We start from the raw sequence: 57,671 nt of genomic DNA on the forward strand, positions 1-57,671 counted from the left end.
GCAGCGATCTCGTGCTCCAGTACAGTCATCGCCACCCCTGATTCCGTATTTCCACATGGCCGCAGCCGCGGGACTAATGCGGACTTTAAGAGGGCCGGGCGGCAGCGGAAACCCCTATCAAAAGGCGAGCCGGATCCGTTTTCACTTAGGGGTTGGCGGGTGGAAACCGACTTCATAACGTGAAAGCGGATTCCTGTTTGCCGTATACCTCACGACGCGCTCGGCAGCGCTCTGAGCTGGGCGGAAGCCGGGAACCACACCCTGGACAGCCCCGGATCGCCCAGGCCCGGCAGCGCAGAAGCACCCGCTTCCAGCGTCCATTCCGGTGTGCCAATTCCGCGACAGCCGGCACCGGCGACATCTGGTGAATGGCAGACGTCCGACGACAGCGCACCGTGGAATGTCTCGGGAGCAGCCCGGGAGGTCAAGCAGGGAGAGGACGCGACAACAGCCCGTCGGCACGATACGATACTGCAGGCAGCACGAAACCGATCCGTCCAATTTCAGGATACCGTGAGGTGACGCTCTTGTCAAGTCTTTCCTCCGAGGCATCCGCCAAGGCCACGGCCGACCCCCTCGATGAGGAGCGGCGCTACGTGGCGATGCTCTACCGCAAGATCGACGAGTTGCGCGACCTCGCCGCCCAGCGGATGGAGCGGGCGCTGCGCAACACCGGGCGCACCCCGGCGGCCCGGGCCGAACGCGACGCTTCCACCACGATGTACCGCGAGCGGATCCGCCAACTCGAAGGGGTCGACGAACGGCTCTGCTTCGGCCGGCTCGACATGGACGACGGCGAAACCCACTACGTCGGCCGGATGGGGCTACTCGACGAGGACGACCAGACCTCGCTGCTCGTGGACTGGCGGGCACCGGCCGCACGCCCGTTCTACCTCGCCAACGCGATCTCCCGGGAGGGCGTACGCCGGCGCCGGCAACTGCGGATGAAGGGGCGCACGGTCACCGGCCTGCACGACGAGATCCTCGACGTGGCCGCCGCGCCGGCGCACAGCATGAGTTCGCTGACCAACGAGGCGGCGCTGATGGCGGCGCTCACCGCCAGCCGCACCGGCCAGATGCAGGACATCGTCGCCACCATCCAGGCCGAGCAGGACGAGATCATCCGGGCCGACATCAACGGCGTGCTGGTCGTGCAGGGCGGGCCCGGCACCGGCAAGACCGCGGTCGCGCTGCACCGGGTGGCCTACCTGCTCTACGCCCACCGGGACCGGCTGGAAAAGCGCGGCGCGCTCGTTCTCGGGCCGAACGCGACGTTCCTGCGGTACATCAGCCAGGTGCTGCCGTCGCTGGGTGAGACCGGCGCGCTGCTGTGCACAGTGGGTGATCTCTTCCCCGGTGTCACCGCCACCGGCCACGAACCGGACGAGGTGGCCGAGATCAAGGGCCGGGCCGCGATGGTGCCGGTCATGGCGAACGCCGTGTACGACCGGCAGGAGACGCCGGTGGTCAAGGAGGTGTTGTTCGAGGGTGACCGGCTGCGGCTCACCCGCAAGGTCACCGCCGGCGCCAAGCGGCTGGCGCGCGACACCCTACGTCCGCACAACGAGGCCCGGCCGTTCTTCGTCCGGGAGATCCTCAAGGCGCTGACCGACCAGGTGGCCACGAACATCGGGCGGCATCTCCTCGAGGACGACGACATCGAGCAGATCCGGATCGACCTCTCCCGTTCCCCGGAGGTGCGCCAGGCCCTGCAGGAGCTCTGGCCGATCCTCACGCCGGAGCAGTTGCTGGCCGATCTCTACGCCAGCCCGGAGCGCATCGAGGCGGCCACCCCGGACTTCACCCCAGCGGAGCGGGAGCTGCTGCGGCGTGACCGGTCCGCGCCGTGGACCCCCAGCGACGTGCCTCTGCTGGACGAGGCCGCCGAGCTGCTCGGCTGGGACGACAGCGCCGACCGCGCCCGGCAGATCGCCCAGTGGCGCGCCGACACCGAGTACGCCGAGGGCGTCCTGCAGATCCTCAGGTACGAGGAGGACGAGATCGACGAGGAGGTGCTGCAGGCCACCGACGTGATCGACGCGTGGGAGCTGGCGGACCGGCACGACGACGACGGCTACCTGTCGGTGTCGGAACGGGCCGCCACCGACCGTACCTGGGCTTTCGGGCACATCGTGGTGGACGAGGCGCAGGAGTTGTCGCCCATGGTGTGGCGGCTGCTGATGCGCCGCAGCCCGAGCCGCTCGATGACGGTGGTGGGTGACGTGGCGCAGACCAGCGACCCCAGCGGCACCACCACGTGGGGCGACGTCTTCGCGCCGTACGTGGAGGACCGCTGGCGGCTGACCGAGCTCACCGTCAACTACCGGACGCCGGCGGAGGTCATGGCCGTCGCCGCGGACGTGCTCGCCGCGATCGGTCCGGGCCTAAAGCCGCCCCGTTCGGCGCGGTCGTCCGGCATCCAGCCCTGGGCCATGCGGGTGGACGACTACCTGAGCGACGCGCCGGCGGTGGCCGCCGCGGAGAGGGCGGCCATGGACGACGGCCAGCTGGCCGTCGTGGCGCCGACAGCACTGGTGCGCCCGCTCGGTGACGCCATCCGGGCCCGGGTGCAGTGCGACGTCGTAGTCGGTGACGACATCTCGCTGGGGGCCGGGATGGTGGTGCTCGACGTCCGGCAGGTGAAGGGACTCGAGTTCGACTCGGTCCTGGTCATCGACCCCGACGGCATCATCGGCGAGGCCCGCCGCGGCCTCAGCGACCTGTACGTGGCCCTGACCCGCACCACCAAGCAGCTGGGCGTCCTGCACCGCGGCGATCTGCCGGCCGCCCTGGGCCGGCTGACCGAACGCAACCAAGAGAGCAAACGAGCACACGAGGGGGTGCGATGAGTACCACATCAGACTCTCCGGTGGCCCCGCAGGCTCCGGCCGCCGCGACCAAGGGCGCCCTGATGGCCGTCTACGGAATGCTGCTGGCCATGTTCGTCGCGGTCCTGGCCCCCACGGTCGTCACGGTGGCGCTGCCCCGGATCGTCACCGAGCTCGGCGGCTCGCAGTCGTCGTACACCTGGATCGTGACCGCCGAACTGCTGGCGATGACCGCCACGGTCCCGCTGTGGGGCAAGCTCGCCGACCTGTACAGCAAGAAGCGGCTGCTGCAGATCTCGCTGGGGCTGTTCGTGCTCGGTTCGATCGTGGCCGGCCTGGCCGGCTCCGTCTGGGTGCTCATCGTCAGCCGGGTCGCGCAGGGCATCGGCGCCGGCGGTCTCACCGCGATGGTGCCGGTGGTGATGGCGGTGATCGTGCCGTTCCGCGAGCGGGGCAAGTACATGGGACTCTTCGGTGCCGTGTTCACGGTCGGCACCATCATCGGGCCGCCGCTCGGCGGCATCCTCGCCGAGACGCCGGGCCTCGGATGGCGGCTCTGCTTCTTCTTCGGCGTGCCGTTCGCACTGCTGTCCATGGTGGTGCTGCAACGCACGTTCCATCTGCCCACCACACGCCGGGCGGTACACGTCGACTACCTCGGCGCCGCGCTGATCGTCATCGGCGCATGTGCCCTGCTGGTGTGGTGCTCGCTGGCCGGCGACGTTTTCGCATGGGGTTCGGTGTGGACGCCGGTGCTGGTCGCCGGTGGTGTCATCGCCCTGGCGCTGGCCGTGTGGGTCGAGGCCCGCAGTCCGGAGCCGGTGATCCCGCTGGCGTTGTTCCGCAACCGCGCCGTCGCCCTCACCACGCTCGCGAGCCTGCTCGTCGGCATCGTCATGTTCGGTGGCACCGTGTTCGTCCCTCCGTACCTGCAGCTGTCCCAGGGCCGGTCACCGGCGCAGACCGGCCTGCTGAGCCTGCCGATGGCGCTGGGCATCGTCCTGGCGTCCACCGTCGCCGGGCGGCTCATCAGCAGGACCGGCCGTTGGAAGGCCATCCTGGCCGGCGGCGGCGTGCTGGCCGCTGCCGGCACGATCATGCTGGCCATGGTCGGCGAGGACACCGGCCTGTTGTGGTTCGAGATCGCCATCACCCTGCTCGGGCTCGGCGTCGGCTGCCTGCTGCAGAATCTGGTGCTGGTGGCGCAGAGCTCGGTGGACATGCGCCAACTCGGCGTGGCGACCTCCGCTCTGTCGTTCTTCCGGAGCCTGGGCGGCTCGATCGGGGTGACCGTGCTGGGTGCGGTCTTCGCCCACCGGGTCCAGTCGATCATCGGCGACCGGGCGCCCAGCGGGAACAGTGTCGGCTCCGGCGGTGACGCCCTGCCCGACCTGAGCACTCTTCCGGATGCGGCGCGGCAGGCGGTCGAGCAGGCGTATGCGATCGCCACCGGGGGCATCTTCCTGCTCACGGTTCCGTTCGCCGTGGCGATGCTGGTCGCGGTGGCGTTGCTCAAGCAGCGCCCGCTCGCCTCACCGTTCGGCGCGCCGCCCGGCCCGCCGAACAAGGGCGCCGGTCGCCCGGACGGACCGGAACCGACCCTGGCCCAGGGGCCGGACGTGCCGCAGGCGGGCTGATCCACGAAGCGCGACGGTCCGGCCCCCGCGGGGGCCGGACCGTCGCCGGGCGAGCGCCGTCACCAGTCGGCGTGCGGCGAGAGCTCGTCGTACTTCTGGGCGCGGGTCAGCTGGGCCAGGTCCGACTCGACCATCATCGTCATGAGCTCCTCGAACTTCAGGCGGGGCTGCCAGCCGAGCTCTCTGCGCGCCCGGCTCGGATCGGCGCAGAGCGTCTCGACTTCCGCGGGACGGACGAACTCCTTGTCGACGACCACGTAGTCATGCCAGTCGAGCCCGACGGCGTCGAAGGCGATCCGAACCGCGTCACGCACCGAGTGCATGATGCCGGTGCCGACCACGTAGTCGGTCGGCTCGTCCTGCTGGAGCATGAGGTGCATCGCGCCCACGTAGTCGCCGGCGAAGCCCCAGTCGCGCCGCGCGTCGAGGTTGCCGAGCTTCAGTTCGGTGGCCATGCCGAGCTTGATCTTCGCCACGGTGTGCGAGATCTTGCGCGTCACGAACTCCATGCCCCGGCGCGGCGACTCGTGGTTGAACAGGATGCCGGAGACGGCGTACATGCCGAAGGACTCGCGGTAGTTGCAGGTGATGTAGTGCCCGTACGCCTTGGCGACGCCGTACGGGCTGCGGGGGTGGAACGTCGTGGTCTCCGACTGCGGCGTCTCGACGACCTTGCCGAACATCTCCGACGACGACGCCTGATAGAAGCGGATGGTGCCGGACGACGCGGACCGCCCCTGCGAGCTGACGCCCGAGACGGTCCGGATGGCCTCCAGCATGCGCAGGACGCCGAGGCCGGTGACCTCGCCGGTCAGTTCCGCCTGCTGCCAGGACATCGGCACGTACGAGATCGCTCCGAGGTTGTAGACCTCGTCGGGCTGCGCCCGGTCGATGGCCCCGATCAGGCTGCTCTGGTCCAGCAGGTCGCCCTCGATGAAGCGCAGGTCGTGCACCAGCCGGCTGATCCGCGACTTGCGCGGATTGGCCTGGCCGCGGACCAGTCCCCAGACCTGGTAGCCCTGCTCGAGAAGATGCTCGGCCAGGTACGAGCCGTCCTGGCCGGTGATGCCGGTAATCAACGCTCGGCGCGCCATGGTGCCTCCTTGCTCAGCGGGACGTGGTCTGGTCGGCGGGTGCGGAGTCGGTCACCGGGCCGGGGCGGTCGAGGCTGTCGAGGATGACGTCGGCCGCGGCGGTGCTCCCACCGGCCGAGCGCAGCTCCCGCGCCCAGTGCTCGGCCGCGGTCCGGAAAGCCGGGTCGTTGAGAATCTTCGTGATCTTGAGGACGATCTCGTCGATGTCGGGGGTGTCGACGTTGGGTACCACCAGCCCGGCACCGCTGTCCGCGGCGCGGGCCGCGAAGTCGTTGCAGTCCATCCAGAACGGCATGACAAGCAGCGGCTTGCCGTGCACCAGCCCCTCGTGGAAGGCGTTGCCGCCGCCGTGGTTGAAGAACAGCCGTACGTGCGGATGCGCCAGAACGGCCAGCTGCGATGGAAGCCACGCCTCCACCCGCAGGTTTGCGGGCAGCTTGGCGGGCAGCAGCCGCTGCTGTGCCTCGGGCAGTTTCCACAGCACGTGGTGCCGCGGCCCGAGGCGGCGGGCGACCTCCACCAGCGCCTGCACCTGTCCCGCCGACGGGCGCATGAACGTACCAAAGCCGATGTAGACGATGGACTTGTGCGCATCGATCCAGGCGTCGAGATCCGGATCCGGGGTGACCGGCCCGGAGTCGGCGGGCAGTACCGCACCGACCATCCGCAGGTTCGGCGGAACGTCCGGGAACGGGTACTCCAGGCCGAACACCGAGCAACCGAGCACGGCGGCGGCTGCCCGCGCGTAGTGCGACGGGATTCCTGCGGCGTTCGGCAGACCCTCGGCCTTGCGGCGTTGCAGCGCCGCCAGAGCCGGCCGCAGCCGCCGGGGGCTGAGCATGACGGCGCGCGTACCGAGCCGGTACAGCACGTTGCCGATCCGTTGGCGCGGCGACATCCGCGCCGGCAGGCCCGACCCGGGCGTCGGGTAGCTCCACGGCAGGGTGTCCACGAAAAAGCTGCTGACCGGTACTGCGATCGTCAGCACGTACGGGATCCCGCGCTTCATCGCCGCGTCGATGGCCCATCCGGTGCAGGAGTCGGTGACGATCAGGTCGGGCCGGACCTCGTCGATGGTCGCCAGCATCCGTCGGTAGAGTTCGTCGGTGTACTCGTGATCGACGTTGGTGTCCATGAAGGCCGCGAAATCGCGGACCGGTCGGCCGGTCGTCATCGCCCGCAGCGTCCGCTGGCCCCAGTTGGCCGGCCACAGGTGCGGCCGGTACCGGCCGAGTGAGACGAACCGGACCGGCCCCTCGCCGTCGTCCGCGCCGATCCGCCGGATCTCGTCCGCCCGCTCGTCGGTGCAGGCGAACCACAGCTGCGCGTCCCGCCGCACCAGTTCCTGGGCGACGGCGAGCAGCGGGTTGATCAGGCCCGCGCTGGGCAGGCTGGCGAAGAGCAGCCTGCCGCGGGCCGAGCCGTCCGTCATCTCAGACCTCCACTGCCAGCTGCTCGTCGACGCCCGCCGGCTCGGCACGGGCGGCGAGCAGCAACTCGCCGATGTATTGCGCGATGGCGGTCACGGTGGGCTGCTGCCAGAGCAGCGTCGTCGGCAGGCTGTGGCCGAAGCGCTGTTGCAGCCGCCGCCGGACGACCACCGTCATGACCGAGTCCATGCCCTGCTCGACCAGCGGCCGCCGACGGTCGAGTTCGCCGGCTGACAGCCGCATCTCGCCCGCGATCAGCTGATCCACCTCGTCGATGACGATCCGGTGCACCTCGTCCGGGGCCAGGACGGCGAACCGTGCCGCTCCGGTGCCACCGGCCGCGGCGGTGTCGTCGCCCGCGGTGTCCTCCTCGGCGCTGAGATCGGCCAGCAGCGGTGGCCGCGGAGCCTCCTCGGCGGTGGGCTGGAGGACGGCGTATCCGCCGGGTCCGTGGCCGAGCGCCTGCCCGGCCGCCTCGAAGAGCAGTTCCGGGTCGACCGCCGCGGTCCCGGGCACGTCGCCCACCGGCCAGCTCAAGCTCCAGGTCGCTCGGCAGCCGCCGGCCCGCCGGTGCGCGGCGAGGGAATCGACGTACGAGGCGACAGCCGCCCGCGCGTCGCCGGGCTGCGGCAGGACACGCGGCTCCAGCGGCACCGCGAAGACCATCAGGTCCACGCTCGCCGGCGGACACACGGTGTGCACCGTGTCGATCAGCGTGAGCACCGAGCGAACGTCGTGGGTGGGGCCGGGCGGGGCCGCGTACACCACGCCGCGTACCGGGGGCAGGTTCCAGGCGTCCGGCACGAGACTGCCGGTACGCGCCGCCGCGGCGACGTCGATCGTGGCCGGGAAGACGGCGACGCCGCGCGCTTCCAGCGCCCGTATTGCGGCGACCTGGGGGCGTAGCTCCTCCGTGAAGTCCCATTCCGCGCGTGGCGGCAGCGCCGACTCGTCGAGCAGGACCAACCGGCGTGCGCCGAGCCCCGCGAGCCACTGCGCGGCGGCGACACCGACCGGCGTGAAGGCGCCGACGACGACATAGGTGCCGTCGGCGCGGACCGACGGTGGCGTGCCGGTGGCGTCGAGTTCGACCCGGGTCAGCCGGGGCACGGACGGACCGTCCGCGTCGAGGGCCACCACGTCCTCGGCGGCCGCCCGGTCGAGGGCGCCCAGAAGGGTCTCCGCCGCGGCGCCGTTCCACGCCGGTCCGAGGTCGATGATGCCCGCGCGCAGACCGGGGTACCGTGCCCGGACGGCGCGCAGCAGGCCCCACAGTGGTGCCTGCCGGGTGTGGGCGAGGTGGGTGCTGTCGCGTACCCCGGAGGTCAGGCACCAGAGCCGGGGCCGCTGCTCGTCGGTGAGCCGGGAGAGCACCTCGGCAACGGCGTCGAGCTGCTCCTGTGCGGCTGCGGCGGCCACGCCGACCGGCCGTACGTGATCGACCAGACTGATCAGGACCTCGGCCGGCCCGTCCAGCGACGCGCACAGCGCGCCGAGATCGGCGGCGCCGGACACCGTGTGGCACTGCACGCCCGCGGCGGAGAGGCCGGCTGCCAGCCCGGCCGGGGCTGGGCCGGCCAGGACCACCGTACGGTTGGCCGGGCTCTCCGCCCCGGCTGCCGGCGGCCGCCAGGTGATCGTGTGGAGCGCTCGGCGCGCGTCGGTGACGGGCGCCGTCTCGCCGATCTCGGTGTAGCGCAGGCCGTCCACCCGCGCGATACGCCGGCCGGTCAGGTCGTGCACCACCGCGTGGGTGATGCCGGTGCGCTCGCCGTCCAGGACGACGGTGACGACCACGGTCTCCGGCGCGTCCTCGGCCACGGCGATCAGTTCCGCGTCGACGGCCATCCGCAGCACCGGCGTACCGGGGAACACCGCCGGCGCGATGGACATCACCGCGTCGAAGGCCGCCGCCCAGCTGCCCGCGCCCGTGCTGTCGTGCGGGGCCTTGACCTCGGCGACGATCACGCCGTCGCCGCGCCGCAGCCGCTCGACCGTCCAGTCGAAGCCGGTGGTCGGCACCCCCACGGCCGCCAGCCGTTCGCGGATCAGGCCCGGCTCGGCGAAGTCGGCGTCGTCGCCCAGTCCCGACGGGATCGGCCCGCCGTGCACCTCCGCCGCCGTGTCGATCTCCGCCTGCACGTTGACCAGCCAGGTGTCGCCGGCCGGCGACCGCGAAGCCAACCGCAGCGCACCGCCGTCCCGGACCACCTGGATCTCGCGGTAGTCGTTGGTGATCAGCGGCTGGCGCATCGCCAGGCCGCGTAGGCTCGCGGGCCGGCCGTCGGTGTCCGCGCCGGCCGCCATGAACGTGCCCACCAGCACGGACGCCGGCACGATCTCCACGCCGTTGAGCGCGTGGCTGCCCGGGTACGGCCGGTTGCCGTCGTCGAGCCCGGTGCGCCACACCACCACCGGGCTGCCCGCGATGGTCTGCCGGGTGCCCAGCAGGGTGTAGCTGTCGACGTCGTGGCCCCGCTGGCGCGTCTGCGTGCCGTCGGTGGTCTCGCGCCACAGGGTCCGCCGCTGCCAGGCGGTGGTCGGCAGATCGACGAGCGAGCCGGCGGGGTGCAGCCGCGACCAGTCGACGGCGATGCCGGCGCAGTGCGCTGCCGCGAGCGACGTGAGCCAGGTCTGGCGTTCCGGGCGGTTGCGGCGCAGGGAGATGCCGACGAACGTGTCGTCGAGTCCCTGCTCCGCGAGGGTCTCCCCGACTGAGTGGGCAATCAGCGGATGCGCGGAGACCTCAAGGAATGCCTCGAAGCCGTCCTCGGCCGCGGCCGCGACGGCAGCCGCCAGGCGCACCGGCTGGCGCAGGTTGGTGGCCCAGTAGACACCGTCGCCGGACGGGACGCCGCGCGGGTCCGTCAGTGCCGTGCTGTACATCGGAATCGCCGGCTTGCCGGGCCGCAGTCCGGCGCACAGTTCGGTGAGCTCGTCCAGCAGCGGGTCCATGTGTGGGCTGTGGAAGGCGATGCCGGCGGTCACCCGGCGCGCTGCGATGCCCTCGGCCGGCCAGGAGTCCAGCACCTTCTGCACGGCGGCCGGGTCGCCGGCGAGCACGGTGGACACGGGCGAGGCCGCGATCGCCGGTGAGAGGTCGTCGCTGCCGGCGAGACGCTCCCGAGCCTGGTCGAACGGCAGGGAGACCATGACCATGTCGCCCTTGCCCTCCGCGCGGACGAGCAGCCGGGACCGCCAGCAGGACACCTGGGCGCCCTCCTCGAGGGTCAGCAGGCCACACGCCACGGCGGCGGCCACCTCGCCCATCGAGTGGCCGATCACGGCGTCGGGGGTGACCCCGTGGGCACGCCAGACGGCGGCCAGCCCGACCTGCAACGCGAAGATCATCGGTTGGATCCGGTCGACCGTCTCGAACGTGCCGCTGTCGATGAGCTCCCGCGCGGTGAACCCGCTCTCGGCCGCGAAGACCGGATCGATAGTGTCGATCACCCGGGCGAACTCGGGTTCGGTGGCCAGCAGTTCGCGGCCCATCCCGCTCCAGTGGGAGCCGTGGCCGGAGAACACCCAGACGAGTCCCGCGCCGTGTCCGGGCCGTACGGTGCCGGTGGCGACGCCGTCAGCGGGACGGTCGGCAGCGAGCAGGCGCAGCCGGGTCACGAGTTCCTCGCGCCCGGCGGCGACGATGCCCGCGCGGCGCGAGTGGTGGGTTCGGTGGTGTGCCAGGGTACGGCCGACCGACGCCAGCGGGAGATGCCCGGCCGTGCTGAGCCGGTCGGCCAGCTCGGCCGCCGACTGGCGCAGCGCCGTGGCCGAGTACCCCGACAGCGGATAGAGCCGGGCCTGCTCCTCGTCGGGCCGGTGCGGATCGGTGCCGGAGGTGTCCGGCGCCTGTTCCATGATGATGTGCGCGACGGTGCCGCCGTAGCCGAAGCCGGAGACTCCGGCCCGGCGCGGGTGCGGCCGCCGCGGCCAGTCGGTTGCCGTGTCCGCCAGGCGCAGTCCCGAATCGGCCCAGGTGATGTCCGGGGTGGGCTCGGTGTACAGCAGGGTGGCGGGGATGGTGGCGTGCTGCAGGGCCAGCACGGTCTTGATGACGCTGGCCACCCCTGCGGCACCCTCCAGGTGGCCGATGTTGGATTTGACCGAGCCGATCAGGCACGGCTCGTCGGCGGCGCGCCCGGAACCGTAGACGGCGCTGAGCGCCCTCGCCTCCATCGGGTCGCCCAGCCGGGTGCCGGTGCCGTGCGCCTCGACGTAGTCGACCGTGTCGGGGCTGACTCCGGCCTGCCGGCAGGCACGGACCATGACGTGTTCCTGTGCCGTGCCGCAGGGCGCCATGATGCCGTTGGTGTGACCGTCCTGGTTGACCGCGCTGCCCCGGATCACCGCGAGCACCCGGTCGCCGTCACGCTCGGCGTCGACGAGCAGCTTCAGGACCACGACGCCGCAGCCTTCGCCGCGGCCGTAGCCGTCGGCGGCGGCGTCGAACGGCTTGGATCGGCCGTCCGGCGAGAGCGCGCCGGCGGCGCCGAGGGTCAGCGACTGCCCCGGTGAGGCGATGAGGTTCACGCCCGCCGCGATCGCCACGGTGCTCTCCGCGAGGCGCAGGCTCTGGCAGGCGAGGTGCACCGCCACCAGCGACGCCGAGCAGGCCGTGTCGACGGCGATGCTGGGGCCGCGCAGGTCGAGCACGTGCGAGATCCGGTTGGCGGTGCCGCAGCTGGCCGCGCCGATCCCGGTCCACGCCTCCACGCCGGGCAGGTCCTCCAGCAGCCGGCTGCCGTAGTCGCCGCTGCACAGGCCGACGAAGACGCCGGCGTCGGTGCCCGCCAGGGTGCGCGGCACGATGCCCGCGTGCTCCAGCGCCTCCCAGGCGACCTCGAGCAGGATCCGCTGCTGGGGGTCCATCAGTTCGGCCTCACGCGGGGTGATGCCGAAGAAGTCGGTGTCGAAGTCGGCGATGCCGGTGATGAAGTTCCCGCGGGTGATCGCCCGGCGCATCGCGGAGGTGAATTCCGCGCCGTGGGCGGCGTACGGTTCCCACCGCTCCGCCGGCACGTCGCCGACGGTGTGCCGGCGGCCGCTCAACAGGTCCCAGAACTGCTCGGGTCCGTACACGTCGCCGGGTAGGCGGCAGCCGACGCCGACGACGGCGACCGGCTCGGTCGCGCGGACCGTGGGTCCGGCGGCGGCTCGGATGTCGTTCGGCACGGTCATCAGGCACGCTCCGGGGTACCGACGATCTTGATGAGGGCGCAGGCGAGGTTGATGCCGGGTCCGGTGCCGAGCATCAGCATGTGCTGACCCGGCCGTAGCTGACCGGTCTCCACCAGATGTTTCAGTGACAGGACGTGGTCGCTCGCCCCGCAGTGGCCGACGGTCCGGCCGTAGTCCCACGACGAGCGCGACATGGGCAGGCCGAGCGGCATCATGCAGCGCTGCTCGACGACCTCGCGGGAGTAGTTCATGAACGCGACCTTGTCGAGGTCGTCGAAGGTGAGGCCGCATTCGGCGACGGTGTCCGCCACCGTGGCGATCATGAGGTCCTGGGCCTTGGCGAGAGCGGCCATGCCGACGCTGCGCGCAACCACCTGCTGCTGGAACCGGCCGGCGAAGCTCAGCGACCGGCCGACGGTGGCGGTCGGCGGAAACAGCGGCTCGCCCCCGCGGTGCAGCTCCTCGGCCTCGGGTACGGTCACCGACGACACCGCGAGCAGCTCGGCGAAGCCGGGGTCCTTGGTCAGCACGACGGCCGTGCCGGCGTCGCCCGCGATGGTGCCCGGATTCATCCGCCAGCGGTCCATCATCGGGGTGCCGTAGTTGTCGGCGGCGACCAGCAGCGCGTGCCGGCGGTGCGGCTCGGCGCGCAGGTGGCTGACCGCGAGCATCATGGCGCTGAAGATGCCGTTGCAGCCCTGCCGGATCTCGACTGCGGGGACGGCGCCACCGACCAGATGACGTTGCAGGTACGAGTGCGGCAGCCACCCGTCGGGTCCCTGGTGCCAGGTGCTCGCGTAGATCATCAGGTCGAAGTCGGTCGCCGGCTGGCCGAACTGCTTGACCGCCTGCTGCGCGGCCCGCAGTGCCATCTCCGGTGCCGGCAGGTCACCAGCGACGGCGGCACCGCCGAGCTGATGCAACTCCACGTCCTCCGCGGGATAGAGCCCCTCGGCAACCGCGTCCTGCACGGTCACCGTCGGCGGCAGGAAAGCGCCTATCCCGCCGATATAGAAATCCGGTGTGCGCACGAATACGCCTCCTCGGTTCGAGACTGGAAAGCACTGCCGGGCAATGCGAATCGGCGGGGAATCACGCCACTGTACGGAACGTATGAGCCGGGCGAGTAACGCATCAACCCCTAAGCAGGCGGTCCTTCTAGGGGTTTTCAGGCTCGGGGGCAAGCCGCTAGAAATGGCACGGTAAGCCGAGAGTCAAACAGAAAGCGTGGTCGATGACCGAGGAAGAAAGCCTCTGGATCCGCTGCTTCCATCAGTGCCCGCAGGCCGATGTACGGCTTGTCTGTCTCCCGCACGCCGGCGGGTCGGCGAGCTATTTCTTCCCGATGTCGCATGCGTTGACGCCGGCGGTCGAGGTGCTGTCGGTGCAGTACCCCGGCCGGCAGGACCGCCGGTTCGAGCCGTGCATCGAGGACCTGGGCGAGCTGGCCGACCGCGTCTTCGAGGCGGTACGGGGCCTGGCCGACCGTCCCCTGGCGCTGTTCGGACACAGCATGGGAGCCGCGCTGGCGTTCGAGGTCGCGGTGCGGCTGGAGACCAAGCTGGGCGTCAGCCCGCAGCACGTCATCGTCTCCGGCCGCCGGGCGCCGTCGGTGTTCCGCACCGAGCAGGTGCACCTGCGCGACGACGCCGGCATCATCGCGGAGCTACGCGACCTCAGCGGCACCTCGAACGACATGCTCGACGACACCGACATCCTGCGGATGATCCTGCCGGCCATCCGGGCCGACTACCGGGCGATCGAGACGTACCGGGGACGGCCGGGTGCCACCGTTTCCGCCCCGATCACGGTGCTGACCGGCGACACCGACCCGCGGGTCACGCTCGCGGACGCGCACGAGTGGCGCTCGCACACCACCGGCGCCTCGGAGGTGCTGGTCTTCCCGGGCGGGCACTTCTATCTCAACGACTGCCGCAACGACGTGAACGGCGTCGTGGCCCGCATCCTCACCGGCGCCTGAGCAGCCCGGGGGCCGGTCGCCGCTCAAGTTTGAGTCGACGGTCACCGCCGGCCAGGTGCGGGACATCGTGGAGCGGCTGGTTGCGGCCGGGCGGTGGCACGCCGGTGGCCCGGACATCCTGGTCGTGGCCGACGCCGGGTACGACGCGCCCCGGCTGGCGTTCCTCGTGCGTGACCTGCCCGTGCAAGTCCCGGCACGGATGCGCTCGGGTTGAAGACCAGGTCAGTACCCGAGCGAGGCGTCGATGGCGTCCAGGATCCGGTCGGCGTCCGGCAGGTATGCCTCCTCCGCCCGCGACGGCGGGTACGGGATGTTGTAGCCGCCCACCCGCAGCACCGGCGCCTCCATCTCGAAGAAGCAGTGCTCGGTCAGCAGCGCCGCGATCTCCGCGCCCAGGCCGAGCGTTGTGGGCGCCTCGTGCACCACGACGGCGCGGTGGGTCCGGCGTACCGACGCCAGCACCGCCGGCAGATCGAGCGGTGCCAGCGAGCGCAGGTCGAGGACCTCCACCGAGCGCCCCTCCTGCCCGGCGATCTGCGCGGCGATCAGGGCGGGGTGCACCATCGAACCGTAGGTGACGATCGTGAGATCGGTACCCGCGCGGACCACCCGCGCCGCGTGCAGCGCGGATCCGGCGGACGGCGGCGGGCCCTCCTCGACCTCGCCCTTCTGCCAGTACCGGCACTTGGGCTCGTAGAAGATCACCGGGTCGTCGCTCGCCACCGCCTGCTGGATCATCGTGTAACCGTCGGACGGGGTGGCGCAGGTGACCACGCGCAGCCCGGCGGTGTGCACGAAATAGGTCTCGTTGGACTCGCTGTGATGTTCCACCGCGCCGATGCCGCCGCTGCCCGGGATACGGATCACCACGGGCAGGCTCAGCCGGCCGCCGGAGCGGGCCCGCATCTTGGCGAGCTGGCTGACGATCTGGTCGAACGCCGGGTAGACGAAGCCGTCGAACTGGATCTCGCAGACCGGCCGGTAGCCGCGTAACGCCAGGCCCACGGCCGTGCCCACGATGCCGGACTCGGCCAGCGGGGTGTCGATGACCCGGTCCCCGCCGAAGTCGTCGCGCAGGCCTGCGGTCACCCGGAAGACGCCGCCGAGCCGGCCCACGTCCTCACCCATCACCACGACCCGCGGATCGCGCGCCATCGCGGCCCGCAGGCCCCGGTTCAACGCCGCCGCCAGTGTGATCATCGAGGGGTCACCGCGGGCCCGTCGGCGAACGAGGCCCGGTACGCGCTCATCCGCTCGCGTTCCTCGCGCAGCAGAGGCGGCTCGTCGGCGAAGGTGTGCCGGAACGTGTCCTCCAGCATCGGATCGGGCAGCGACAGGCAGGCCGCCCTGGTCTCCTCCGCCAGCTTCCGGGCGTCGCTGTCCAGCTCGTCGAAGTACTGCTCGTCGGCCCAGCCACGGTCCTTGAGCAGGATCGCCAGGCGGCTGATCGGGTCGCGTCCGCGCCACCGCTCCACCTCGCTCTCGGGCCGGTAGATCCGGGGGTCGTCGGAGGTGCTGTGCCCGGCGATGCGGTACGTATGCGCCTCGATCAGCGCCGGCCGGCCGCCCTCGCGGACGGCCTCGGCAGCCTTGGCGGTCACGGCGTACACGGCAAGCGCGTCATTGCCGTCGACGTGGTAGGCGTCCAGGCCGAAGCCGGCGGCGCGGCTGTGCAGCGGGGCGCCCATCTGCTGCGACGTGGCGGTGGAGATGGCCCACTGGTTGTTCTGGCAGAAGAAGACGATCGGTGCGCTGGTCACCGCGGCCCAGTTCAGCGCCTCGTTCACGTCGCCCTGGCTGCTCGCACCGTCACCGAAGTAGGTCAGCACCACCTCCGGTGCCCCGTCCAGACGGACCCCGAGCGCGTAGCCGGTGGCGTGCAGGGTCTGCGCGCCGAGGACCAGGGTGTAGATGTGGAAGCGGTAGCGGGCCGGGTCCCACCCGCTGTGGGCCACCCCCCGCCACTGCGCCAGCAGCTCGGCCGGGCTGATCCCTCGGCAGAGCGCGGCGGCGTGCTCGCGGTAGCTGGGGAACACGTGGTCCACCGCGGTGAGCGCACGGATGGAGCCCACCTGTGCTGCCTCCTGCCCGAGCGCCATGAGCCAGAGACCGAGCTCGCCCTGCCGTTGCAGGACCAGCGCCTCCTCGTCGAACCGGCGGGCGAGCACCATGTCGCGGTAAAGGTCCCGGCACAGCCCGGGGGTGACGTGCAGGGGCGCCCGCGGATCCGCGCTCAGTGTCCCCCCAGGGCTCAGCAGCTGAATCATGTTCGCCTCACCTTCGTGGGCCCGGGCCGCCGGCACGGCGGGCGATGCGGTATGCCGACCGCCCGGGGGAAGGCGGCCGGCATACCCCAGCCGCGGAACGGGGAGATCGTGGTCCCGGTCCCGCGGTGATGGCGGGCCGCCGGCGGTGACCGGCGGACGCCACCGGCGGCGGCCCGGCGGTCGGCCGGCACCGGCCGGTTAGCCGGACAGGAAAGAACGGGAAATGCCACTGCACCGTTTCGCTGTTTCAGATACTAGGTGGCCGCCCCAGGGGCGATAACCCCTAAGAATTCACCCCAGTCTTTATCAGCGTCGGCACTGATTGGTTCGTGCGAATCGCGAACCGGTCGTCACGCACCGGCGTACCCGCCAATTCCAGTGCATCCGCGTACCGGACCAGGCAGGGCAGCACGATAGGCGCCTCCATTCCGGTGCCGAATGAGGTGGGATGGGTGTCGTGGCGCAGCACCTCCCCCACGTACGCCTCGGCGTGGCCGTCGTCGGCGCCCAGCCGGCTCGCCCTTCTCAAGGTGCTCGATCAACCGCACGGCTCCAGAGCGGGTACGCGGTCGAGTCGAGCGCCGCGACCAGCGGCATGACGAGCCTGAAGGCCGTGGCCGCCTGGCTGCGTCACTACAATCACCACCGGCCCCACACCACTACCGGCGGCAAGCCGCCCATCACCAGGGCGAGGATGAAGTGAATCGGAAAGTCGCACTCGTCACCGGCGCCGGCCGGACCAATGGTCTCGGCCTCGCCACCGCCCGCGCGCTCGCCCAGCAGGGCTTCCACGTCATCGTGACCGCGCGGACCGACGCCCAGGCGGAGGAGCAGGCGAGCGCGCTGCGCGCCGAGGGGCACAGAGCCGAGGGCTATCGGCTCGACCTTGCGGCGACCGACGAGTTCCCGGGCGTCGCCAAGCGCATTCAGGCAGACCACGGCCACCTCGACGTCCTCATCAACAACGCGAGCGTGTTCCCCGACATGAATACGAGCACTGCACTCGACGCGCCGACCAACGACATCCGGGCCGCGTTCGACGTCAACGTCGTCGGTCCGTGGGCGCTCACCGTGGCGCTGCGCCCCCTGCTTGAGGCGGCACCTGCGGCGCGCGTCGTCAACATCTCGAGCGGCGCCTATCAGCAGATCACCTTCCTCGGGGAGCAGCCCGGCGACGTCGGAGCGCCGGCGTACTCGTTCACCAAGCACACGCTCAACTACCTCACCCTGATGCTCGCGGCGGCATTCCGCGACACGAAGGTGCTCGTCAACTCGGTGGACCCCGGTCGCGCCGACACGCACCCCGAGCTCGGAACCGACGAGGAGGACATGCCTCCTTCGGTGGCCGCCGGCTGGATCGCGAAGGCCGCGACGCTCCCCGAGAACGGGCCGAGCGGCGCGATCTTCCTCAACGGCCACCGCGTCGGCTGACCCGTTGAGGCCGGCCTCGCGCGGACGGCCGGCTCAGTTCCTTCACGACGGCGTGGCCGGCTTGCGGTCCGGTGGTTGATCGAAACCGCATTGGGCCGGGAAGGTGGCGATGACGTTCCACCCACCGCCGCTGAGCGGACCGTGGCGGAGGATGCCTCCGTATTCCTCGACATCCTCGGCCAGGCTGCGCAGCCCGTAGCCGGACAGGTCACCTGTGCGGGCCTCCGGTGAGCTCCGTTGCGGCCGTGGCCGTCGGCTTCTGGCCTGCGGTTCACTCAGCGCGGAGACCGAAATTCGCTCGGCGTCGCGATCTATCACGATGTCGAGCCGGGTGCCAGGGCCACTGTGCCGCAGAGCGTTGGTGGCCGCCTCCCCGATCAACCGGTGCGCCACGGTCAGCAGCGGCTCGGGCAGGTCGACGAGACCGGCTGGGGGGCCCGCCGGTACGTCCAACCCGGCGGCCCTGAGCTGGTCCAGCCGTTCGGTGAGGTTGTTCGCGGAGGCGGACGAGGCATGAGTGTCCAACGCGGTGACGACCTTGCGGATCTCGGTCAGGCCTCCCCTGCCGGCCGTCAGCACCCGGTTGGCCCGGTCCCGCTGAGCGGGCGTCAGTCCGCCGGTGACCAGCAGTGCCTCGGTCTGAACGACCATCACCGTGATGGTGTGTGCGACGGTGTCGTGCAGCTGGCGCGCCAGCCGTTCCCGGGCCGCCGCCGCGGCCCGGTCCGCGGCGGCCGTTCGCCGCTCAAGACGCAGTCTGGTCCGCTCCTCGACCAGCGCGACCCGGTGCCGTAACAGGTTGCCGCGCTCGACGCCGGCAAGCCAGGCGACGGTGAACGCCACAACGGCGAGAAGCGCCCCTTCCACCGGGCCGCGGCGGGGCAGGCTGGCAACGGCCACCGCGGCCGTCGTCGTCCAGCACAAACCCCAACGGACCAGCGGCGAGGGGCGTTCGGCTGCGGTCGCGATCGCCAGCAACGCGGGCAGGTACCCGACGGTGCGTGACATGCCGACGAGTACGTGCGCCACGGTGCTCAGGCCGACGACCGCGAGTACCAGGCCAGGTGCCCGACGGCGTACCGCCAGGGGGAGGATCTGCAGGGCGGACAGCGACGCGGGGAGCAGGGCCGGTGCCGGCCCGTCGCCGGTGACCGCTGCTCCACTTGCCGAGGTCGCCACCCCGCTGAGCAGAAACAGCCCGGCGAGGAGCACCTGTAGCGTGAGGTCCACGACGACTTGCCAGCGGGCCCGTAGCCAGCCGAGCAGGCTGTGTCGTTGCAGTACCACGTCGCCTCGCCTCCCGATACCGCCGCGGCCACCGGTCCCGGCCCGTCAGTAGGATCACCCGGTGGTCCGGCTTGCCATCGTGGATGATCAGGCGCTGGTGCGGGAAGGGTTGTCTCTGATCCTTGACGCTCAGCCGGACATTGAGGTGGTCGCGGCGCTGGTCGACGGTCCGGCGCTGCTCGACTTTGTCGAGCGCCATCCGGCGAGCGTTGATGTCATCCTGCTGGATCTATACCTGCCGGGCGCCGACGGGGTACGCGTCCTGCGCTGGCTGCGCGAGCGGTTTCCAGACCTGGGCGCGCGAATACTGATGCTGACCACCATCGGTCGGGCCGAGGAGATCCGCCGCGCCCTCGTCGCCGGAGCGGACGGCTTCGTGCTGAAGGACGCGACCGGCGACGAGCTGGCCGCGGCCGTCCGGAGCGTCCGTAGTGGTGTGACAGCGCTCAGCTCATCCGCCGCCGACGCCCTCTGGCGGGAGCGCGATGAACAGGCGAGTACGGACGGTGCCGGCCCGGTCCCGGACCGGTACGACTCGGCAGCCAGCCGGGTCGCCACCCTGACGCCCCGCGAACGGGAGATCCTGGACCTGCTCGGTCGCGGCCTGGCCAACCAGGACATCGCCCGTGATCTGCGACTCGCGGAACGCACGGTGAAGACGCACGTCAGCAACGTGTTGGCGAAGCTACAGGTGACGAGCCGTACGCAGGCCGCACTGCTGATCCGCGACCTGTCGGACGGGCAGTGACTCACCGTAGTCGTTGACAGCGAATCGGCGGACTGGCCCGAAAGACACGGTCGGGCTACGTCCTTCGCCGGTTCCGCCATCGGGCCCGTGCCGCGACGCTGATGCCCGTGACTCTGCCTGACCAACTCCAGCGCGGCCCCGTCACCCGGCGGCGCCGTGTCCTGCGCGTCCTGCTCGCCTGCACGCTCGGCCTCGCCGCCTTCGTCTACGTGAACAACAGCTCGTGGCTGGCCGGTTCCGATGGCGGAGGTCCGCTGCTGCTCGCCCACCGCGGCCTGGCGCAGACCTTCGACCTCGCCGGGGTGGAGAACGACACCTGTACGGCGGAGCTGATTCACCAGCCGGAACATCCGTATCTCGAAAACACGATCGAGTCGATGCGAGCCGCCTTCGACGCTGGCGCCGACATCGTGGAGTTCGACATCCAGGTGACGATGGATGACCGGATCGTGGTCTTTCACGACCATCAGCTGGAGTGCCGCACCAACGGCACCGGCCGGGTACGTGAGCACACACTGGCGGACCTGCGCCGGCTCGACGTCGGCTACAACTACACCCCGGACAGGGGTGCCAGCTATCCGTTCCGGGGCACAGGAGTCGGCCTGATGCCGACCATCGAGGAGGTGTTGGCCGCGTTCCCCGACCGGGAGCTGCTGATCGACGTCAAGAGCGGTGACCCGACCGAAGGGGAAATGCTCGCCGACTACCTGGCCACGCTGCCAGCTGAACGGCTCGCCACGCTCAGCGCGTACGGCGGCGACGAGCCGATCGCCGCGCTGTCGGCCAGGATGCCACGGCTACGGGTGCTGTCGAAAGCGATCATGAAGGACTGCCTGCTCCGCTACATCGCGGTGGGCTGGACCGGCTCTGTGCCGGACGTCTGCGAGCACCGGGAGCTGCACATTCCCGAGGCGTACGCGCCCTATCTGTGGGGGTGGCCGAACAAGTTCGTCGACCGGATGGCGGACAAGGGCACCCGGGTGGTCATCGTTGCTGGGGACGGTGGGTTCTCCGAGGGCTTCGACAGCGCCGACGACTGGAGGAGGCTGCCGGACGGCTTCACCGGTTCCGTGTGGACCAACCGCATCGACCGGGTGGCGCCACTGCGCGACAAGGCGTGACGGCGGGTGCGATGATCCAGGCCTTCGATCTCACCAAGGCATACCGTCGCCGGCGAGCGGTGGACGGGGTCACGTTCTCCGCCGCACCTGGCAGAGTGACGGGATTTCTCGGGCTCAACGGCTCCGGGAAGACGACGACGCTGCGAATGCTGCTGGGCCTGACCCGACCGACGTCCGGCCACGCGTTGATCAACAACCGCAGGTTCGGGGATCTGCCGCATCCGCTCCGGCAGGTCGGCGCGGTCCTCGAACAGGGCATCAGCCACCCGGGCCAGTCCGGGCGCGCGCACCTGGTCTGCCAGGCCATCGTCGCCGGGGCGAGCCGCTCCCGCGCGGACGCGTTGCTTGAGTCCGTGGGCCTCGCCGACGCCGCGGATCAACGCACGGGCGACTACTCGTTGGGCATGCGGCAGCGTCTCGCCGTGGCCACGGCGCTGCTGGGAGACCCGCCGGTGCTCATCCTCGACGAGCCGGCCAACGGCCTGGACCCGGAGGGCATCGTGTGGCTGCGCCGGCTGCTGCGGGACCATGCCCGCAGAGGTGGGACGGTGCTCATCTCCAGCCACCAGTTGGCCGAGTTGGCCCAGCTCATTGACGACGTCGTCATCATCGCCGGAGGCCGGGTCAGGTGTGCGGCGCCGCTCGCGGCACTCTACGGCGCCACGGCACGGCTTCGCGTACGCGGCCGCGACCCGCACCGTCTCGGCCAGGCGTTCCGGAGCGCCGGCGCTCGCGTCACCGCTGACGGTCACTGCTTGGAGGTGATCGGGCTGTCCGCTCAGGATGCCGGCGAGGTTGCCTTCGCCGCGCGGGTGCCGATCTACGAGCTGACCGCCGACGTCCCAAGCCTGGAACGGATCTTCCTGGACCTGGCGGCCGCGCAGTGATCGCGCTCATCCGTAGCGAGCTCTACCGGGTGGCCACGATCCGGTCGGGTTGGGTCTCCATCGTCGCGTTCAGCGCCCTGGGCGCCCTCTTCGGCTGGTACGACACCGACGCGTGGGGACTCCTGGCGGGCATGGGAGCGCTGTGGCTCGCCGTCATGGTGGTGGGGCAACATCATCAACACCGCACGGCGTTCCTGCTCTATCTCGCCCGGACGAACCGGGTGCTGGTTCTGATCAGCCAGCTCGTCTCCAGCATCATCGTGGCGGTGGGTGTCGTCGCGACGAGCGGCGTCCTGGTGCTCGCCAAGGGCGAGGTCGCCCAGTACAGGAACGTTTTGACGGTCGTACCGATCATGGCCGTGTTCGGGGCCGCGAGCGCGGCCATCGTGCGTCGTGCCACCTGGCTGCTGATCGGGTACGCGGGATGGTTCGTCTTCGTCGAGGGCGTGGTGGGCCGGTTGGCGGCGCCGTTGCCGTTCTCGGCCTTTCTGAACGGAGGCGCCGGTGACCGTGACGGTCTGCTGGTCGCGGCAGCCTGGGCGGCCGGGGTGCTCGTCATCGCGGTCGTCGCGATCCGCCGCGATCTGGGCAGCCACTGAGGGCCGATCGGGACAAGGATGTGGGCGCGGCGTTGTTCCGGCCTCTGGCAGGTCCGCCTGTCGGCAGATCGCCGAACGTGCGCCTGAGCCGCCCCGGTGATCTTGGAGACTCGGATCACTGCGCTCCGGCCGGGGCGACGGGGGCCTTGTGCTGATCTTAGTGGATGGCCTCGTACTCGCCCGGCGGGCGATGGTCGCAGGCCGAGTGAGGCCGACGGACGGACCTGCACGACGTCGTCGCCGACGCGTGGCACTTCCGGACCGCGCACGCCCCGGTGGGCACCGGGCGGCAGTGACGCCCCGGTGCGGGCATGGGAAATGCACCGCACCGGGGCGTCCGGATCATTTGCTGGCGCTGCTGTGGGGGCGGATCGCGGTACGCCAGCGCAGCGCCGTGCCGAACCTCCGGTTCACCCGGGTCACATGATGGAGATCGACCGCACCTGGGTGTTGCCCTTGGTGTCGACGTATACCTTGTGATCGCCGACGGTGTAGGTGCCAGCAGCGTTGTTGTCGATGGTGAACGTGGCCGTCACAGGGGACTCGCTGCCGTCGACGTGGGTCTGCTTCACCGTGATGGTCAACTCGTTCTTGTTGCCGTTCAACTTCTTCACCACCGCCGACGGCTTGGCATCGATGACCGCGTTGGTGACTGTCACGTAGACCGCGTCGGGTGAGGAGAACTCCGCGTTCTTCTGCCCATCACCGAACAGGAAGAAGCCCCGTTGTTCGACGGCTCCGCGCCCGGGGAACGGATCCGGGTTCGAGGCCAGGTACGTCGGATTGACCGTGTACAGGTCCGTCTTGGAGTCCGCGAGGATGGCCTGCACCCCGGTGTACGGGGCATCGGTGACCGCGAGGTTGACCGACAGGTAGATGGCGTTGGGGTTGTTGGCCGAAATGCGCGAGGAGAAGTACTTGTCCGCACTCTGCCCCGCAGGAACGGCCAGCGGCACAACCGTGTCGCCGACGAGAATGTTGAACTGGAAGTCGCCGTAGCCGCCGGCGACGAACTTCGCCCAGGCCGCGTCCGACATGTGGTCGGGGCGCTCCACCTTGAACTCCAGGCGCATCGGTGCCACGTACGTGCTGTTCAGGTACTCGGTGTCGGTCAGGGGCAGGTAGACCCCTCCCGGGGCGTGCCCCAGTTCGAAAGCCGACGCGGTCGGGGTCGAGTTGCCGCGCCCGTTCCACATCGGGATGTTGAACGAGGTGGCGCCGAGCAGGGCCTGGTTGCCCAACTGGCTCGTGCCGACGGCGGCCGACGCGTCCTTGTAGGTTCCGATCGTGACGTCGAGCAGGTCGAGGTCCGCCCGGTCGGCGTTCAACCCGGGCATGTCCGCCCACATGAACTTGGCACCGGCGGGGCCGGAGTACCGGGCCATCTCCAGCATGCCATCGGCCATGATCTTGGTCATCTGCACTGCTGAGTCGACCTTCATCCGCTCGTTGGCGGTGTGCCACCAGCGCTCGTTACCCGGGATGACGGCGCCGAACGCGGTCATCTTGTTGCGGAAGCTGCTGGCCAGGGTGCCACCGGTCGTGCCCTGCGGATAGACCACGTCCCGGAGGGCGTACGGATCCGCGAACTCCTTGGGGTTGCGGTCGATCGAGGCCTGGTAGCTCCCGAACTGGAGAGCCGTCAGCGGGTTGTCGTGTGTGACGTACAACCCGGCACCGACGGGCGAGCCGAGGGTGCCGATGGTGAACCCCTTCGCCTGGAAGGCGGCCGTGACCGCCGCCGTCGCCTGGCCGGAGTCGGCCGCGGTGACGTGCATGCTGCGCACGTACATCGGCATGCTGAGGCTGCCGGAGGCGTCCGTGTAGAAGCTCGTCGGGGTCTCCGAGTTGATGCCGCCCATGAGGGCGAAGGTCAGGTTCGGCGTGCCGTTGTTCGGGTTGCGCAACAGGTTCGCCGGGATGCCCATGTACTTGCCGATATAGGCCTCGCCCTCGACCCCGTCGCGGAAGAACAGGTCGGTGATGCCGTCGGCGGCCTTCTTCAACTGCAGGTCGGCGGCCGCGCCCCCCAGTTCGCCGAGTCCCTTGGAGAGGAGGTACATCCCCCACACGACGGCGTTCTTGCCGTACTGCGGGGTCGGCATCTCCATCGCCACGTCAGTGTTGATCTCCAGCGTGAGCGAGTCGCCGGTGATCGTGGTCTGCACCTTGGGTGTGGTGCGGGGAGCGGCCGGGAGCCAACCCTTCGTGGTCGCGGCAGCGGTGATCGCCGACACGAATCGGTCGCGCTCGGCGGAGCCGGCACCCGCGACGTCGAGGGTGAAGATGGCCCGCGAGGCGATCTGGGTGGTGCTGCCGTAGGCGATGTCCTTGAGCGTCGGGTCGCCTTCGCGCAGGGTGACGCCGGCTCTGGCGTCCGTCAGCCGGAAGGCCTTGGTGCTGTCCGCGGACAGGCTCATCGACACCGACGGGGTCACCGATCCGGAGTTGCCGACGATGACCGGGAACCGCGAGTCGGAGGTGTAGGCCGCGATCGGGATCTCTTCGCGGTTGAGGTTCTTGTAGGCCCAGTTGTCGTAGAAGCTCGGGTTCGAGTTGTACGGGATGGACTGGAAGGTGGCGGTGTTCGTCGTCGAGGGCGTGCCGGGACCACCGTCTTCGTAGATTCCCATGACGATGCGGATGCGTCGGTCCAGGGGCAACCCCGCCTCGAGTAGCGCCTTGGCCGCGAGCAGCGTCGCCAGGGTCGGGCCGCTGTCGTCCTGGATGCCCGCCCCGTAGACCCAGCCGTCCTGGACATAGGGCGAGTGGTAGGCACCAGGAGTGCCGAGGTTGCCATCGGCGTCTCGCCAGCGCGCCAGCTGGGCTGGCGTAACGGAAGCCGTCGGCGAGTCGAGGTGACTCAACGCCATGACCATCTCCGGGGCGTCCGGGTCACCGATCTCCGCGTAGACGTACTTGTCGGGCTGGCGCTGGACGACCACCGGGAAACCCAGGTCGGTGGCCAGCTTGACCACCCAGGCGAGCTTGGCGACCTTGCGGTCGTACTCGTTCTGGTTGGCTTCGGTGTTGCTGACCGGGAAGGGGTACGCCGTCGCGGCCGTGCCGCCTCGGGAGATGGAGTCGTAGCTCGACCCGTCCAGCATCGCCCCGACCAGAGTGAGGGGGTCGTAGGTGCCGTCCCCCGCCCGCGCGCTGCTGACGCGTCCCGCCAACGCCTCGACTTCCGCGTGGATCGCGTCACGCTCGGCGTCGGTTACCGAAAGGTCGTAGGTGACACTCGGCTGGAAGCGCTCCTCGCCGAGGCTGGTCGCGGACGCGCTGGGCGCGGGCGCAACGGTCGCCGCGAGGGTCGCAGCGAGCAGGACGGAGAAAGTGATCGTCCGTCTGTCTCTCATAGAAGCTCCAGAACAGGGGGGATGACACGGTGGCGACAGCACACGCCAGCCGTGCCGCCCGCGGCCGACAGGGCGGGATTTCTTGAGGATGATCTGAGAATCGGCCGGTGCCGTCAGCTCGGCCGCAGCCGGTAGCCCACCCCCGCGTACGGTCTCCACCAGGCCGGCGTCGTCGAGCTCGCCGCGCAGGGCCGCGACATGGACGTCGAGGGTGTTCGGCCTTTCGGGTGATCTGCCCTACGTCCATCAGCAACCGTTCGCGAGACACCGTGCCCGCCTGCCGGGCCAACGCCATCAGCAGGTCGAACTCCTTGCGGGTCAGGTTCACCTCCCGGTCGGAGAGCCGGACCTGCCGGGCGTTGAGGTCGACCCGCAGGTCGGCGACCTGCAGCGTCGTATCGGCCCGCGTGACGCGAGCGCTGGGCGGGAATCTGTGGGATCTGCTGCTCCTCGTGCTTCCAGTGCACTGGCGGGGCGCTGGCCCGAGGCGACGTATTCCACGACGGCAGCTCGATCGGCTGCGGCGGTCACACGAGCGAGGCCCGCCGGAATGCCTTCAGGCCCGGCGCTGGCGCACACCCTCTAAACCGTCCTAGGAAAATGAGACTCAGGGCGGTCAGGAACCTGGCCTACTGGCCCTCGGTGACGAGGGTTGCTGGTTCAGTACGGCGCTGTACAGCCACTTCGTGGACCTGGAGGCGCTCGGTTGATCAGGCGGCGCCGGCCTGAAGGAGAATCTGCCGGTAGTCCTCGATCTGGTCGTCGAGAAACGGCTCCTGCAGACCGCGCGCCGCGACCGGCCGGCCGAGGTCACCGACCTCCACCCCCTGCGTGAAGTCCCAGGTCACCTGACCGGGCTCGCCGTAGGAGGGCTCGAGCATATACTGCGTGATGATCGCCGGCTTCCCCTCGACCTCGCCCGCGAAATAGCGGAACATATAGCTTCTGAACGTTCCCTCATCGGCGCCGCCGGTGTAGCCCGCGAACAGCGAGTTCCACTCGGGAACGGCGAACTCCGCGACCAGGAATAGCGACGGCCGCGCGACGGTGGGCAGCTTCTCCGCGCGCTCGCTGATCTGCTCAGGCGTCATGTCCGGCGGGCGCGGGCTCGAGGTGTCGACCCAGGTGCCGCGCAGGGGGTCCAGGAAGGCCTGCGCCCGGGCCCGGCGTTCCGCGAGGACGTCGTCCGGTTCTGTTCGGACCGCGACTTCGTACTGGTACAGGGCGTCCAGGTATGCGGTGTAGAACTCAACCGCCTCGTCAAGATCCACTAGATCTCCCAACCTTCTCGATGAAGAGCCAGTCGTCGCTGCCGGCGAACACGGTGGCGCCCGTCGACCTGTCGCCGCAGGTCAGCACGTAACGGTATTCGGTCTCCTTGACGATGCGAACGGGCGGGTCGCGCAGGATCTCCATGATCGCCTTGAGTTTGCGTTCCGCGTCCGCGTCGCCGGCCTTGAACCATGACATCGCCTTGATCCGGTCCTCCAAGGTGGTCATCAGCTCCCCGAAATGGACTACCACGGTCAGCGTCATGGAGACATCGCTCACCGGCCGTCCGCATTCCTTCGCGAAATCCGTCATCGCCGCCGCGATCGCCCGCTCCTGGGCGGCCTGGCTGATCTTGTTGTATCGGTCGCTGGTCGACACGATGTTCAGCCCGGTCGCGAAACCCGACCCGCCGAAACGGTCGCCGACGCCGTGCGCGCGGTTCATGAACATCCCGGGGATGAATCCCGGGCTGTCGTGCGTGACGCCACGCGGGCCGCCGCCAGTCTTCAACCGGAGATCCTCGCCGGTCACCGTCAGCGTCTCGGTCCGTTGGGTGTCCTTCTCGATCACCGTGAACGTCTTACCGGCCTTGGTCTTGTACGTCGTCGTGGTGGTGCCGTTCTTCGTTTCTGTTTTGATCTCGACCGGGGCGAAGTCCGAGTGCTCGCCCTCCCGGATCTTCGGAAGCGCGAGCTGCCCGAACGGGGTCACGACGACATTGAAGGCGCTCGGGCCGAGCTCGTTGAGTTGCTTCAGGAGCGCCTTCTTGTAGTCGGAATCCTCGAGCGCCGAGGCGCGGGCCACACCGGCCTTCTTTAGGGCCTCGGGTACCGGGGTCCCGAGCTTCGTCAGGATCGCGTCCCGGCCGCCCCTCTTGAAGGCGTAGTCGAAGAACTTGTTCGTGTCGACCCGTTGCCCGCTGCCCGGTGTGAAGTACGTGAGCAGCGGCTCGATGAACTCAGGCTTCATCACGTGCTCACGGGCGTCGGTGTCGGTGCCGGCCAGGTCCGCCCTCCCCCACAAGGCCGGTGCCCCCTCCTCGGGGCCCTGAGGCACCCGGAGGATGTACCTGAGCAGCCAGAGCTCGTGCACATCCTTGATGAACGCGTCGACGCGGGCGGGCATGGCCTTCTGGATCTCCTCGATCTTCAGCCTGGCTGCGTCCGCAGTGAGATCCTTTAGGTCGAACGAGTGGCCGATCACGGCCAGGTCCTCGGCCATCGACTTCAGCAGGGCCGTCAGCTTCTCGTCCTTCTTCTTACTCTTGGACTTCGCGAGCTTCGCCGGCTCGTCGTCGTACTTGCCGATGAAGCCGTCGAGGGCCTTCGCGGCGTCCGCGTTGCCGGCCTCGTGCTGGGCCTTACGTGCGACCTTGGCCTTGGTCAGCAGGTCGCCGGGTGTGCTCGCCATGACGATCTGCGCCCGGCCGTTGACGATGCTGCCGGTCAGGGTGTGGGGCATGCTCTTCATCGCGAAGGGCCTACTGACCGGCGCCACGTCCTTGGCGGGGGCCTGGGAATCGTCGTCCCTGCCCGGGCCTTTCTTGTCCTTGCCCTTGCCGGTGATCTTGTCCTTGACCTTCTTGCCGGCCGCCTTGAGCTTGGCCCAGATGGCCTTGCCCAGCTTGACGATCTTGCCGACGATCCAGTCGACGGCTTTCATGACCGGCTTGGACAGGGCCTTGAAGAAGGATTTGACCTTATTGGCGATGCCGCCGATGCCGAGGATGGCGGCGAGCGCGCCGATCAGCACGGGCACGGATCTGGCGAGGGCCTTTTCGATCAGGGCGGGCACGCCGCCGGCACCACCACCGGCGATAGCGATGATCGCGTCGAGTACGGCGTTGACGAACTCGATGATCTGGGCGCCCTGGTTCACGATGAACATGACGAAGTCGATGATCATCTTGCAGGCCTTGATGAACGCCGACGCCGGGTTCAGCAGCGAGATGATCCAGGTGATCCCGGCGATCAACACGGTCGGGATCAGGTACTCGCTGATCTTGCCGAACAGGTTGGCTTTCAGGTCGCCGACCTGGGCCTTGATGTCCTCCCAGATCCCGCCGATGCCCTGGGCCTGAATCTTCTGCGCGATCGGCACCGACTGCTCGACCGCGCCCATCGCCTGCTCGGGCACCCCGCGTTGCACGATCCTCGCCCGGATCGCGCCCCACGTCAGGCCGAGCAGGGAGCCGATCATCATGATGATGCCGCGGAGGTCGAACTTCGCCGGCAACTCCAGACCGGCGCCGGCCATGGCACCGAGCAGCCAGCCGACCAGGCCCTTCTTCAGGTGCTCGCCGATGTTGGCGATGAACTGCTTCAGCCCGGTCCCGACCGCGGAGACGAGGTTGCCGAGGAAGCCGATCGGGTCCTTGATGATCGCCATGACCGCTTGGGCGGCTTTGGCCAGCACGCCGAGCAGCATGTCCTTGAGCTGCATGATCGTCTTGATCACGCCACCGACCGCATGTATGGCCTTGGCGACCAGGCCCTTGTTCTTCTCCTTCTCCGCGGCGATCTCCTGGTCAACCGCTTTGAGCGCCTCGTTGTACTTCGTGGCGAGGGTGTTGACCAGCTCTTTGCCCTTGGCGTCGACCGACTCGGTCAGCTCGTCGAACTTGCCCGCGAATTCGGCCGCCGCCTCCTTACCGATCGCCTGCAAGTCGGGGCCGAGTTTCTTCACCTCGGCCTGTAGGTCGTCGCGGCCTTTGGCGATCCGCTGCTTCGCCCGCGTCAACTCCGCGCCGATCACGTCCGCGACACCGGAGATGACCTGCTGCATCCGGTCGACGTACCCCTTGCGGGCCTGCTCGTAGAAGACGTTCACCTCGCTGGGCAGCCCGAAGAGCTTGTCCTTGCCCCACTTCCAGAAATTCACCCCGGAGTAGCGCTTGTCCTTGTACGCGTCGATCCGCCGCTTGTAGTCGGCGGTGAACGCGTCCCGCGCTTCTTTCTCCCCCGTGGTGAACAGGTCGTCGACCTTCTTGTCCAAGCCGGTGAGGATGTCTTCGACTTCCTTCTTCGTGGCGTCGAAGACCTTCTGCAACCGGGCGGTGACCTGCACCCGCTTCTGCTCGTCGGCGGACTTCGCACCCTCCTTGCCCGCGCTGACCTGCGCCCCGGACTGCTTCCGGTCAACGGCCAGCTCCGCCATCGCCGCCGCACCCGCCTGCCCAGCCGCCGCCTTCGCCCCAGCCAGGGTCCGCGCCTCAGCCGCCCGCACCTCACCTGGCGCGGTCGCCGCATGCTTTTCGCCCTCCTTCTTCTCCTTCAACGCACCGGTGAACTCCGGCTCATTCGACTTGGCGAGCTGCTCCTCGGTCACCTGCGCGTCGGCCATCTGCTGGTCGACCTGCTTCGGCCCAGCCGAGAAGTCGGTCGCCGCCGCCGGTGCCTTGTCCGGTACCGCCTTCACCGGATCCGGCGTACCCGGCGCACCCGGCGGCCGGTCCGCCACCAGCGGTGTGACCTGCTTCTCCCTCGCCTTCGACGTGTCCGGAGGCGCCTTCGTCGTCGTCTCGATCGCCCTCGCCGACGCCTTCTTGCCCTCACCGACCCGGCCCTGCACCTGACCCTTTACCGCATCCGCCTTACCCGAGTCGGCGAACTTGTCCGCCTCATCCAGGTTCTTCGGCGCCTGCGCCGCGATTGCGTCGTTCACCGCTTTGACGAACGCGGCCTTGTCGAACTCCCCCGGCTTCGCGGCATTCATCTTCTCCGCGTTGGCCGCCTTGCCCTGGGTTTCCATGTCGTCCGGCGGCGGCTTCGCCGCCCCCTGTGCCTTGCCCGCCTCCGCCTTCGCTGGCGGGTGGGCCGACATCACCTTCTGCTTGCCGGTCACGTCCGCCTTCAACGCGGCGAACTTCGGGTCAGCCTGCGGCCCGGGACGGTGGACGGGGCCGGCGTCGGTCGCCAGCCGCTGCACCGGCGCGGCCTCCACCAGCCCTGCATCGATCGACCCGGCAACAGCGGCACCGCAGGGGGAAGGGGCGGCAGAGGTGGACGGCCCGGCGCAGCGCTGGGCGGGCATCGCCGGCCCACTCGCCGCACCACCCGTACCAGGCCGCTTCGCCGCGGTACCTGCGCCTCCTGACCGGGCAGCGGGCGTACGGGTCGCGGCGGCTCGCCGCTGAGCGACCAACGCCGCCACCGCCCGGTTACCCGCCGCCGACTGCAACCGCTGAGCCATTGCCGGGCTCAGCAGGCGCCCGCCGGTCTCGCGTACCTCGGTGGTGGAAGGCTCCGGGTCGAGGGCCGCGCGCGGCGGTGGAGCCGGAGCGGCGCGGCGCGTGGACCCGCCGCGCTCCTCCGCCGGTGCCTTCACGTCACACCTCCCGGTCAGGGCAGGTCCACCAGAGGGCCAACGAGCCTCCGGCCCGCAGGCTGCTGGCCGAAGACAGCCGAATCCCTACTCGACGGCCCCCTCCTCACCTACCTCCTGCCGCGGCACGTACGTCTGCGCCGACTCGTCCTCCTCGCACGTCGCCGCGCCGCGGGGCGGTGTGCCCGTCCTGGTCACGGACCGCGGGACGGGTACGGCGGAGCAGAAACCGGCGCCAACCGGTCGGCGTTGGCGACGGCCTCCCGCCCGAATCGGCCGGACGCGGCGATGACCTTCACCCCGCCACCGGTGTCCGTGCCGTCCACCAGCCCACTGCACAGCTACACCACATGGTTGGACGCACTTTGACCGTGCACCTTCTAGGAGCCCCGCACCTGGTCCAGCCGGCCTGCGGGAAGGGGCACGTCCACTGCCCGAAAGGGCAGAGCCAGCAAGGGTTGAACGGCCCGAGCTGGGGTTACGTCGGGCGGGGTCAGGCTGAGGTCAAGCCAGCCCCGCGTCGATCAAGATCAGGAATGAGTTCGGCGACCGCTGCTCGGCGAACGCCCACGGCTGCGCGCCGAACAGGTCCACGCAGGCCGACAGCAGGCCGGGCCCGGGTGCGGCCGGGTCAGTATGAGAAGTCGACGTGGAAGTGCGTCACCAGCGGGCCGTGCCAGTTGAGGTTGGCGGGCCGCTTCACCTTCGTACCGTCGGGGAGCTGGACCTCCTGCTCGGTGACGTTGTCCTGGTTGCCCATCCGGCCGTGCTCGGCGCCCTTGCCGGCGTGGGCGCGTGCGTTGAACTCGCGGGCCACCACGTAGTCGTTGTAGAGGATCTGGTAGGTGAAGCCCAGCTTTCCGGCGACGGTGTCGATCGCCTCGGCGAAGCGGAACGCGACATCCTTGGTGAAGTAGGCCGCCGCCTTCGCGCTCTCCGGGTACATGTCCAGTGACCGGAAGCGCCCCTTGAACCCGCCGCTGGCGTGCTCGCCGGACATGCCGCCGTAGGTGCCGGCGGAAAAGGTGCCGAACTCGGACTGGATGGCCCGCAGGATGTCGAGCATCGTCTTGTGCACGGGCGTCTTCTGCCCATCCTCGGTCCAGCCGGCGAAGTCGGCCGTCGTCGGTACGACCAGATTCCCGGCGGCCTGCTCGGCATCGATCCGGGCCTTCTTGAAGGCACCCTCGTTGAGCTGGCCCAATCCCTTGAGCTTGGCCTCCTCCGCCTGCGCCAGCGCCGCCTGCTGCTCGGGCTCGGTCAGTTCCTCGGGCTGCTTGCCGGCAGCGGCGGCAGCCTTGGCCAGGGCTGCCTTCTTCTCCTTCTCGCTGAGCGGCCTCTTCAGCTGGTCGAGGCGGTCATGGATCGCCTTGGCCCGCTGGTCGGGAGAGAGGATCTCCGGTACGGGGTTCACCCGCCTGCCGCCGCTCGCGCCGATGGTCTCGAAGTCGAGCCGGTCCCGCCGTTCGACCATCCAGCCCCACATCGCGTTCGCCTCCCACTGGCGAACCGTTTCGCGTTGCTTGTGCCGGATGGTCTGCATGTGCAGCTCGATGACGGCGTCGGTGGCCTTCGGGTTCTTCTTCTTGAACGCCGCCCGCTGCTGTTGCAGCCCGGCCACCAGCCGGTCCGGCAGCCGCCACCAGGGCGTACCGAACGAGCTGCGGGTGAACGACGCCTGGAGCACGTCGTCGAAGTCCTGCTGGAGCTGGCTCTTGTCCCGCCAGAGCTTCGGGTCCTTCGGCTTGCGGCTCTGGTAGCAGTTTGCCATCTCCTCGGCGAGCTTCTCGGCGTCGCCGTGGGCCCAGAACGGAGACGAGTCCTTGATGGAGTCCAGCGGCAGCGGGGTCTCCGTCGCGGGCAGGGTCGCGGCCGGATCGGGTGTGAAGGGCAGCGCCGCGACCGTGGCTGGCGCGCCCGGCGGTTCGGTGATGGCACAGCCGGCCAGGTTCCGGGCAAAATTGGGCGTGGCCGGCGTCGGTTGCGGCCCGGGCGGTACCGGCTCGGGCGGCACCGGCTCGGGCGGCACCGGCTCGGGCGGCTGAGGCCCCGGCGGTACCGGGCCGGGTGGCTGGGGACCCGGTGGCACGGGGACCGGCGACGGTGGTACCGGTGGCTCGACGCACGGTTCCGCGTCGGCATCCCCCCGCTCTGGCGCCGCCACCGGCTGGGTCTGCACCACCGTCTCCACGGCGGTCTGCACGGGTGCGCCCGGCTCCGCGTCGACGGCCACCGGCACCGGACAGAAGCGCGGCGGTCCCGCCGGGAAGAGCTGGTCCAGCCGCCCGATCGTGCCTGGCCCGACGTCGCCGTACTGCTCGGACCCGAGCCGGTTGTCGGCCTTGAACGTGCGTACTGCGGCGGCCGTGCGGGTGCCGTACCGCCCGTCGACGTTACCGAGGTCGTAGCCGAGATCGGTCAGCGCCTGCTGCACCTTCTCGACCGGGCCGCCCCGGTCGCCCTGCCGCAGCCGGTCCGCGTCGGCCGCGCAGGCCTGGAGCCTCGACTCGCCCGCGAACCGGGGCGAGGTCAGCGGCGCGTGGACCACGGGCGCGCGCCGACCGCCCGCCGGCTGCCCGGCTTGGCTCGCCGGCTCCGCCCCGCCGCTCGCCGGCTCGGGGCCAGCGGTCGGGCCGCCCGCCTCGGCGGCCTGTCGTTGCAGTGAGTCGTCGAGGAGGGAATCCCCGCCACCGGCGTCGCGCCCGGCCAATTCGGCCCGGGCCGCGTCCTGCTTCTCCGGTGGGCAGTCGCACGGTACGGGCCCGCAGCGCTGGAGGGTGAGCAGGGACGCGACCGCCCGGTTGCCGGCCGTACGCTGCAACCGGAGCAGGTCGCGCGACGCTGGGGCCCGAGCCGCGCCCGGCGCCACCATGCCCGCCGGTGGCCTGCCTGGGTGGGTGAGCGCCGCCGGATCGACCCCCGGCGAAGGTGTCTGCGGGACCCTCGGGGCCGCTGTTCTGATCTTGCTGGTACGGACCTTCATCGCGCGGGCCTCCGTTCGGATCCCCGCTGTAGCTCAACGCGCGGGCCGGCCCGGCGCAAGAGGCGACCGCGCAGAACCGGCTTCCCGATCGGACAACCGCCCCGAAAAACTCAGCCGACCCGCGATGATCTCATCTGCAACACCGGACCGAGCAGGTTGGTGGTGGTCCACGCGTTCCGTGACGAGCCTGCGGCGACGGCGACCGAGTTGCAGAACATGTTGGTCACCGCAATCGGCTGTTGAGTGATCCCCCGTGAGAGCTACCGGAAAGTGTCCACTGGGTGGTGACGATTCCGGCGCGGCGAATCCATAGCGTTCGTTGTAGCGGTGCTTGACCGCTGCCAGCGGAATCGAAGGAGTCGTCATGCGTTTGGTGAAGCAGTTCGTGTGCGTCGCGGTGGTCGCCTTCGGCGGCAGCCTGGCGGTCGGCGCGGTGAACTGGAGCGCGCCGCTGACCCTGCTGCTCGGGTTCGCGACGGCCGTGCTGACGCTCCTGGTGTACGCGTGGATCGTGCGCCGCACGGAAAAGCGGGCACCCGTCGAAGTTGAGCGGAGAGGGGCCGGCGGCGCTCTCGGCCGGGGCATGCTGATCGGGTTCGGGCTGTTCACGGCGGTGATCGCCAACATCGCTCTCCTCGGTGACTACCGGGTCGATGGCTGGGGCTCCCTGTCGGGTGCGATCGCGCTGCTCGGGTTCATGGCCGCGGCCGCGGTGACCGAAGAAGTCCTGTTCCGCGGCGTGCTGTTCCGCATCGTCGAAGGCTGGCTCGGCACCTGGTGGGCGCTCGCGCTGACCGGTGTCCTGTTCGGCGCGTCGCATCTGGTCAACCCGCACGCCAGCCTGTGGGGCGCACTTGCCATCGCCGTCGAGGCCGGCGGCATGCTCGCCGCCGCCTACGCCGCCACCCGCACTCTCTGGCTGCCCATCGGCCTGCACTTCGCCTGGAACTTCGCCGAAGGCGGCCTGTTCGGCACCGGCGTCTCCGGTACGAATCAGCCACAGGGCCTGCTGCACGGCGTCATGTCCGGCTCGACCTGGATCACCGGCGGCGACTTCGGCCCTGAAGGCAGCCTCTACTCGGTGCTGGCCGGCATCATCGCGACCACCGTGTTCCTGACCATTGCCCGCCGACGCGGCAACCTGGTCCCCAGCCGCCGGCACCGCGCCGCCGGAATCGACGCGGCCGCTAGGCTCGCCCAGTGATCGACCTTCGGCGCATCCCGGACCGGTGGCGGCGGCTCGACGTCACGGTCCGGGACCTCCCGTGGGCGATGCTGTTCGTCGTCGGATCGCTGCTGCCACCGTTACAGGGCCACGGCACCGAGGTCGGCGAGCTGCCGGCCCGCCCGTTCGACGCCCTGGCCATCGTGGCCGTGTTGCTGCAGTCGCTGCCGCTCGCGATCCGCCGCAGGTGGCCGATCGCCTGCCTCGCCGTGGTGTCGGCCGGCTTTGTCATCGACCAGGTCCGCGCCTACCACTCGTTCGCCGGCACCGCCCTGGCGATCGCGCTGATCACGGCGGGCGCTCGTGTCGAACAGCACCGCCGCGCCACGATGGTCGTGTTCTCGGTGGCCTACATCCCGCTGGCGGTCTGGCTCGACCGGCTCGGCTCAAACGAGCAGGTGGGCGGGTTCGTGCTGTTCTACCTCGTGCTGGTGCTCGCCTGGGGGATCGGGTCGTGGTGGCGCGCCACCCGGGTGGCCGACGCCGAGCGGCGGCGCCGCGTCGCGGAGGACACCCGTGCCGCCGAACGCACCCGCATCGCCCGTGAACTGCACGACGTCGTGACCCACCATGTGACGGCGATGGTGGTCCAGACCGAAGCGGCCCGTTACCTGACCGCCGCGCCCGACAAGCTCGACGCGACCCTGGCCGCGGTCTCCGACACGGGCCGGCGGGCCATCACCGACCTGCGTCACCTGCTCGACCTGCTGAATCCCGACCACGGCACCGGAGACCCGGTGCGACAAGGTGAGTTGAAGGAACTCGTGGAGCAGACCCGCGAGGCCGGCCAGCCGGTCGAGTTCACCGAGGACGGCACGCCGGCGCAGACGAGCGGCAGCGCCGAGTTCGTGACCTACCGGGTCGTGCAGGAAGCGTTGACCAACGCCCTCAAGTACGCACACGGCAGCGCCACCGTGGTCCGCGTGCACCACGGCGAGAGGGAGATCACCGTGGAAGTCAGTACCGAAGGCTCCGCGTCCGCCGGCAAGGCGGTGGGCGGCAGTGGGCGCGGCCTGGCCGGCCTGCGCGAACGGGTCGACGTGCTCGGCGGCGAGTTCAGCGCCGACCGGCAACCCGGCGGCGGCTTCGTCGTACGGGCCCGCATCCCCGCCGGCAGCCCGTCGTGACCACGCCGGACGGGGTGCCGATCCGGGTCCTGGTCTGCGACGACCAGGCGCTGATCCGCACCGGCTTCGCGACCATCATCGACGCGCAGCCCGACCTCGAGGTCGTCGGCGAATGCGGCGACGGGCGCACCGCCGTCGACCTCGCCGGCAAACTGCACCCGGATGTCGTGGTGATGGACGTGCGGATGCCCGTACTCGATGGCATCGAAGCGACCCGCCTCCTGGCTGGCGCCGGCGTGGAGCACCTGGTCAAGGTCCTCGTTGTCACAACCTTCAACCTCGACGAGTACGTGTACGAAGCCCTCCGCGCCGGCGCGAGCGGCTTCCTGCTCAAGGACGCCCCACCCGCACAACTGCTGCACGGCATCCGCACCGTGGCCACCGGCGCTGCCCTCCTGGCGCCCGAGGTCACGCGGCAGCTCGTCGGCCGGTACGCCTCGCGGATTCGCCCGATGGGGCATACCCCAGACGACGCCGCCCTCACGCCTCGCGAACTGGAGGTACTGCGACTCATCGCCGACGGCCGGTCCAACAGCGAAATCGCCGCGACACTGGTCATCAGCCAAGAGACGGTCAAGACGTACGTGTCGCGCATCCTCACCAAACTCGGCCTGCGCGACCGCGTCCAAGCCGTCGTGTACGCCTACCGACGCGGCCTGGTGACGTAGGGCGAGCCCGCCGTCCGGTACGAGGCCACTGTCCTCGTACCGGCCATCAACGAGTGGTTGTGACCAGCACCGTCAGGACAGGCGGATGGAGGACCAGTGGGTTGAAGGTGGTTTAGGGGATGATGGCGTGTTCGGTGAACTGGCCGCAGGGGCGAAATCCCAGACGGCGGTAGACGGGCTCGCCGTCGACTGATGCCTGCAAGACTGCGATGCGGTGGTCTCGGTCGCGGGCCGTGCGGAGTGCCGCGAGTGTGATGGCGCCGCCGTAGCCGCGGCGGCGGTGGGCGGCCAGGGTGGAGATGTTGTAGATGCCGGCGACTCCCGCGTGGTGGAACACTTCAGCGGAGCAGACCGGACGGTTCTCCACGTAGCCCACCAGGTACCGGGCCGGGCACTGCGCGGCCAGCGCCTGTGGGGCGGCCTGGGCGAAGAAGCGGTGGACGGTGTCAGCGGGCGGGTCCCAGTTCGCGGCGAGAACCGTGGCGTAGTCGGCGAGCTGTTCGGACGTGGCCGCCCTCTGGATGTCCAGCCCTTCGACGGCGGGAAGTGGCAGGGTGTCGTCCAGTTCGGCCCACATCGCCGTCTCGCGTTCGGATTCGGGGAGACCGGCTGCCGTCAGGCGGGTGGTGAGATCCGGTGGTGTCGAGGCGGGCCCCACCCACCAGGAAAACCGGCGCTTGGTGCGGGCCAGCGTCTCCGTGGTCTCGGTGATACGTGCTGTTGCGTCGGCGGTGGTGAAGCGGGCAGCGGCAACGATGCTGAAGGTGTCGTCGTCCAGGCCGCTGTCCGCGATCAGGAGGTCACCAGCCTCCGTGACAGTCGCACCGGTCATGCTCCGGTGCAGGTGGCAGGCGTGTTCCGCCAGATTCTGTTCCATTCTGTCCATCAAGTCGGCTTCATCAAGAAAATGATCATTCACAGCGAATGACCTAAGCAGGACCGAGCGGTAGTCGCATACGGTTTTCGCTCGTCCGTCGGCAGTGTCGCGCCAGCGACCAGCACATTCGATACCCGCCGCTAGAGCCCCATGGCCAGGCGGTAGTAGGCCTGGCTCCAGCGGATCTCCTCGGCGAACCGGCGCGGGTCCGTGTCGGCGTCGATGACAACCAGCTCTGTGCGGCTCATCTCGGCCAGGTCGTACAGCTCCTCCACCCCCACGGCACGCGACAGGACGGTGTGATGCGGGGCTCCGGCGGTGATCCACGCCTCCGCAGAGCCGGCCAGGTGCGGCCTGGGTCGCCAGACGGCCCGGGCGACCGGCAGCCGCCGCAGCGGATGGGGCGGTGGCACCAGGTCGACCTCGTTGGCGACCATCCGGAACCGCTCCCCCATGTCGGCCAGGCCGAGCACCACCGCCGGGCCGGGCTCGGCGTCGAAGACCATCCGGACCGGGTCCTCCCGCCCGCCGATGCTCAGCGGGTGGATCTCCACGGACGGTACTGCCGCGGCGATGCTCGGGCACACCTCGAGCATGTGGGCGCCGAGGACCAGTTCCCGGCCCGGGGTGAGGTCGTAGGTGTAGTCCTCCATGAACGAGGTGCCGCCCTCGACGCCGACCGCCATCGCCTTGAGGGTGTAAACCAGGACCGAGGTCTTCCAGTCGCCCTCGCCGCCGAAGCCGTAGCCGTCGGCCATCAGGCGCTGCACGGCGATGCCGGGTAGTTGGCGCAGCCCGCCCAGGTCCTCGAAGTTGGTGGTGAAGGCGCGGAACCCACCCGCTTCGAGGAAGGCGCGCAGGCCGAGTTCCAGGCGGGCGGCGTAGCGCAGGGACTCGTGCCGGTCGCCACCGGGGCGCAGCTCGGGCACCACGCGGTAGCTGTCGTCGTACTCCTTGACCAGGTCGTCGACCTGTGCGGCGGGGACGTCGTCGACCACCCGGACGAGGTCGTTGACCCCGTAGGTGTTCACCGAGACGCCGAAGCGCAGTTCCGCCTCCACCTTGTCGCCCTCGGTCACCGCCACGTCGCGCATGTTGTCGCCGAAGCGGGCCAGCCGCAGCGACCGCATCGCCGACCAGCCGAGCGCCGCCCGGGTCCAGGCAGCGACGCGGGACACCACGCGTGGGTCGGTGACGTGTCCGGCGACGGTCTTGCGCGCCACCCCGAGACGGGTCTGGATGAACCCGAACTCCCGGTCACCGTGGGCCGCCTGGTTGAGGTTCATGAAGTCCATGTCGATCTCGTCCCAGGGCAGCGCGACGTTGGCCTGGGTGTGCAGGTGCAGCAGCGGCGTCCGCAGAGCGTCCAGGCCGGAGATCCACATCTTCGCCGGCGAGAAGGTGTGCATCCACGCAATCACCCCGATCGCCCCCTGCACGGCGGCGTCGCGGCAGACCCGCAGGATGTCGCCGCTGGTGGTCAGGACCGGTTTCCAGACGACCCGGGCGGGGATGTGCGGCGAGTCGTCGAGCGCTGCGGCGATCTGCCGGGACTGCTCGGCCACCTGACGAAGGGTGTCCTCGCCGTACATCGCCTGGCTGCCGGTGAGGAACCAGATCTCAGGCTCAGCGTGCGTTGCCATGGGGTTGCCTTCCGCGAGATTGTCGGTCACTTGTAGCGGATTCCGATCAGACGTTGAAGCAGGATGAACGCGAAGAGCAGGCCGCCGATCACGATCTTGGTCCACCAGGAGTTCAAGCTGCCGTCAAAGGTGATCAGCGTCTGGATCACCCCGAGGACCAGCACTCCGAGCACGGTGCCGAAGACGTAGCCGGAGCCGCCGGTGAGCACGGTTCCGCCGATGACCACGGCCGCGATCACGTCGAGCTCCATGCCGACGGCGATCAGCGGCGCCCCGGAGAGTGTGTAGAAGGACAGCAGGATGCCACCGATCGCCGCGCAGAGGCCGCTGATGGTGTAGACGGCGATACGGGTCCGTCCCACCGGGAGTCCCATCAGCAGAGCCGACTGGGCGTTGCCACCGATGGCGTACACGTTGCGGCCCAGCCGGGTGTAGGCGAGGGTGTACGCGGCGACGGCGACCACCGCGAAGGCGATGAGCACGCTGATCGACACGAAGTTGCCGTGAGGGTTTCCGACACGCTCCTGGGACATCCTGGTCCAGAACCCGTCGGTGATCGGGATGGACGAGCCGCTGATGAAGGTGCACATGCCGCGCGCGAAGAACATTCCGGCCAGGGTGACGATGAACGGCTGGATGTCGAAGAAGTGGATCACGCAGCCCATGAGGAACCCGAGCGTCGGCCCGATGAGTAGCGCGACGAGTAGCACCGGCGCCGCCGGCACTCCTTTTTCCAGTAGGAACGCCGACACCATCGCGGTCATCGCGACGACCGAGCCGACCGACAGGTCGATCCCGCCGGTCAGGATCACGAAGGTCATGCCGACCGCGACGACGAGCAGGAACCCGTTGTCGATGAAGACGTTGAAGACGACCTGGACGTTGGAGAACGCCCGGTACTGGGAGACTCCGACGCCGTAGAGGACCAGCAGCAGGACGAGAGTGGCCAGGACGGGGACGTGCCGCCGGGGCAGTCGCGACCAGGTACGGGCGGCGGCCGGGGACAGGGTGGTCATGCGCGAACCTGCTCCTTCGGCTGCTCGACGACAGCGGCCTGGGTGGCGATCGGGGTGGTACGGCGGGTGAACCGCGCCCGGAAGCCCGGTGCCTGAATCAGGCAGACGGCGATGACCACGACGGCCTTGAACAGCAGGGACGTCTGGGGCGAGATGTTCATGGCGTACACCGTGGTGGTGAGGGTCTGGATGAGCAGTGCGCCGAGGATCGTTCCGCCGAGCGAGAACCGGCCACCGACGAGTGAGGTGCCGCCGATGACCACCGCGAGGATGGCGTCGAGTTCGACCCAGAGGCCGGCGGCGTTGCCGTCGGCGCTGGACACGTTGGCGGTCATCATGAACCCGGCGAGCGCGGCGCAGGCTGCGCTGATCACGTAGACCAGGAGGGTGATCCGGGCGGAGCGGATGCCGGCCAGGCGGCTGGCCCGGGCGTTGCCGCCAACCGACTCGATGAGCAGGCCCAGCGCGGTCCGGCGGGTCGCCGCGGCGATGAGCAGAGCCGCCGCGGCGGCGAGGAAGATGGCCAGCGGCAGGGTGAGCAGGTGGCCGACGCCGATCGCCTTGTACGGGTCGGAGTTGATGGTGAGGATCTGCCCCTCGGTGATCAGCTGGGCGAGACCCCGGCCGGCCACCATGAGGATAAGCGTTGCGATGATCGGCTGGATGCCGATGACGGCGACCAGCACGCCGTTCCACGCGCCGAGCACGAGGGCCACGCCCAGCCCCAGAGCCAGCGCGGTCAGCACGGCGCCGAAGCTGTTCTGGTCGGGCTGCCGGCTGATGTGGAGGCAGGCGATGGCGCCGCTGATCGCGCAGAGCGAGCCGACCGACAGGTCGATGCCGCCGGTGGCGATCACCAGCGTCATGCCCAGCGCGACCAGGATCAGCGGCGCGCTCAGCCGCAGGATGTCGATCAGGCTTCCGTACAGGTGGCCGTCGCGCATCTGCACGGAGAGGAAGCTGGGTCGGTAGACGGTGTTGGCGGCCAGCATGACGACGAGGACGACGACCGGCCAGAAGAGTCGGTGTGCCGTCAGTGCCCGGTAGCTGGCCTGGTGGTTGGTCATGACGGCACCCCCTCGTGCGTTGCGCCGGCGGCGATGCTCTGCATGATCCGGTCGGCGTCGACGCTGTGGTCATTGGTGAGTTGCGCGGCCACTTCGCGGTCGCGCATCACGACGATCTTGTGACTGAGGCGGAGTACCTCCTCCAGCTCGGCGGAGACGAACAGCACCGCCATGCCGCCGTCGGAGAGCTGGGCGACCAGCCGTTGGATCTCGGTCTTGGCGCCGACGTCGATGCCCCGGGTCGGCTCGTCGAGGATCAGCAGGCGAGGTTCCGTGACGAGCCAGCGGGCGAGCAGCACCTTCTGCTGGTTGCCGCCGGAGAGGTTGCCCACCGGGATGTCGGGGTCGGCCGGGCGGATGCTCAGGGCCTGCACGTACCGTTGGACCAGTTCGTCCTGGCGGCGGCGGGGAATCGGTCGCAGCCAGCCCCGGGCGGCCTGCAGGGCGAGGATGATGTTCTCGCGCACCGACAGCTCGGCGATGATGCCTTCGGCTCGCCGGTTCTCGGAGCAGAAGCCGATGCCGTGGTCGATGGCGGCCACCGGCGTACGCAGCGAGGCGGGTGTGCCCCGCACCCGGACAGTGCCGTGGTCGGCGCGGTCGGCGCCGAAGAGCAGCCGAGCGACCTCGGTCCGGCCCGAGCCGAGTAGGCCGGCCAGGCCGACCACCTCTCCCTCGTGTATGGCCAGGCTGAAGGGCGCCACCGCGGAGCGCCGCCCCAGCTCGCGTACGTCCAGCAGGGGTGTGCCCTCCGCCGGCGCGGCGACGTCGTGCCGGGACTGCTCGTCGAGGCGTTCGAGGACCTGCAGCTCCTTGCCGATCATCTTTTCCACCAGGCTGAGCTGGGGTAGTTCATTCGTCGCGTACTCGCCCACGAGTTGGCCGTTGCGTAGCACGGTGATTCGGTCGGTGATGCCGTAGACCTGGTCGAGGAAGTGGGTGACGAACAGGATCGCGATGCCGTCGTCGCGCAGCTGCCGCATGACCCGGAACAGCTGCGCGACCTCGCCGGCGTCGAGGCTGGAGGTGGGCTCGTCCAGAACCAGGATCCGGGCCTTGATGTCGATGGCGCGGGCGATCGCCACCATCTGCTGCACGGCAAGTGAGTAGCTGCCGAGCTGCGCGTTGACGTCGATGTCCAGGTCGAGGCGGGCGAGCAGGGCGCGAGCACGGCGACGCATCTCGCCCCAGCGGACGGCGCCGAGGCGGCGCGGTTCCCGGCCGATGAAGATGTTCTCTGCCACCGAGAGGTTGGTGCAGAGGTTGACCTCCTGGTAGACGGTGCTCACGCCGGCGGCGGTGGCCTGCATCGGGCCGGTGAACGACACCTGCTCACCGTCGAGCGTGACGGTGCCCTGGTCGGTGCCGTACACACCGGTCAGCACCTTGATCAGGGTCGACTTGCCGGCGCCGTTCTCGCCCATCAGGGCGTGCACCTCCCCGGGGAAGAGGCGGAAGTCCACGTTGTCGAGCGCGCGTACCCCGGGGAATGACTTGCTGATCCCTGTCATCGTCAGGACTGGGCGGCTGGGTGTCATGCCACCTGACCTTCCTGGAATTGGTGAGACGGCGCGCCGTGGACGCGACCCCTCCCGGTCGATCGGATCCGCAGGCCCCGGTCGGCGGGGCCGGCGCGGCGGCCGGGCCCGAGGCCCGGCCGCCGCATCGAATGCAGGAGGTGTCGGCCCCCGTGCTCCGGTCAGTACTTGCGGTTGGGCAGCGCCTCCTTGGCCTGCTCCTGGGTGAAGGTGGTCTCCTGGGTCTCGATCCGGGCCGGGACCTCCTCGCCGTTGTGCACCTTCTGGGCCAGGTCCATCAGCTGGGGACCGAGCAGCGGGCTGCACTCGGCGATGAAGTTGAACTTGCCGTCGGCGAGAGCCTGCATGCCGTCCTTGACCGCGTCGACGGTGATGATCTTGATGTCCTTGCCGGGCACCTTTCCGGCGGCCGTGATGGCCTCCAGCGCGCCCAGTCCCATGTCGTCGTTGTGCGCGAAGAGCACGTCGATCTTCGGGTTGGCCTTCAGGAACTGCTCCATCACCTGCTTGCCGCCGGCGCGGGTGAAATCACCGGACTGCGAAGCGATGATCTTGAGGTTCGGGTTGGCTCCGATCGCCTCGGCGAAGCCCTTCTTCCGGTCGTTCGCCGGCGCCGAGCCGGTCGTGCCCTGCAGTTCGACGATGTTGACCGGGCCGGTGGCGACCTTCTCCTGCTCCACCAGCCACTCCCCGGCCAGCCGGCCCTCCTTCACGAAGTCGGAGCCGAGGAAGGTCTTGTAGAGAGACTTGTCGGCCGAGTCGACCGCCCGGTCGGTGAGGATGACCGGGATCTTGGCGTCCTTGGCCTCCTTGAGGACGGTGTCCCACCCGGACTCCACGACCGGCGAGAAGGCGATCACGTCAACCTTCTGCTGGATGAAGTTGCGGATGGCCTTGATCTGGTTCTCCTGCTTCTGCTGCGCGTCGTCGAACTTCAGGTCGATGCCGGCCGCCGCCGCGGCCTCCTTGATCGAAGTGGTGTTCGCGGTACGCCATCCGCTCTCCGCACCGACCTGCGAGAAGCCCAGCGTGATCTTGCCGTCGTCGCCCTTGCCCCCCGTGTCGCTGTTGCCGCAGGCCGCCACGCCGGTGGCGAGCAGCGCGACGGTGAGTACCGCGATGGCCTTGCGGGACCGCAGGTGGGGCCTCATTCTCTTCACCGCAAATCTCCTCGGGATGAGCGTTTCGCGAGCCGTACACCCCGACGGAGTACGTCCGCGCTGGTGGTGGTGCTGGCAGAGGTGGTGCCCAGGGGTGGTGCGACACGGACGGATCCGGTGTGGACCGCCGCGTGATCGAGGACGGCCGTCAGGGACTCCTGGGTAGCGGGGGTCGCTGTCCGTAGATGTTCTGGTAACGGTCATACAGTGCGTCGACGTCGGCGGCCGCGATCGGCAGCGGCGTGCCGAGCGTCCGGGCCAGGTGTGCGGTGCGCGCGATGTCCTCGCACATCACCGCAGCCTTCACCGCGGCGCGGGCGTCCCGGCCGATGGTGAAGACGCCGTGGTTGCGCATGAGCACGGCCGGCGAGCGGTGCCCGGCGAGGGTCTCCACGATGCCCTTGCCGATGTCGTCGCCGCCGATGAGGGCGAACGGGCCGACCGGGATCTCGCCGCCGAACTCGTCGGCCTGGGCGGTCAGGTGGCAGGGGATCGGCTCGCCGCAGGCCGCCCAGGCGGTCGCGTACGTGCTGTGGGTGTGCACCACCCCGCCCACCTCGGGCATGGCGCGGTAGACGTAGGCGTGGGCGGCGGTGTCGCTCGACGGCGCGAGGTCGCCCTCGACCACGAGGCCGTCGAGGTCGCACACGACCATGTTCTCCGGGGCGAGGTCGTCGTAGTCGACGCCGCTCGGCTTGATCACCATCAGGTCGTGGCCGGGCACCCGGGCGGAGACGTTCCCCGCTGTCCAGGCGACCAACCGGTAGCGGGTCAGTTCGCGGTGCAACCGGGTGATGCTCTCCCGTAGCCGCCGGATCTGCGGGCCGGGCTCGGCACTCATGCGACGACCTCCAGCGGCGTCGGGACCTGTTCCGCCGGTCGGTCGACGGCGGCGTTGCGGATCGCGCGCAGGCGGGACATGACGTTGTCGCCGCCGCGCCCGAAGTGGTCGTGCAGGGACCGGTATTCGGCGTAGAGCGCGTCGTAGGTCCGCGCCCGCCCGGGGTCCGGCCGGTAGGCGTCGCGGTCCACCCGGCCCATCGCGGCGGAGGCCGCGTAGATGTCGGGGTACGCGCCGGCGGCGACCGCGGCGTGGATCGCCGAGCCCAACGCGGGTCCCTGCGCCGAGCCGAGAATGCTCAGCGGCCGGTCGGTGACGTCGCTGTAGATCTGCATCAGCAGCCGGTTGGCGGCCAGGCCGCCCGCCACGATCACCTCTCGGATGGGCACGCCTGCCTCGACGAACGCTTCGATGATCATGCGCGTGCCGTAGGCCGTCGCCTCCAACAGCGCCCGGTAGACGTCCGCCGGGCGGGTGGCCAGGGTCAGCCCCACGATGAGACCGCTCAGGTCGTGGTTGACCAGCAGAGAGCGGTTGCCGTTCCACCAGTCCAGGGCGATCAGCCCGTGGGCGCCGACCGGCTGTGCCGCGGCCAGTTCGGAGAGCTGCTCGTGCGAGTCCACGCCCGTCGGCGCGGCATGTTCGACGAACCAGCCGAAGATGTCGCCGACGCCGCTCTGTCCGGCCTCGTACCCCCAGGCGCCGGGGCTGATGCCCCCCTCGACGACGCCGCACATGCCCGGCATCTCCACCAGCTCGCTGCCGTTGACCACGTGGCAGGTCGAGGTCCCCATGATGGCGACCAGTCGGCCCGGCATCAGGGCCTGCGCGGAGGCGGCGGTGACATGGGCGTCCACGTTGCCGGCTGCGACGGCGATGCCCTCGGGCAGACCCGTCCACGCGGCGGCCTGGGCGGTGAGGGTGCCGGCCCGGGCACCCATCGGCAGCAGCGGACCGTCCAGCTTGGCGACGAAGTCGGCGAACCCGGGGTCGAGTGCCGCCAGGAACTCCCGGGACGGGTATCGGCCGTCCTGGCGGATGCCCTTGTAGCCGGCGGTGCAGATGTTGCGGCTCTCGACTCCGCACAGCTGCCAGACGATCCAGTCGGCCGCCTCGACGAACCGGGCGGCGCGCCGGTAGATGTCCGGGTCCTCGTCGAGGATCTGCAGGCCCTTGGCGAACTGCCACTCGGCGGAAATCTTGCCGCCGTACCGGTTGAGCCACGGCTCGCGGCGTTCGTGCGCGAGGGCGTTGATCCGGTCGGCGTGCGGCTGCGCGGCGTGGTGCTTCCACAGTTTCACCCAGGCGTGCGGCCGGTTGCGCAGCTCGGGCACCTCGCAGAGCGGGGTGCCGTCGGCCAGGGTCGGCAGGACGGTGCAGGCGGTGAAGTCGGTGGCGATGCCGATCACCCGGGTCGGGTCGATCCCCGCGGCGGCGACGGCGTCCGGCACCGCGTGGCGCAGCACGTCGCCGTAGTCCTCGGGGTCCTGCAATGCCCAGTCAGGCGGGAGCGGCGCCCCGTCCGGAAGCGTGGACTCGATCACCCCGCGCCGGTACTCGTGGACCGCGGTGCCGAGCTCCGTGCCGTCACCGACCCGGACCACCAGCGCCCGGCCCGACAGCGTCCCGAAGTCAACTCCGATGACGTACCGGTCCCCCGGTCCGTCCACTCCCACCATTTTCACCTCCGCGTGTCGTGGCCACATTGTTAACGCTCACATCAGCGGTGGTCAAGATGCAATCGCGACAGTGCCGTGGCGTCGGATCATCCGGGCCGCCTTCTGCAGGGCCAGCGTGCCGGACTGGCCGGAGGTCGATGAGCGTGCAGCCCGCACACAGCCGCCCGCGCGAAAGCTTGCCCTCCCAGCGCCGTTTCACCACCCTCCGTGACTCGCATTGGGCACGGGCAAGCCGCATCCCGTGCGAATTCGCGGGCGGAGCCCCAGTTCAGCCGCCTGTGGCGGGTACGACGAGGCCCGAGGCACGGGCACCGTCACCACCAGAGATCGCGCTCAAGTCCGCAGTCCACAGGGCGATTGCCCGTTCCTCGGGCAGATTCGCCTACTGTCGCCGGTTCGCGTCCAGTGCGACTGGCGGCGATTCACCTGACCGAACCCCTGTTAGCGCTAACTCGGCGTCCGGGTCGCACCGACACGTTCGATTCGCCGACGCCGAGCCTCCACACGCGGGTGCGGCGGACCCACGCGCCGCCCTCCGGGCGGCGTCCCGTGCCGCCCGGTCAGTCCGGTTCGGTCGACGCGCAGCGGCCGACATCACCGCCGCCGACTGCTCGACGACCAGCAGGGGCAGCGGCCAACAGAACGCCCAGGCGACCGGTCCTGTCCCTGCCGCGATGTGCCGAACGGCAGCACACCACGACACCATCAGCGGCGCGCGGTCCGGACTCCGCCTCGACGCCTACAGACCGGGCACCACGAACGGCACCAAGATCGTGCTCTGGACCCGCCACGGCGGGGCCAGCCAGCGGTGGAGCCTGCGCAGGTGACCGCGTCGGCGTCAGAGCACCGCAGAGCAGATCGCGGATCGGCGCGGTGGGCCACCCGGGACAGCGCCGCCTCGCCGATCCGGCATGACCTGCAGGCACCCGCTGCGGCTGGTCACCGGGGTGGAGCGGCGACGCTCTGCCGGGAGATCAGGGTCGGCGCGATGGTCTGCCGCATGTCACCGACCTCTCCCGACTCGATCTGCGCAAGCAGCAGGTCCAGGCTGGCCCGGGCCACCGCGGCGAAGTCCGGCCGGACCGTGGTCAACGGTGGGATGAAGTACGCCGCCTCCGGCACGTCATCGAACCCCACCACACTGACCTCGTCCGGCACCCGGCGTCCGAACTCGTGCAACGCCCGTAACACGCCCAGTGCCAGGTGATCGTTGGCGGTGAAGATCGCCGTCACCTCGGGCATCCGCGCCACCATCTGCCCGCACCGATAGCCCGACGCCGCCGACCAGTCCCCCGCCACCAGTGGCGGCACCTCGGCGTCTGCCTCCCGCAACGCCTTGCGCCAGCCCTCGATCCGTCCCGCGCTGTCGAACCAGTCTGCCGGCCCGGACACGTGCCACACCGTACGATGCCCCGCCTCCAGCAGGTGCCGGGTAGCTTGCCACGCACCCGCCACCTGGTCCACCGTCACCAGCGGCACCGGGCGACGGGGGTCACCGTCGACCGTCACCAGAGGAACGTCCTTCGGCAGGTGCTCCAACGCCTCACCGGCCGACTCGACCGGCGCGATCACGACTATTCCCGCCACCCGATGCGCCAGGTGTCGCTCCACGGCTGCGGAGATGGAGACCCGATCGAGCTCTCGGACGCTGCCCACGCTGACCGCGAAGCCCTCCTCGGCGGCGGTCTGTTCGAGTGCCGCCAGCAACGACGCCGGGCCGTACAGGGTGGTGTTCTGCGCGACCACGCCGATGACCTGAGACCGGCCGGTCACCAGAGTACGAGCGGCCCGATTGGGCCGGTATCCCAACTCGGCGATCGCCGCCTGCACCCTCAGCCGGGTCTGCTCACGCACGTTGGGATGCCCGTTCAGCACTCGCGAGACGGTCTGGTGGGAAACCCCGGCGAGGCGGGCCACATCCGTCATCGCGGGACCACGCACGGCACTCACCCTCCCCGCCAGCCCTCGACCGCCTCCGGCAGCCGACGCCGGAGCGGCCTGGACCCTCCATCCGCAGCCCCACCCCTGCCCAGGCAGAACACCGTGGCACACCCGCAAAGGCCAGCGCCAGTCTACGCCCGGGGCCATCCTGCCCCCGCCGAGGCATAAGGCCCGCGCGGGTCGAGGCGGCGCGACACCCACCCGGCTGCGCCACGCACTGCCGCCGGCCGGTCGCGGCAGACCCATCACAGCTCGGCCTCCTCAGGGCCGAGGGAATGCCGCCGGCCCGACGGCACGTGGCGGGAACAAGCCGACGAGGGCTTGCCGGCCCCCGTCCCCGAACGCCGGGCCTGAACGAAGGCGGGTCGCCAGGAAGACGGCCTGCCCCGGCCCGGTCCCGCACCACACGCGTCACCGCCTACGCCGGCAAGCAGGTCGGCGCTGGTGTGGCCCGGATGCCGGGCTGCGCCCTGTCGGTGTGCCGCGCGACGACCGCCCGGACGTGTCGCTCGGCGGGTTCGACGAGTCCGTCGTCGACATCCGCGGACTCCCGGGACGGCTTCCGGAGCCGCCCTGCCGGGAGGAGTTTCACGGGTAACTGCGGATCGAGGGTGGGGAAACCCGATGCGTGTCCTGCCCGGTGGTCTCCGGGCCCGCATCCGGAAGGCCGCCTCACCCGCGCCGTCAGGCGAACCGCCCGGCATGGACCGAACGATGTCCAGTCCATCAGAGCATTACTACTTGACGAACAACATGTTATCGCTCACAGTCGATGTCAAGGGTGACGACGCGGCGGCTGACCGGGCAAGCCAGACGCCGGGCTATGCGGATCTTGTTAGCGCTAACATCGATGACCGCAAGCCCACGGCAATTTTCGCGTGCGCCCATCTTCGATCGGACCGTTCGGCTCTTTGTCACTGGAGGAGGATCATGTTCGCCTTTGGTAGGTCTCCATCGATCACGCCGCCGCTGCGGCGTGGACGGATGGCGCGGATCGTCACCGCTGGGGTGACGGCGGTGTTGCTCGGTGGTGCCGCTGCGGCGGTGGTGTCGACGCCCGCCTCCGCAGCGACGGTCGACACAAGCGCGTGGTATGTGTTGATCAACCGCAACAGCGGCAAAGCGCTGGACGTGTACAACCTGGCCACGAATGACGGCGCGCGGATCGTGCAGTGGACGCGCAACAACGGCAACCAGCAGCAGTGGCAGTTCGTAGACTCCGGCGGCGGTTACTACCGGTTGCGGTCGCGGCTGTCCGGCAAGGTGCTGGATGTCTACAACTGGTCGACCGCCAACAGCGCCGACATCGTGCAGTGGACCGACGGCAACCAGGCCAACCAGCAGTTCCGGCTCGCCGACTCCGACAGCGGCTACGTCCGGTTCATCAACCGGAACAGCAACAAGGCAGTGGAGGTGATGGGCGCCTCGACCGCCGACGGCGGAAGCATCGTGCAGTACGACGACTGGAACGGCAGCAACCAGCAGTGGCAGCTCGTGCGGGTCGACGGCGGGGGCAACCCCACCACGCCACCACCGAACGGCTCGTGCACTCTTCCGTCAACGTACCGTTGGACGTCGACGGGCTCGCTGGCGAACCCGAAGTCGGGGTGGGTCTCGCTCAAGGACTTCACCAACGTCGTCTACAACGGCAGGCATCTCGTCTACGCCACGACGCACGACACGGGAACGTCCTGGGGGTCGATGAACTTCAGTCCGTTCACGAACTGGTCCGACATGGCCTCGGCCAGCCAGAACACGATGCCCTTCGCGGCCGTCGCCCCCACGCTTTTCTACTTCGCGCCGAAGAACATCTGGGTGCTCGCCTACCAGTGGGGTGGGACCGCTTTCTCCTACCGGACGTCGAGCGACCCCACGAACGTGAACGGATGGTCGTCGCAGCAAACGCTCTTCTCCGGAAGCATATCCGGCTCCGGCACGGGCCCCATCGACCAGACGCTCATCGGTGACGGATCGAACATGTACCTGTTCTTCGCCGGGGACAACGGCAAGATCTACCGGGCCAGTATGCCCATCGGGAACTTCCCGGGCAGTTTCGGCACGGCATCGACGGTGGTCATGAGCGACTCAACGAACAACCTGTTCGAAGGGGTACAGGTCTACAAGGTCCAGGGCCAGAACCAGTACCTCATGCTCGTCGAGGCGATCGGCTCGCAGGGTCGCTACTTCCGCTCGTTCACGGCCACCAGCCTGGGCGGTTCGTGGACACCGCAGGCCGCAACCGAGGGCAACCCCTTCGCCGGCAAGGCCAACAGCGGCGCCACCTGGACCAACGACATCAGCCACGGCGACCTGGTTCGCACCAACCCCGACCAGACCATGACCATTGATCCCTGCAACCTGCAGTTGCTGTACCAGGGACGTGCCACCAACTCCGGCGGCGACTACGGCCTCCTGCCTTACCGGCCGGGCGTGCTGACACTGCAGCGCTAACTTGGATTTCTCCGAGGCATCCTGTGGGGGCCCTGGCTGATCACGGAACAGCCCTTGGTCGATGATCTTCTTTCACAGGGAAGAGCATCAATGACCAAGGGCTGTTCCGGTGATCAGTGTGCGTGACCGTCGTGCGGGTGATGCCGCCGGGAACCTGGATGGTTTCCGGCGAGTGTTCTACGACTGCTGGACCGCTCGTGCCGAGGCGTTGTTCGATCTGGCGGACGCGGTGTTGTGCACCGATGGGCCGGTCCGGTCCTTGGCGGAGTTGTCGCTGGCGGGGTGAGGGCTCTCGGTCTCACCCAGTGGTCGAAGTGCTGCGGGTTCTTTCTACATTACGGACACTCCGAATGGGAGTCGCGGCGACCGTCATGGCTTGACTCCGACGTAGCGGATGCCGGTGGCTTGGATCTCGCCGCGGTGTGCGGCTGCCTGCTCGTGGGTCACTGACGTGGGGTACAACTCGGGGAAGAAATAGGGGGCCTCGGTGAGCAGCCGGGTGTGAAACCGGGCCTGGAGCGCTCGGACGATGGTGTGGCCGCTGTGCAGGCCCTCGCGTTGGGCCCAGGCATCGAGGTAGGTATGCCAGGGTTGCCCAGCTGCGAGCCACAGCTCCCGGTGGCTGTGCAGCCAGCCGTGCTCGCCGCTGTTGGGCAGCCGCTCGAAGCTCCACCGTGCGGTCGCCTCGTCGAACTTCTCGTACGCCCACTCGACGACGATGAGCACGCCGCCCGGCGCGAGGGCCGCCGCGGCTGCGTCGAGGACCTGGTCGAGGTCGTTGACGTGGTGCAGTGAGGTGCAGGCCACGATCGCGTCGACCGGGCGGGTCGGCTTGTGGTTCTCGAACTCCGTCTGCTGGTAGCCGGGCCCAGGCGGTGCGGCCGGGTCCACGCCCACGACGTCATGGCCGTGCTCTCGCATGGCCGGGACGAAGCCGCCGGTCGCGCCGCATCCGATCTCCAGCACGCGGGATGGCGCCGGTGGCAGGTGGGCTCGCACGAAGGGCCAGAGGGCGCTCAGCCAGCGCTGCTCAGCGGTTGTCGTATCGATCATCTTGCCTCCTTCGGGTCCGCGGTCGAGGGGTGCGGCACCCCTCGACCGCGGGGTGTCGTTATCTGGTGCGGAGCAGGCGCACCGACAGCGGCGCGAAGACCACCGTCAGCACCGTGCAGGCGATCAGGATCCAGGCGAGCGGAGCGCCGGGCGTGCCGCCCGCCATCAACTCTCGGCCGGCGGTCACCAGGTGGGTGACCGGGTTGACATCGACAAAGGCTTGCAGCCATCCGGGCAGCGTGGCCGGGTCGACGAAGATGTTGCTGAACAGCGAGAGCGGATACAGCAGCGCCTGGGACACGCCGAGCACGGCGCCGGGCGACTTCATCAGCAGCGCCAGCGTCGCCCACACCCAGGACAGGCTGACGCTGAAGGCGACGACAAGCAGCACGGCGGCCGCCACGCCGAGGACGTTGCCGTGCGGACGGAACCCCAGTGCAAGGCCGAGCCCCACGACCACCGTCGAGGCGAGCACGTACCGTATGGTGTCGCTGAGCATGGCCCCGACGAGTGGGGCGGCGGGTCGGATCGACAGGGTGCGGTACCGGTCGAACGCGCCGCTGGCGAGGTCGATACTGAGCGCGGCGCCGGCGGTGCCGGTCGTCACCAGCAGGGTCATCACGAGGATTCCCGGGACCAGGTAGCCGACGTACCTGCCGGTCGATCCGCCGACCGCGCCGCCGAACAGGTACGTGAACATCAGGGTGAACACGACCGGGTGGACGGCGATGTCGAAGATCTGGACGGGGGTACGCCTGATCTTCAGCAGGGCCCGTCGGGTGAACACCAGGCTGGCGGTCAGGGTGCTGGGCCGCGACGGTCGCGGGCGGTTGGCGAGCACCGCGCCGGAGTGCCGGGCAGCGGTGACAGTGTCGAGCGTGGTCATTCACGCTCTCCCTTCGTTGCGGCGTCCGCTACGGGTGGACGGCCGGTCAGGGCGAGGAACACCTCGTCCAGGCTGGGCTGTCCGAGGGTGAATTCGGTGACCTCGACCTGGGCCCGCGACAGTTCGGCCAGCGCGTGCGCCGCTGCCTCGGCGCCGGCCGGCCCGCTGTCCGGCACCTGTGCGGTCACGGCGGCTCGATCGGAGCCGAGCGCCACAGGCCCGTGCAACGCCTGGGTCAGCACCCGTTCGGCGGCGGCCCAGTCGTCAGGCTCGGCCAGACGCACGTGCAGGGTGCCACCTCCGACCGATGCCTTGAGTTGGCCGCTGGTGCCCTGGGCGATGACGGTGCCATGGTCGATGACGGCGATACGGTCGGCGAGTTGGTCCGCCTCGTCGAGGTACTGGGTGGTCAACAGGACCGTGGCGCCCTCGGCGACGAGGACCCGGACCAGGTTCCACACGTCGTTGCGGCTGCGCGGGTCCAGCCCGGTGGTGGGCTCGTCCAGGAACAGCAGGTCGGGGGTCACGATGAGTCCGGCGGCGATGTCCAGCCTGCGCCGCATGCCACCGGAGTACGTCTTGACCAGACGGTCGGCCGCCTCGGTCAGCGAGAAGGCGTTCAGCAGCTCCTCGGCCCGAGCTGCCGTACCAGCGCGGGAGTGGCCGTGCAGCCGACCGAGGAGGACGAGGTTCTCCCGCGCGGTGAGCCCGTCGTCGAGCGAGGCGTACTGACCGGTCAGGCTGATCCGGTCACGTACCGCAGCGGCCTGGCTGACCACGTCGTGGCCGAACACTCGTGCGCTACCCGCGTCGGGGCGCAGCAGCGTGGCCAGCATGCGGATCGTGGTCGTCTTGCCGGCGCCGTTGGGGCCGAGGACCCCGTACACCGAACCCACGGGGATGTTCAGGTCGATGCCGTCCACGGCTCGGGTCGCGCCGAACGTCTTCACCAGGCCCGTCGCTTCGACGGCCAGGTGGCTGGAGTTCGTCACCGGGTCCAGCCGTCCTCGTCGACCAGCTCGCCCTGCTCCGCGCTGACATCGCGGGCGACGGCGAACGCCGCGGCGGCCTCCGGCAGGCTCGGCGCGCCGGCGAGGGCCGCTTGCAGGGTCTCCGGCGAGTCCCATCGCCACATGTCCACCCAGGTCCGCTCGTCGAGGCGGATCAGCCGGGTCTCGGTGGGACCGGTGAACGCCGCCCTGACCGCTGCGAGCAGGTTGCTGCGCCGCTCCAGCACGGTGTCGGCGTCCGCAGGGTCGGCCGTGAACCGTGTCGTCCGGATGAGAGTCATCTCCACACCTTGTCTCTAGAGTTGGTTTTTAGAGTCGGACTCTAGTGTTACAGTGCAGGCATGCAACTGGTCAAGAGCACCGGCAAAAAGGGCGAAAAGTCGCGGCAGACTCGGCGACGGATCCTGCAGGCCGCGTACGAACTGTTTGTCGACCAGGGCTACGGGGCCACGACACTGCAGGGCATCGCCGAGCGGGCCGGCGTCGCCGTGCAGACCATCTACTTCGCCTTCGGCAACAAGCCTTCGCTGCTCAAGGAGTTGGTTGACGTCACCATCGCCGGTGACGACGAGCCGATCCCCACGATGCAGCGGGCCTGGCTCCTCGACGCCCTCGCGACCGATACCGCCGAGGGGCATCTGCGGGCATACGTGCGAGGCACCTGCGAGGTGCTCCAGCGGGTCGCCCCGATCATGGACGTGCTGCGCGCCGCCGCCGCGCAGGACCTGAGCCTGGCCAGCATGTGGCCGCAGGACAGCGATCCGCGCCTCGAAGTCCATACCGTCGCGGCGCGCAGCCTCGTGGCCAAGCCCGGCGCCAGGGCCGACCTGTCCGTCGAGCACGCTGCCGACCTGCTGTACGGCCTGCTAAGTCCGCAGCTGTATCTGCTGTTCGTCCGCGACCGCGGCTGGAGCCAAGATCGCTGGGAGCAGTGGGTCCACGACACTCTCCACGCCCAGCTCTGCGGCTAGCACAAGTGCCAGTGGTTGGATCAGCCGCGGGCGGTCGCGGCTAACTGTGTTTGCAGGGCCTCTGTGCCGCTGACAGCGATTTCGGCGCCCAACGGGCGGTCATGCCAGGCGGCGATGCTCCGGTCAGCGGCGCGGCCCGAGGCCCGCGCCTGACTGATCCCATCGCTACGGGCGACGGTCATCGTGCGGCCTTCGCATGATCTAGGTTCAGAAAACGGCCGAGCGGCCGACTATGTCGGTGGCTGCCCGCTGCTGGCAGACGCCGACTGAGCGGCCGGCGACTGCGTTCGATTGTCCAGCACACGGCGCGCGGCAGGGTCGGCGGAACCAACCACAACGCGCTCATTCCTCTCGCGCTCGGTGAGGTCCGCCGTTTCCTGGTCAAACGGGCGTGTGGGGTGCCGCGAGTCCGAGCCAGGCTGGCTGCGGCCACAGCGCTGGAACGCTGCAACAAGTCGCGAATACGGGTCGGGCTCCGCTACCTGACCCGTCGGCAGGATCGACAGGACTGGCTTGGCGCTACTGGTCGTTGCGTCGCAGTCAATCCGGGTACAGGCCGGTGATGACGACGCCCACGTGGATCAAGACAACAGCGGCGGTCGCCGCGACCGCAGCGATCGGCTTCGCCGCCACCGACCCTTCTACGCCCTGGTATCGCGGCCTGCGTAAGCCCTCCTGGCAGCCGCCACCACCGGCCTTTCCGGCGGTCTGGACACCGCTGTACGCGCTCCTCGCCGCCGCAGGAACCCGCGCCCTGCGCCGCACCACGGGCAAGGACCGAGCCCGCTTTGCCCGCACGTTCGGCGCCAACCTGATCCTCAACGCAGGCTGGCCAGTCTTGTTCTTCCGCGCCCGCAGTCCCGCGGCAGCTTTCGCCGAGGTCGTGGCGCTCGACTTGACCAACGCCATGCTGCTTCGCCACGCCGCGAAGGCGGATCGGCTGATGGTAGCCGCCCTCACGCCATACGCCGCCTGGACGATATTCGCCACCGCGCTGAACGCCGCCATCGTCGTCCTCAACGCCGGGCAGGGGCCTGTCGGACACGGACTGCGGCGCGCCGGTGTTCACCAGCGGCGTACCTGACATTCCAACCCCCCTCGCTGCCGACTTGACGGTCTCCTTCACACGTGAACGGCTCTCCCGTCTCGGACTACGACGGGCCCGGCGTATCGTCGGCGACCTTCGCCTACCTCAGCCGCTACCTCTGACAGACGGTCTGGCGATGGGTCCGGCGAAAACACCGCCGGACCACCTGGACGGAACTGCGCCGCCGCTGCCGCGACGGCGGATGGTGGCCCCACAGCCAACCGGCGACGGAGGCCGCCGACGCCAGCCGCGTCCGCTGCGCGGGCGTGTTCTGGCTCGACGCGGTCCATGACGCGTTTCCAACCGCATAGCCGGATGGAAGGCCGGCGACCGATGCGACACGGACCTGGTCCTCGGCGCCCTGCGAAAGGGAGTACGCCGGCACCGTCGAGGGTCGGTGTGCTGGCGCCCGGATAGGACGCCTGCGGAGACGCGGTCGGGAAGGGCCGCTCTCCGTTATGGGGAGCGGCTGTTCCCGAGGTTCGGTGCCGGCGGAGGCTTCGGCCGGCGGGTCAGCCGATGGGTAGGGTGCTCACCCAGTTCTGCCAGGCCTGCTCGGCATGGGTCAGGTCCTGGTCCGGGGCGAAGATGTGGTGGCCGAGGACCAGGACGTTGCCGCGTTCGGTGCCGGAGTGCAGGAATCGGTAGAGACCATTGTTGGTGCGGACGCCGAGATAGGTCGGCAGACCGGCGAGATCGACGACTCCGTCGATCGGCGGCAGGCCGTCGACGGTGAGCTGTGCCCGTTGTCCCTGGGTGACCGGGCCGTTGATGCCGAGCGCACCGGCCACCGCCGCCCACACCTGGTCCGGTGTGCCGGCCTCAGGGCGGAACGCGGCGACCGGGGCGCCGGAGTGGCCGGGAAAGTGGGCGAGGTAGGCCGCCAGCGTCTTCAGGTACATGTCCCAGCCGGCGTTCATCGCCTCGTACTCGGTCTCCCAGTTGTCGCCGAGGACGCCGCTCTGCACCAGCCGCAGGACCGTGGCGCCCTGATCGCGGCCTT

Annotated in this window: 42 protein-coding genes and 2 pseudogenes (2 of these 44 cut by a window edge); 17 read left to right on the forward strand and 27 right to left on the reverse strand. The window is 69.7% G+C overall.

From position 1 onward, the window contains the following. Positions 1–29: the start of a 3-hydroxyacyl-CoA dehydrogenase family protein gene (locus tag GA0070604_RS19985; protein WP_167363527.1), read on the reverse strand. 289 nt of this gene lie to the left of the window's left edge; 29 of the gene's 318 nt are visible here — the first part of the coding sequence; its start codon is at positions 27–29; its stop codon lies beyond the left edge, outside the window. Between the two features lie 489 nt (positions 30–518). Between GA0070604_RS19985 and GA0070604_RS19990 the strand changes: the two genes are divergently transcribed. Continuing rightward, positions 519–2,849: a HelD family protein gene (locus GA0070604_RS19990; protein WP_208602131.1), complete on the forward strand. Its 2,331-nt coding sequence runs from the start codon at positions 519–521 to the stop codon at positions 2,847–2,849. Next, a complete protein-coding gene (locus GA0070604_RS19995; protein ID WP_091120559.1) occupies positions 2,846–4,465 on the forward strand; it encodes an MFS transporter in 1,620 nt (539 codons plus the stop codon). The genes GA0070604_RS19990 and GA0070604_RS19995 overlap by 4 nt, the downstream gene beginning before the upstream one ends. A 59-nt stretch (positions 4,466–4,524) precedes the next feature. Here the strand turns inward: GA0070604_RS19995 and GA0070604_RS20000 are convergent, their stop codons facing one another. From GA0070604_RS20000 to GA0070604_RS20015, 4 genes are read right to left on the reverse strand one after another with little or no spacing between them, the layout of a single operon-like run. Then, on the reverse strand, positions 4,525–5,559 hold the full coding sequence (locus GA0070604_RS20000) for a GDP-mannose 4,6-dehydratase (protein ID WP_091120564.1): 1,035 nt from the start codon (positions 5,557–5,559) through the stop codon (positions 4,525–4,527). A gap of 13 nt (positions 5,560–5,572) precedes the next feature. Then, the gene (locus tag GA0070604_RS20005; RefSeq protein ID WP_091120567.1) at positions 5,573–6,991 is read right to left on the reverse strand and encodes a glycosyltransferase; all 1,419 of its coding nucleotides are present in this window, start codon (positions 6,989–6,991) and stop codon (positions 5,573–5,575) included. A 1-nt stretch (position 6,992) separates the two neighbouring features. Next, positions 6,993–12,170, reverse strand: coding sequence for a type I polyketide synthase (locus GA0070604_RS20010; protein WP_091120571.1), 5,178 nt, complete (start codon positions 12,168–12,170; stop codon positions 6,993–6,995). After that, a complete protein-coding gene (locus GA0070604_RS20015; RefSeq protein WP_091120575.1) occupies positions 12,170–13,201 on the reverse strand; it encodes a ketoacyl-ACP synthase III family protein in 1,032 nt (343 codons plus the stop codon). Before GA0070604_RS20015 ends, GA0070604_RS20010 begins: the two co-directional genes overlap by 1 nt. Positions 13,202–13,404: 203 nt before the next feature. On the opposite strand from GA0070604_RS20015, the gene GA0070604_RS20020 reads away from it, so the two are divergent. Both GA0070604_RS20020 and GA0070604_RS20025 read left to right on the forward strand, forming a co-directional pair. After that, entirely contained in the window at positions 13,405–14,151 is a 747-nt protein-coding gene (locus tag GA0070604_RS20020; RefSeq protein ID WP_091120579.1) for a thioesterase II family protein, read from the forward strand. Positions 14,152–14,176: 25 nt separating this feature from the next. Continuing rightward, positions 14,177–14,359, forward strand: a pseudogene (locus GA0070604_RS20025) (transposase); the annotation flags it as partial. A 14-nt stretch (positions 14,360–14,373) separates the two neighbouring features. Here the strand turns inward: GA0070604_RS20025 and GA0070604_RS20030 are convergent. Next, entirely contained in the window at positions 14,374–15,351 is a 978-nt protein-coding gene (locus tag GA0070604_RS20030; protein ID WP_091120586.1) for an alpha-ketoacid dehydrogenase subunit beta, read from the reverse strand. Beyond that, positions 15,348–16,418, reverse strand: a complete 1,071-nt coding sequence (locus GA0070604_RS20035) for a thiamine pyrophosphate-dependent dehydrogenase E1 component subunit alpha (protein ID WP_091120590.1) — start codon at positions 16,416–16,418, stop codon at positions 15,348–15,350. The genes GA0070604_RS20030 and GA0070604_RS20035 overlap by 4 nt, the downstream gene beginning before the upstream one ends. A 595-nt stretch (positions 16,419–17,013) precedes the next feature. Here GA0070604_RS20035 and GA0070604_RS34350 point away from each other — a divergent pair. Continuing rightward, positions 17,014–17,121, forward strand: a complete 108-nt coding sequence (locus tag GA0070604_RS34350) for an integrase core domain-containing protein (protein ID WP_425256118.1) — start codon at positions 17,014–17,016, stop codon at positions 17,119–17,121. After that, complete coding sequence (locus tag GA0070604_RS20045) at positions 17,118–17,849, forward strand: SDR family NAD(P)-dependent oxidoreductase (protein WP_091120596.1); 732 nt, start codon at positions 17,118–17,120, stop codon at positions 17,847–17,849. The genes GA0070604_RS34350 and GA0070604_RS20045 overlap by 4 nt, the downstream gene beginning before the upstream one ends. Before the next feature lie 42 nt (positions 17,850–17,891). Here the strand turns inward: GA0070604_RS20045 and GA0070604_RS20050 are convergent, their stop codons facing one another. After that, complete coding sequence (locus tag GA0070604_RS20050) at positions 17,892–19,136, reverse strand: sensor histidine kinase (RefSeq protein ID WP_091120600.1); 1,245 nt, start codon at positions 19,134–19,136, stop codon at positions 17,892–17,894. Between the two features lie 61 nt (positions 19,137–19,197). Here GA0070604_RS20050 and GA0070604_RS33985 point away from each other — a divergent pair, with 61 nt between their 5' ends. The 4 genes from GA0070604_RS33985 to GA0070604_RS20070 all read left to right on the forward strand — a co-directional run bounded on the left by GA0070604_RS33985 (position 19,198) and on the right by GA0070604_RS20070 (position 22,491). Continuing rightward, positions 19,198–19,884, forward strand: a complete 687-nt coding sequence (locus GA0070604_RS33985; RefSeq protein WP_091120603.1) for a response regulator — start codon at positions 19,198–19,200, stop codon at positions 19,882–19,884. Between the two features lie 107 nt (positions 19,885–19,991). Further along, positions 19,992–21,005, forward strand: a complete 1,014-nt coding sequence (locus GA0070604_RS20060) for a glycerophosphodiester phosphodiesterase family protein (RefSeq protein ID WP_244162016.1) — start codon at positions 19,992–19,994, stop codon at positions 21,003–21,005. Positions 21,006–21,016: 11 nt separating this feature from the next. Then, entirely contained in the window at positions 21,017–21,892 is an 876-nt protein-coding gene (locus GA0070604_RS20065) for an ATP-binding cassette domain-containing protein (RefSeq protein ID WP_091127284.1), read from the forward strand. Beyond that, positions 21,889–22,491 (forward strand): hypothetical protein, encoded by a 603-nt coding sequence (locus GA0070604_RS20070; protein ID WP_091120610.1) that lies wholly within the window; start codon positions 21,889–21,891, stop codon positions 22,489–22,491. The genes GA0070604_RS20065 and GA0070604_RS20070 overlap by 4 nt, the downstream gene beginning before the upstream one ends. A 419-nt stretch (positions 22,492–22,910) precedes the next feature. Here GA0070604_RS20070 and GA0070604_RS20075 read toward each other — a convergent pair whose 3' ends face one another. The 5 genes from GA0070604_RS20075 to GA0070604_RS20090 form a co-directional block, all read right to left on the reverse strand. After that, complete coding sequence (locus GA0070604_RS20075) at positions 22,911–26,009, reverse strand: M20/M25/M40 family metallo-hydrolase (RefSeq protein ID WP_141721355.1); 3,099 nt, start codon at positions 26,007–26,009, stop codon at positions 22,911–22,913. A 551-nt stretch (positions 26,010–26,560) separates the two neighbouring features. Beyond that, complete coding sequence (locus tag GA0070604_RS20080; RefSeq protein WP_091120618.1) at positions 26,561–27,121, reverse strand: hypothetical protein; 561 nt, start codon at positions 27,119–27,121, stop codon at positions 26,561–26,563. Further along, positions 27,111–31,448, reverse strand: coding sequence for a phage tail protein (locus GA0070604_RS20085; RefSeq protein WP_141721356.1), 4,338 nt, complete (start codon positions 31,446–31,448; stop codon positions 27,111–27,113). The genes GA0070604_RS20080 and GA0070604_RS20085 overlap by 11 nt, the downstream gene beginning before the upstream one ends. Positions 31,449–31,639: 191 nt before the next feature. Continuing rightward, entirely contained in the window at positions 31,640–31,771 is a 132-nt protein-coding gene (locus GA0070604_RS33990; protein ID WP_279615700.1) for a hypothetical protein, read from the reverse strand. A 305-nt stretch (positions 31,772–32,076) separates the two neighbouring features. Further along, on the reverse strand, positions 32,077–34,428 hold the full coding sequence (locus GA0070604_RS20090; protein WP_091120624.1) for a peptidoglycan-binding domain-containing protein: 2,352 nt from the start codon (positions 34,426–34,428) through the stop codon (positions 32,077–32,079). Between the two features lie 364 nt (positions 34,429–34,792). Here GA0070604_RS20090 and GA0070604_RS20095 point away from each other — a divergent pair, with 364 nt between their 5' ends. Genes GA0070604_RS20095 through GA0070604_RS20105 form a run of 3 tightly spaced genes read left to right on the forward strand, consistent with a single transcriptional unit; the run spans position 34,793 to position 37,448 of the window. Further along, the gene (locus GA0070604_RS20095) at positions 34,793–35,632 is read left to right on the forward strand and encodes a CPBP family intramembrane glutamic endopeptidase (protein WP_091120628.1); all 840 of its coding nucleotides are present in this window, start codon (positions 34,793–34,795) and stop codon (positions 35,630–35,632) included. Further along, positions 35,629–36,780 carry a sensor histidine kinase gene (locus tag GA0070604_RS20100; protein ID WP_091120632.1) on the forward strand — a complete coding sequence of 384 codons (1,152 nt, stop codon included), beginning with the start codon at positions 35,629–35,631 and terminating at the stop codon, positions 36,778–36,780. Before GA0070604_RS20095 ends, GA0070604_RS20100 begins: the two co-directional genes overlap by 4 nt. Next, on the forward strand, positions 36,777–37,448 hold the full coding sequence (locus GA0070604_RS20105) for a response regulator (protein ID WP_244162017.1): 672 nt from the start codon (positions 36,777–36,779) through the stop codon (positions 37,446–37,448). Before GA0070604_RS20100 ends, GA0070604_RS20105 begins: the two co-directional genes overlap by 4 nt. Positions 37,449–37,560: 112 nt before the next feature. Here GA0070604_RS20105 and GA0070604_RS20110 read toward each other — a convergent pair whose 3' ends face one another. The 9 genes from GA0070604_RS20110 to GA0070604_RS20150 all read right to left on the reverse strand — a co-directional run bounded on the left by GA0070604_RS20110 (position 37,561) and on the right by GA0070604_RS20150 (position 49,195). Further along, the gene (locus GA0070604_RS20110) at positions 37,561–38,367 is read right to left on the reverse strand and encodes a GNAT family N-acetyltransferase (protein WP_208602132.1); all 807 of its coding nucleotides are present in this window, start codon (positions 38,365–38,367) and stop codon (positions 37,561–37,563) included. Between the two features lie 98 nt (positions 38,368–38,465). Next, positions 38,466–39,968, reverse strand: coding sequence for an L-arabinose isomerase (gene araA, locus GA0070604_RS20115; protein ID WP_091127286.1), 1,503 nt, complete (start codon positions 39,966–39,968; stop codon positions 38,466–38,468). A gap of 26 nt (positions 39,969–39,994) precedes the next feature. Next, positions 39,995–40,984 carry a galactofuranose ABC transporter, permease protein YjfF gene (gene yjfF, locus GA0070604_RS20120; protein ID WP_091120641.1) on the reverse strand — a complete coding sequence of 330 codons (990 nt, stop codon included), beginning with the start codon at positions 40,982–40,984 and terminating at the stop codon, positions 39,995–39,997. After that, on the reverse strand, positions 40,981–42,051 hold the full coding sequence (locus GA0070604_RS20125) for an ABC transporter permease (RefSeq protein WP_091120646.1): 1,071 nt from the start codon (positions 42,049–42,051) through the stop codon (positions 40,981–40,983). The genes yjfF and GA0070604_RS20125 overlap by 4 nt, the downstream gene beginning before the upstream one ends. Beyond that, positions 42,048–43,589 (reverse strand): sugar ABC transporter ATP-binding protein, encoded by a 1,542-nt coding sequence (locus tag GA0070604_RS20130; RefSeq protein ID WP_091120649.1) that lies wholly within the window; start codon positions 43,587–43,589, stop codon positions 42,048–42,050. The genes GA0070604_RS20125 and GA0070604_RS20130 overlap by 4 nt, the downstream gene beginning before the upstream one ends. 161 nt (positions 43,590–43,750) lie before the next feature. Continuing rightward, positions 43,751–44,740, reverse strand: coding sequence for an ABC transporter substrate-binding protein (locus GA0070604_RS20135; RefSeq protein ID WP_091120652.1), 990 nt, complete (start codon positions 44,738–44,740; stop codon positions 43,751–43,753). A gap of 157 nt (positions 44,741–44,897) precedes the next feature. After that, entirely contained in the window at positions 44,898–45,590 is a 693-nt protein-coding gene (locus GA0070604_RS20140) for an L-ribulose-5-phosphate 4-epimerase (protein WP_091120656.1), read from the reverse strand. Further along, positions 45,587–47,269, reverse strand: a complete 1,683-nt coding sequence (gene araB / locus GA0070604_RS20145; RefSeq protein ID WP_091120659.1) for a ribulokinase — start codon at positions 47,267–47,269, stop codon at positions 45,587–45,589. The genes GA0070604_RS20140 and araB overlap by 4 nt, the downstream gene beginning before the upstream one ends. Positions 47,270–48,208: 939 nt before the next feature. Next, positions 48,209–49,195, reverse strand: coding sequence for a LacI family DNA-binding transcriptional regulator (locus GA0070604_RS20150; protein ID WP_208602323.1), 987 nt, complete (start codon positions 49,193–49,195; stop codon positions 48,209–48,211). A gap of 945 nt (positions 49,196–50,140) precedes the next feature. Between GA0070604_RS20150 and GA0070604_RS20160 the strand changes: the two genes are divergently transcribed. After that, complete coding sequence (locus GA0070604_RS20160; protein ID WP_091120667.1) at positions 50,141–51,661, forward strand: non-reducing end alpha-L-arabinofuranosidase family hydrolase; 1,521 nt, start codon at positions 50,141–50,143, stop codon at positions 51,659–51,661. Positions 51,662–51,770: 109 nt separating this feature from the next. Next, positions 51,771–51,944, forward strand: a pseudogene (locus GA0070604_RS34165) (NF041680 family putative transposase); the annotation flags it as partial. An 86-nt stretch (positions 51,945–52,030) separates the two neighbouring features. Here GA0070604_RS34165 and GA0070604_RS20165 read toward each other — a convergent pair. From GA0070604_RS20165 to GA0070604_RS33665, 4 genes are read right to left on the reverse strand one after another with little or no spacing between them, the layout of a single operon-like run. Next, positions 52,031–52,714: a class I SAM-dependent methyltransferase gene (locus GA0070604_RS20165; protein WP_091120670.1), complete on the reverse strand. Its 684-nt coding sequence runs from the start codon at positions 52,712–52,714 to the stop codon at positions 52,031–52,033. Positions 52,715–52,772: 58 nt separating this feature from the next. Continuing rightward, entirely contained in the window at positions 52,773–53,600 is an 828-nt protein-coding gene (locus GA0070604_RS20170; RefSeq protein ID WP_091120674.1) for an ABC transporter permease, read from the reverse strand. Then, on the reverse strand, positions 53,597–54,592 hold the full coding sequence (locus GA0070604_RS20175) for an ATP-binding cassette domain-containing protein (protein ID WP_091120678.1): 996 nt from the start codon (positions 54,590–54,592) through the stop codon (positions 53,597–53,599). Before GA0070604_RS20175 ends, GA0070604_RS20170 begins: the two co-directional genes overlap by 4 nt. Continuing rightward, entirely contained in the window at positions 54,589–54,891 is a 303-nt protein-coding gene (locus GA0070604_RS33665) for a hypothetical protein (RefSeq protein ID WP_141721357.1), read from the reverse strand. Before GA0070604_RS33665 ends, GA0070604_RS20175 begins: the two co-directional genes overlap by 4 nt. 60 nt (positions 54,892–54,951) lie before the next feature. Here GA0070604_RS33665 and GA0070604_RS20185 point away from each other — a divergent pair, with 60 nt between their 5' ends. Next, on the forward strand, positions 54,952–55,581 hold the full coding sequence (locus GA0070604_RS20185) for a TetR/AcrR family transcriptional regulator (RefSeq protein ID WP_091120686.1): 630 nt from the start codon (positions 54,952–54,954) through the stop codon (positions 55,579–55,581). 562 nt (positions 55,582–56,143) lie between these two features. Next, a complete protein-coding gene (locus GA0070604_RS20190; RefSeq protein WP_091120689.1) occupies positions 56,144–56,665 on the forward strand; it encodes a TspO/MBR family protein in 522 nt (173 codons plus the stop codon). A 515-nt stretch (positions 56,666–57,180) separates the two neighbouring features. Here the strand turns inward: GA0070604_RS20190 and GA0070604_RS20200 are convergent. After that, positions 57,181–57,671, reverse strand: the 3' portion of a protein-coding gene (locus GA0070604_RS20200; RefSeq protein WP_091120693.1) for an SRPBCC family protein. Its footprint extends 268 nt past the window's final position; only the last 491 of its 759 coding nucleotides appear in the window; its start codon lies beyond the right edge, outside the window — the gene reads right to left on this strand; the stop codon is at positions 57,181–57,183.

The sequence above is a fragment of the Micromonospora eburnea genome (assembly GCF_900090225.1).
GTDB classification, from domain to species: Bacteria; Actinomycetota; Actinomycetes; order Mycobacteriales; family Micromonosporaceae; genus Micromonospora; species Micromonospora eburnea.

Coding starts and splice junctions, on each gene's coding strand:
- araA (WP_091127286.1), bottom strand. CDS start 39,968: ATGGCAACGCACGCTGAGCCTGAGATCTGGTTCCTCACCGGCAGCCAG.
- GA0070604_RS20185 (WP_091120686.1), top strand. CDS start 54,952: ATGCAACTGGTCAAGAGCACCGGCAAAAAGGGCGAAAAGTCGCGGCAG.
- GA0070604_RS20000 (WP_091120564.1), bottom strand. CDS start 5,559: ATGGCGCGCCGAGCGTTGATTACCGGCATCACCGGCCAGGACGGCTCG.
- GA0070604_RS20140 (WP_091120656.1), bottom strand. CDS start 45,590: ATGAGTGCCGAGCCCGGCCCGCAGATCCGGCGGCTACGGGAGAGCATC.
- GA0070604_RS20090 (WP_091120624.1), bottom strand. CDS start 34,428: ATGAAGGTCCGTACCAGCAAGATCAGAACAGCGGCCCCGAGGGTCCCG.
- GA0070604_RS20160 (WP_091120667.1), top strand. CDS start 50,141: ATGTTCGCCTTTGGTAGGTCTCCATCGATCACGCCGCCGCTGCGGCGT.
- GA0070604_RS20190 (WP_091120689.1), top strand. CDS start 56,144: ATGACGACGCCCACGTGGATCAAGACAACAGCGGCGGTCGCCGCGACC.
- GA0070604_RS33665 (WP_141721357.1), bottom strand. CDS start 54,891: ATGACTCTCATCCGGACGACACGGTTCACGGCCGACCCTGCGGACGCC.
- GA0070604_RS20135 (WP_091120652.1), bottom strand. CDS start 44,740: ATGAGGCCCCACCTGCGGTCCCGCAAGGCCATCGCGGTACTCACCGTC.
- yjfF (WP_091120641.1), bottom strand. CDS start 40,984: ATGACCACCCTGTCCCCGGCCGCCGCCCGTACCTGGTCGCGACTGCCC.
- GA0070604_RS20130 (WP_091120649.1), bottom strand. CDS start 43,589: ATGACACCCAGCCGCCCAGTCCTGACGATGACAGGGATCAGCAAGTCA.
- araB (WP_091120659.1), bottom strand. CDS start 47,269: ATGGTGGGAGTGGACGGACCGGGGGACCGGTACGTCATCGGAGTTGAC.
- GA0070604_RS20030 (WP_091120586.1), bottom strand. CDS start 15,351: ATGATCACACTGGCGGCGGCGTTGAACCGGGGCCTGCGGGCCGCGATG.
- GA0070604_RS20125 (WP_091120646.1), bottom strand. CDS start 42,051: ATGACCAACCACCAGGCCAGCTACCGGGCACTGACGGCACACCGACTC.
- GA0070604_RS20095 (WP_091120628.1), top strand. CDS start 34,793: ATGCGTTTGGTGAAGCAGTTCGTGTGCGTCGCGGTGGTCGCCTTCGGC.
- GA0070604_RS20010 (WP_091120571.1), bottom strand. CDS start 12,170: ATGACCGTGCCGAACGACATCCGAGCCGCCGCCGGACCCACGGTCCGC.
- GA0070604_RS20020 (WP_091120579.1), top strand. CDS start 13,405: ATGACCGAGGAAGAAAGCCTCTGGATCCGCTGCTTCCATCAGTGCCCG.
- GA0070604_RS34350 (WP_425256118.1), top strand. CDS start 17,014: ATGACGAGCCTGAAGGCCGTGGCCGCCTGGCTGCGTCACTACAATCAC.
- GA0070604_RS19995 (WP_091120559.1), top strand. CDS start 2,846: ATGAGTACCACATCAGACTCTCCGGTGGCCCCGCAGGCTCCGGCCGCC.
- GA0070604_RS20005 (WP_091120567.1), bottom strand. CDS start 6,991: ATGACGGACGGCTCGGCCCGCGGCAGGCTGCTCTTCGCCAGCCTGCCC.
- GA0070604_RS20035 (WP_091120590.1), bottom strand. CDS start 16,418: ATGATTCAGCTGCTGAGCCCTGGGGGGACACTGAGCGCGGATCCGCGG.
- GA0070604_RS20065 (WP_091127284.1), top strand. CDS start 21,017: ATGATCCAGGCCTTCGATCTCACCAAGGCATACCGTCGCCGGCGAGCG.
- GA0070604_RS20150 (WP_208602323.1), bottom strand. CDS start 49,195: ATGACGGATGTGGCCCGCCTCGCCGGGGTTTCCCACCAGACCGTCTCG.
- GA0070604_RS20165 (WP_091120670.1), bottom strand. CDS start 52,714: ATGATCGATACGACAACCGCTGAGCAGCGCTGGCTGAGCGCCCTCTGG.
- GA0070604_RS20170 (WP_091120674.1), bottom strand. CDS start 53,600: ATGACCACGCTCGACACTGTCACCGCTGCCCGGCACTCCGGCGCGGTG.